Annotated in this window: 51 protein-coding genes and 3 pseudogenes; 30 read left to right on the forward strand and 24 right to left on the reverse strand. The window is 57.8% G+C overall.

Annotated features, from left to right (window positions below; all coding sequences use genetic code 11):
• The 4 genes from ABXR19_RS17560 to ABXR19_RS17575 form a co-directional block, all read left to right on the forward strand.
• The coding region (locus tag ABXR19_RS17560; RefSeq protein WP_494338512.1) for a dehydrogenase family protein at window positions 1-752 on the forward strand (752 nt) is incomplete at its 5' end.
• Between the two features lie 47 nt (window positions 753-799).
• Window positions 800-1,213: a nucleoside diphosphate kinase regulator gene (gene rnk / locus ABXR19_RS17565; protein ID WP_354602456.1), complete on the forward strand. Its 414-nt coding sequence runs from the start codon at window positions 800-802 to the stop codon at window positions 1,211-1,213.
• A 53-nt stretch (window positions 1,214-1,266) separates the two neighbouring features.
• Complete coding sequence (locus ABXR19_RS17570; protein ID WP_354602457.1) at window positions 1,267-2,064, forward strand: aspartate dehydrogenase domain-containing protein; 798 nt, start codon at window positions 1,267-1,269, stop codon at window positions 2,062-2,064.
• Window positions 2,065-2,364: 300 nt separating this feature from the next.
• Window positions 2,365-3,069 (forward strand): HNH endonuclease, encoded by a 705-nt coding sequence (locus ABXR19_RS17575; RefSeq protein WP_354602458.1) that lies wholly within the window; start codon window positions 2,365-2,367, stop codon window positions 3,067-3,069.
• A gap of 286 nt (window positions 3,070-3,355) precedes the next feature.
• Here ABXR19_RS17575 and ABXR19_RS17580 read toward each other — a convergent pair whose 3' ends face one another.
• From ABXR19_RS17580 to ABXR19_RS17595, 4 genes are read right to left on the reverse strand one after another with little or no spacing between them, the layout of a single operon-like run.
• Window positions 3,356-4,129, reverse strand: a complete 774-nt coding sequence (locus ABXR19_RS17580) for a ferredoxin--NADP reductase (protein WP_354602459.1) — start codon at window positions 4,127-4,129, stop codon at window positions 3,356-3,358.
• Between the two features lie 3 nt (window positions 4,130-4,132).
• Window positions 4,133-5,230, reverse strand: coding sequence for a DUF8744 domain-containing protein (locus tag ABXR19_RS17585; protein WP_494338513.1), 1,098 nt, complete (start codon window positions 5,228-5,230; stop codon window positions 4,133-4,135).
• Complete coding sequence (locus ABXR19_RS17590) at window positions 5,230-5,514, reverse strand: DUF2249 domain-containing protein (protein WP_354602461.1); 285 nt, start codon at window positions 5,512-5,514, stop codon at window positions 5,230-5,232. The genes ABXR19_RS17585 and ABXR19_RS17590 overlap by 1 nt, the downstream gene beginning before the upstream one ends.
• Window positions 5,515-5,536: 22 nt before the next feature.
• Window positions 5,537-5,845 carry a metal-sulfur cluster assembly factor gene (locus ABXR19_RS17595; protein WP_354602462.1) on the reverse strand — a complete coding sequence of 103 codons (309 nt, stop codon included), beginning with the start codon at window positions 5,843-5,845 and terminating at the stop codon, window positions 5,537-5,539.
• A 75-nt stretch (window positions 5,846-5,920) separates the two neighbouring features.
• Between ABXR19_RS17595 and ABXR19_RS17600 the strand changes: the two genes are divergently transcribed.
• Window positions 5,921-6,358 (forward strand): RrF2 family transcriptional regulator, encoded by a 438-nt coding sequence (locus ABXR19_RS17600; RefSeq protein ID WP_354602463.1) that lies wholly within the window; start codon window positions 5,921-5,923, stop codon window positions 6,356-6,358.
• Window positions 6,359-6,427: 69 nt separating this feature from the next.
• Here ABXR19_RS17600 and ABXR19_RS17605 read toward each other — a convergent pair.
• Window positions 6,428-6,610 (reverse strand): annotated as a pseudogene (locus tag ABXR19_RS17605) (IS5/IS1182 family transposase); the annotation flags it as partial.
• A 132-nt stretch (window positions 6,611-6,742) separates the two neighbouring features.
• The gene (locus tag ABXR19_RS17610; RefSeq protein ID WP_354602464.1) at window positions 6,743-7,774 is read right to left on the reverse strand and encodes a hypothetical protein; all 1,032 of its coding nucleotides are present in this window, start codon (window positions 7,772-7,774) and stop codon (window positions 6,743-6,745) included.
• A 317-nt stretch (window positions 7,775-8,091) separates the two neighbouring features.
• On the opposite strand from ABXR19_RS17610, the gene ABXR19_RS17615 reads away from it, so the two are divergent.
• Window positions 8,092-8,730, forward strand: a complete 639-nt coding sequence (locus tag ABXR19_RS17615; protein WP_354602465.1) for a hypothetical protein — start codon at window positions 8,092-8,094, stop codon at window positions 8,728-8,730.
• An 83-nt stretch (window positions 8,731-8,813) separates the two neighbouring features.
• Here the strand turns inward: ABXR19_RS17615 and ABXR19_RS17620 are convergent, their stop codons facing one another.
• Genes ABXR19_RS17620 through ABXR19_RS17630 form a run of 3 tightly spaced genes read right to left on the reverse strand, consistent with a single transcriptional unit; the run spans window position 8,814 to window position 10,396 of the window.
• The gene (locus ABXR19_RS17620; protein WP_354602466.1) at window positions 8,814-8,930 is read right to left on the reverse strand and encodes a hypothetical protein; all 117 of its coding nucleotides are present in this window, start codon (window positions 8,928-8,930) and stop codon (window positions 8,814-8,816) included.
• Window positions 8,890-9,525: a helix-turn-helix transcriptional regulator gene (locus ABXR19_RS17625; RefSeq protein ID WP_354602467.1), complete on the reverse strand. Its 636-nt coding sequence runs from the start codon at window positions 9,523-9,525 to the stop codon at window positions 8,890-8,892. The genes ABXR19_RS17620 and ABXR19_RS17625 overlap by 41 nt, the downstream gene beginning before the upstream one ends.
• Window positions 9,526-9,574: 49 nt before the next feature.
• Complete coding sequence (locus ABXR19_RS17630; protein ID WP_354602468.1) at window positions 9,575-10,396, reverse strand: SIR2 family NAD-dependent protein deacylase; 822 nt, start codon at window positions 10,394-10,396, stop codon at window positions 9,575-9,577.
• Window positions 10,397-10,547: 151 nt separating this feature from the next.
• Here ABXR19_RS17630 and ABXR19_RS17635 point away from each other — a divergent pair, with 151 nt between their 5' ends.
• The 4 genes from ABXR19_RS17635 (at window position 10,548) to ABXR19_RS17650 (ending at window position 14,096) form a co-directional block, all read left to right on the forward strand.
• Window positions 10,548-12,026 (forward strand): hypothetical protein, encoded by a 1,479-nt coding sequence (locus tag ABXR19_RS17635; RefSeq protein ID WP_354602469.1) that lies wholly within the window; start codon window positions 10,548-10,550, stop codon window positions 12,024-12,026.
• Window positions 12,027-12,084: 58 nt separating this feature from the next.
• Complete coding sequence (locus tag ABXR19_RS17640; protein WP_354602470.1) at window positions 12,085-12,798, forward strand: hypothetical protein; 714 nt, start codon at window positions 12,085-12,087, stop codon at window positions 12,796-12,798.
• Between the two features lie 34 nt (window positions 12,799-12,832).
• Window positions 12,833-13,609, forward strand: coding sequence for a hypothetical protein (locus ABXR19_RS17645; RefSeq protein ID WP_354602471.1), 777 nt, complete (start codon window positions 12,833-12,835; stop codon window positions 13,607-13,609).
• Window positions 13,610-13,688: 79 nt separating this feature from the next.
• Window positions 13,689-14,096, forward strand: a complete 408-nt coding sequence (locus tag ABXR19_RS17650; RefSeq protein WP_354602472.1) for a hypothetical protein — start codon at window positions 13,689-13,691, stop codon at window positions 14,094-14,096.
• 99 nt (window positions 14,097-14,195) lie between these two features.
• Here ABXR19_RS17650 and ABXR19_RS17655 read toward each other — a convergent pair whose 3' ends face one another.
• Complete coding sequence (locus ABXR19_RS17655; protein WP_354602473.1) at window positions 14,196-14,396, reverse strand: hypothetical protein; 201 nt, start codon at window positions 14,394-14,396, stop codon at window positions 14,196-14,198.
• Window positions 14,397-14,601: 205 nt separating this feature from the next.
• Between ABXR19_RS17655 and ABXR19_RS17660 the strand changes: the two genes are divergently transcribed.
• The 6 genes and pseudogenes from ABXR19_RS17660 to ABXR19_RS17685 all read left to right on the forward strand — a co-directional run bounded on the left by ABXR19_RS17660 (window position 14,602) and on the right by ABXR19_RS17685 (window position 24,134).
• Window positions 14,602-15,723, forward strand: coding sequence for a TniQ family protein (locus ABXR19_RS17660; protein WP_354602474.1), 1,122 nt, complete (start codon window positions 14,602-14,604; stop codon window positions 15,721-15,723).
• Between the two features lie 315 nt (window positions 15,724-16,038).
• A pseudogene (locus tag ABXR19_RS17665) lies at window positions 16,039-16,462 on the forward strand (transposase); the annotation flags it as partial.
• Window positions 16,463-16,473: 11 nt separating this feature from the next.
• Window positions 16,474-16,641 (forward strand): hypothetical protein, encoded by a 168-nt coding sequence (locus ABXR19_RS17670; protein ID WP_354602475.1) that lies wholly within the window; start codon window positions 16,474-16,476, stop codon window positions 16,639-16,641.
• 177 nt (window positions 16,642-16,818) lie between these two features.
• A complete protein-coding gene (locus tag ABXR19_RS17675; protein WP_354602476.1) occupies window positions 16,819-17,025 on the forward strand; it encodes a hypothetical protein in 207 nt (68 codons plus the stop codon).
• 84 nt (window positions 17,026-17,109) lie between these two features.
• Window positions 17,110-19,587 (forward strand): bacterial Ig-like domain-containing protein, encoded by a 2,478-nt coding sequence (locus tag ABXR19_RS17680; protein WP_354602477.1) that lies wholly within the window; start codon window positions 17,110-17,112, stop codon window positions 19,585-19,587.
• A 728-nt stretch (window positions 19,588-20,315) separates the two neighbouring features.
• Window positions 20,316-24,134 (forward strand): PAS domain S-box protein, encoded by a 3,819-nt coding sequence (locus ABXR19_RS17685; protein WP_354602478.1) that lies wholly within the window; start codon window positions 20,316-20,318, stop codon window positions 24,132-24,134.
• Between the two features lie 133 nt (window positions 24,135-24,267).
• Here the strand turns inward: ABXR19_RS17685 and ABXR19_RS17690 are convergent, their stop codons facing one another.
• Window positions 24,268-27,123 carry a valine--tRNA ligase gene (locus ABXR19_RS17690; protein ID WP_354602479.1) on the reverse strand — a complete coding sequence of 952 codons (2,856 nt, stop codon included), beginning with the start codon at window positions 27,121-27,123 and terminating at the stop codon, window positions 24,268-24,270.
• Between the two features lie 426 nt (window positions 27,124-27,549).
• Here ABXR19_RS17690 and ABXR19_RS17695 point away from each other — a divergent pair, with 426 nt between their 5' ends.
• Window positions 27,550-28,692, forward strand: coding sequence for an Lcl C-terminal domain-containing protein (locus ABXR19_RS17695; protein WP_354602480.1), 1,143 nt, complete (start codon window positions 27,550-27,552; stop codon window positions 28,690-28,692).
• Window positions 28,693-28,773: 81 nt separating this feature from the next.
• Here ABXR19_RS17695 and ABXR19_RS17700 read toward each other — a convergent pair whose 3' ends face one another.
• The 7 genes and pseudogenes from ABXR19_RS17700 to ABXR19_RS17730 all read right to left on the reverse strand — a co-directional run bounded on the left by ABXR19_RS17700 (window position 28,774) and on the right by ABXR19_RS17730 (window position 33,155).
• Complete coding sequence (locus ABXR19_RS17700; RefSeq protein WP_354602481.1) at window positions 28,774-29,160, reverse strand: type II toxin-antitoxin system VapC family toxin; 387 nt, start codon at window positions 29,158-29,160, stop codon at window positions 28,774-28,776.
• Window positions 29,157-29,402, reverse strand: coding sequence for a type II toxin-antitoxin system Phd/YefM family antitoxin (locus ABXR19_RS17705; protein WP_354602482.1), 246 nt, complete (start codon window positions 29,400-29,402; stop codon window positions 29,157-29,159). The genes ABXR19_RS17700 and ABXR19_RS17705 overlap by 4 nt, the downstream gene beginning before the upstream one ends.
• Before the next feature lie 31 nt (window positions 29,403-29,433).
• Window positions 29,434-29,940 (reverse strand): annotated as a pseudogene (locus ABXR19_RS17710) (GDSL-type esterase/lipase family protein); the annotation flags it as partial.
• 15 nt (window positions 29,941-29,955) lie between these two features.
• On the reverse strand, window positions 29,956-30,204 hold the full coding sequence (locus ABXR19_RS17715) for an SGNH/GDSL hydrolase family protein (protein WP_354602483.1): 249 nt from the start codon (window positions 30,202-30,204) through the stop codon (window positions 29,956-29,958).
• Between the two features lie 139 nt (window positions 30,205-30,343).
• Window positions 30,344-31,249 carry a hypothetical protein gene (locus ABXR19_RS17720; RefSeq protein ID WP_354602484.1) on the reverse strand — a complete coding sequence of 302 codons (906 nt, stop codon included), beginning with the start codon at window positions 31,247-31,249 and terminating at the stop codon, window positions 30,344-30,346.
• Entirely contained in the window at window positions 31,246-31,671 is a 426-nt protein-coding gene (locus ABXR19_RS17725) for a DNA polymerase III subunit chi (RefSeq protein ID WP_354602485.1), read from the reverse strand. The genes ABXR19_RS17720 and ABXR19_RS17725 overlap by 4 nt, the downstream gene beginning before the upstream one ends.
• Complete coding sequence (locus ABXR19_RS17730; protein WP_354602486.1) at window positions 31,671-33,155, reverse strand: leucyl aminopeptidase; 1,485 nt, start codon at window positions 33,153-33,155, stop codon at window positions 31,671-31,673. Before ABXR19_RS17730 ends, ABXR19_RS17725 begins: the two co-directional genes overlap by 1 nt.
• 101 nt (window positions 33,156-33,256) lie before the next feature.
• On the opposite strand from ABXR19_RS17730, the gene lptF reads away from it, so the two are divergent.
• Window positions 33,257-34,330: an LPS export ABC transporter permease LptF gene (gene lptF / locus ABXR19_RS17735; RefSeq protein ID WP_354602487.1), complete on the forward strand. Its 1,074-nt coding sequence runs from the start codon at window positions 33,257-33,259 to the stop codon at window positions 34,328-34,330.
• Window positions 34,327-35,400 carry an LPS export ABC transporter permease LptG gene (gene lptG / locus ABXR19_RS17740; RefSeq protein ID WP_354602488.1) on the forward strand — a complete coding sequence of 358 codons (1,074 nt, stop codon included), beginning with the start codon at window positions 34,327-34,329 and terminating at the stop codon, window positions 35,398-35,400. Before lptF ends, lptG begins: the two co-directional genes overlap by 4 nt.
• Before the next feature lie 3 nt (window positions 35,401-35,403).
• Here the strand turns inward: lptG and ABXR19_RS17745 are convergent, their stop codons facing one another.
• From ABXR19_RS17745 to ABXR19_RS17760, 4 genes are read right to left on the reverse strand one after another with little or no spacing between them, the layout of a single operon-like run.
• On the reverse strand, window positions 35,404-35,886 hold the full coding sequence (locus tag ABXR19_RS17745; RefSeq protein WP_354602489.1) for an RDD family protein: 483 nt from the start codon (window positions 35,884-35,886) through the stop codon (window positions 35,404-35,406).
• A gap of 16 nt (window positions 35,887-35,902) precedes the next feature.
• Window positions 35,903-36,466, reverse strand: a complete 564-nt coding sequence (locus tag ABXR19_RS17750; protein ID WP_354602490.1) for a DUF3106 domain-containing protein — start codon at window positions 36,464-36,466, stop codon at window positions 35,903-35,905.
• Window positions 36,436-36,822 carry a DUF3619 family protein gene (locus tag ABXR19_RS17755; RefSeq protein ID WP_354602491.1) on the reverse strand — a complete coding sequence of 129 codons (387 nt, stop codon included), beginning with the start codon at window positions 36,820-36,822 and terminating at the stop codon, window positions 36,436-36,438. Before ABXR19_RS17755 ends, ABXR19_RS17750 begins: the two co-directional genes overlap by 31 nt.
• The gene (locus tag ABXR19_RS17760; protein ID WP_354602503.1) at window positions 36,819-37,433 is read right to left on the reverse strand and encodes an RNA polymerase sigma factor; all 615 of its coding nucleotides are present in this window, start codon (window positions 37,431-37,433) and stop codon (window positions 36,819-36,821) included. The genes ABXR19_RS17755 and ABXR19_RS17760 overlap by 4 nt, the downstream gene beginning before the upstream one ends.
• Window positions 37,434-37,487: 54 nt before the next feature.
• Between ABXR19_RS17760 and ABXR19_RS17765 the strand changes: the two genes are divergently transcribed.
• The 5 genes from ABXR19_RS17765 (at window position 37,488) to ABXR19_RS17785 (ending at window position 43,275) form a co-directional block, all read left to right on the forward strand.
• Window positions 37,488-39,197 (forward strand): acetolactate synthase 3 catalytic subunit, encoded by a 1,710-nt coding sequence (locus tag ABXR19_RS17765; protein ID WP_354602492.1) that lies wholly within the window; start codon window positions 37,488-37,490, stop codon window positions 39,195-39,197.
• 21 nt (window positions 39,198-39,218) lie between these two features.
• The gene (gene ilvN, locus ABXR19_RS17770; RefSeq protein WP_354602493.1) at window positions 39,219-39,710 is read left to right on the forward strand and encodes an acetolactate synthase small subunit; all 492 of its coding nucleotides are present in this window, start codon (window positions 39,219-39,221) and stop codon (window positions 39,708-39,710) included.
• 73 nt (window positions 39,711-39,783) lie between these two features.
• Window positions 39,784-40,800, forward strand: coding sequence for a ketol-acid reductoisomerase (gene ilvC / locus ABXR19_RS17775; protein ID WP_354602494.1), 1,017 nt, complete (start codon window positions 39,784-39,786; stop codon window positions 40,798-40,800).
• Between the two features lie 116 nt (window positions 40,801-40,916).
• Complete coding sequence (gene pssA, locus ABXR19_RS17780; RefSeq protein WP_354602495.1) at window positions 40,917-41,702, forward strand: CDP-diacylglycerol--serine O-phosphatidyltransferase; 786 nt, start codon at window positions 40,917-40,919, stop codon at window positions 41,700-41,702.
• Window positions 41,703-41,730: 28 nt separating this feature from the next.
• The gene (locus tag ABXR19_RS17785) at window positions 41,731-43,275 is read left to right on the forward strand and encodes a 2-isopropylmalate synthase (protein ID WP_354602496.1); all 1,545 of its coding nucleotides are present in this window, start codon (window positions 41,731-41,733) and stop codon (window positions 43,273-43,275) included.
• A 106-nt stretch (window positions 43,276-43,381) separates the two neighbouring features.
• On the opposite strand, the gene ABXR19_RS17790 is transcribed toward ABXR19_RS17785, so the two are convergent.
• Window positions 43,382-43,732 carry a DUF2069 domain-containing protein gene (locus ABXR19_RS17790; RefSeq protein ID WP_354602497.1) on the reverse strand — a complete coding sequence of 117 codons (351 nt, stop codon included), beginning with the start codon at window positions 43,730-43,732 and terminating at the stop codon, window positions 43,382-43,384.
• 112 nt (window positions 43,733-43,844) lie between these two features.
• Between ABXR19_RS17790 and ABXR19_RS17795 the strand changes: the two genes are divergently transcribed.
• Window positions 43,845-45,065, forward strand: coding sequence for a YihY family inner membrane protein (locus ABXR19_RS17795; RefSeq protein ID WP_354602498.1), 1,221 nt, complete (start codon window positions 43,845-43,847; stop codon window positions 45,063-45,065).
• On the opposite strand, the gene ABXR19_RS17800 is transcribed toward ABXR19_RS17795, so the two are convergent.
• Entirely contained in the window at window positions 45,053-46,546 is a 1,494-nt protein-coding gene (locus ABXR19_RS17800) for a cyclic-di-GMP receptor FimW-related protein (protein ID WP_494338514.1), read from the reverse strand. The genes ABXR19_RS17795 and ABXR19_RS17800 overlap by 13 nt on opposite strands.
• Window positions 46,547-46,740: 194 nt before the next feature.
• On the opposite strand from ABXR19_RS17800, the gene rpsP reads away from it, so the two are divergent.
• From rpsP to erpA, 5 genes are all read left to right on the forward strand, one after another.
• Window positions 46,741-46,992, forward strand: a complete 252-nt coding sequence (gene rpsP, locus ABXR19_RS17805; RefSeq protein ID WP_354602500.1) for a 30S ribosomal protein S16 — start codon at window positions 46,741-46,743, stop codon at window positions 46,990-46,992.
• A 17-nt stretch (window positions 46,993-47,009) separates the two neighbouring features.
• A complete protein-coding gene (rimM, locus tag ABXR19_RS17810; RefSeq protein ID WP_354602504.1) occupies window positions 47,010-47,519 on the forward strand; it encodes a ribosome maturation factor RimM in 510 nt (169 codons plus the stop codon).
• Complete coding sequence (gene trmD, locus ABXR19_RS17815) at window positions 47,516-48,307, forward strand: tRNA (guanosine(37)-N1)-methyltransferase TrmD (protein ID WP_354602501.1); 792 nt, start codon at window positions 47,516-47,518, stop codon at window positions 48,305-48,307. Before rimM ends, trmD begins: the two co-directional genes overlap by 4 nt.
• A 77-nt stretch (window positions 48,308-48,384) precedes the next feature.
• Entirely contained in the window at window positions 48,385-48,750 is a 366-nt protein-coding gene (rplS, locus tag ABXR19_RS17820) for a 50S ribosomal protein L19 (protein WP_354602502.1), read from the forward strand.
• Window positions 48,751-48,906: 156 nt separating this feature from the next.
• Entirely contained in the window at window positions 48,907-49,257 is a 351-nt protein-coding gene (gene erpA, locus ABXR19_RS17825; protein ID WP_354602505.1) for an iron-sulfur cluster insertion protein ErpA, read from the forward strand.
• Window positions 49,258-49,422: the final 165 nt, after the last annotated feature.

The following is a 49,422-nucleotide window of genomic DNA, read 5'->3' on the forward strand; positions in this document are numbered from 1 at the left end:
TGAGCTTTGGCGGTTCGTTGATCCGCCCGGAGGCTACTGGCTATGGCACGGTGTATTTCGTTGAGCAGATGCTCAAGTTGCAGGGGCGAAGTCTCGATGGTATGCGGGTCAGCGTATCCGGGGCCGGGAATGTGGCGCAATACGCCATTGAAAAGGCCATGCAGCTTGGCGCCAAAGTCGTCACGGCCTCTGACTCCGGTGGCACTGTGGTCGATGAAGATGGCTTTACTCCTGAGAAACTGGCTGTCCTGATGGATGTGAAAAACAATCTGCACGGACGCGTAAGTGACTATGCGCAGCGGGTAGGCGCCACTTTCCTTGCCGGCGTGCGGCCTTGGTGCGTGCCAGCGGATGTTGCGCTTCCTTGCGCTACCCAGAATGAACTGGACAAGGCGGATGCCGAAACCTTGCTTGAAAATGGTGTGATCTGTGTTGCAGAGGGCGCCAACATGCCCTCGACCGCAGAGGCAGTAAAGGTTTTTGAAAGCAATGGAGTGCTTTATGCACCGGGTAAGGCCAGCAATGCTGGCGGTGTCGCCACCTCCGGTCTGGAGATGAGCCAGAATGCCATGCGCCTGGGGTGGCCACGCGCGGAAGTGGATGCCCGTTTGAGAGAAATTATGATCAGCATTCATGAAACCTGCGTGGACTACGGACGTACAAAATCTGGCGGCATCAGCTACGTCAATGGCGCGAATATCGCGGGGTTTGTGAAAGTGGCCGACGCCATGCTCGCGCAAGGCGTGATCTGAGTCTGCGCTTTTCGGGTTGTTGTTAATAATTAGTGGAAGAAAACGTCATGGCAGAATTGCCCCCCATCACCGTATCGAGTCTGGATCTGGAGCGACTGTATTCCTTGCTCGGCAAACTGCCGGCCGAAAATTTTGCCAGTGCAGTCGCTCTGGAAAATGAGCTGATGCGTGCCAACATTCTGGAAGCTGACCAGATTCCACCAGACGTCGTCACGATGCGTTCGGTCGTGCGCTTTGTGATTAATCCGAGCGGGAAAGAGTTTGAACTGGTGCTTTGTTACCCGGATGAAATGGATGACAACCCGAACAAGGTTTCCATTCTCGCCCCGGTGGGTGCCGCCATTTTGGGCTTGTCTGTTGGGCAGGAAATCGAGTGGCCAGCGCCCGCTGGTGGCAATGTCTCGGTCCGGATTGTTGCCGTGACCTGGCAGCCGGAGCGAGTGGGGATGCTGTCTTTGTGAAAACGGGCTCCTCTCAGGGCGGGCACGCAACCGAACCATTAGTCGGAGATGAAATGAGCCTTCAACGTAGAAAACTGAAGCTGGCCATCGTTGGCTGCGGATTTCTTGGCCGGATTGTGGCCGAAGCCTGGAAAAACGGGCTCTTGCCGGAGTACGAGCTGGTTGCTTGCCTGTCACGCAACCCGGAATCCGCCCGTGCGCTGGCGGATAAGTACAAATGCAAAGCCTGCGCCGATCTCGGCGAGCTGCTGGAGCTGGCGCCCGACTATGTTGTTGAGGCGGCTTCGCCCGGCGCTGTCAAGGAAATCGCGGAAGCGGTTTTATCGGCAGGGGCAAATCTCGTCTTGCTGTCCATCGGCGCGCTCGCCGACGCCAGCTTTCTGGCGCGCATCGAAGCCTGTGCGCGTGCCAACGGCCGGCGTGTCCATCTGGCTTCGGGCGCCATCGGCGGTTTCGACGTACTGCGCACGGCGGCGCTGATGAGCGCCATTGAAGCCAGTATCACCACAGAAAAAGGCCCTAACTCACTGCGCAATACCGCTGTCTTCAGCGAAGACTTGCTTGATGCCAGCGACAAGCGCGAAGTTTTTTCCGGCAACGCTCGCGATGCCATCGCGCTTTTCCCGACCAAAGTGAATGTAGCCGTAGCGACCGCGCTCGCCACCGCCGGTGCCGAAGCCACCCGCGTGAGCATCAATAGCGTGCCCGGCTTCAAGGGGGACGACCACCGGATAGAAGTTCATGGCGAGGAAGTTCATGTCGTGGTCGATATTTATTCGCGTACCAGTGCCATCGCCGGTTGGAGCGTGGTCGCGCTGCTGCAAAACCTGGCTTCCCCGATCGCATTCTGAGCGGTTTCACTCAATTTTATGCTGGGGATTTCGGATAAGCCGAATCAGCACCTCGCTATCATAGATCGTCGTTCGCACAGCAAACGGAGCTTTGCACAGAATGTTGCGAACGCGCGCCAATTGGCTGGATACGGAAGTTCACACGTCATTCCAGTGCTCTTAAAGCCCATCGCCTCTGTGCTTATTTCACTTCAGGATGATTCTCGATGCCTGTGACAGTAATTTAGTCAACAACGGACGTTCGAGCGGATCAGAAGATTCGAAAAACACTAACGACTAAAACTCGCAAAGAAGTACACCATGACTCCACTCGAGAGAGTACGGATTGAAAAGGCTGCCACAGACTACGGCTTCGACCTTACGCCACACGATGACGGCGGGTGGATTGTATTGCGCTCCAGCGCGTTTCCGGAACTCGTTCGTGTCACGACTGAAACCAACAAGGGATTCGTCATCGAGGCAAAGCCGCCATTGATATTTAACGGCTCTGTTGAGGCGACGGATATTCATGCACTGCATGCCTGTCTTGCCAAGGCTGCAGCAACGGCCAGAAACATACCCAACCGGATAGCACAGCAGTTTATTCAGCAAACGCACACTCTGCAGCAAACTACCGAAATCGAACGGGGCGTGGTTCAGCGGATCGGCCAGGGCCTGTTCAGGACGTCCTTACTGGATTACTGGGGAGGCGTATGTTGCGTCACAGGACTCGCTCTGCCAGAGCTTCTTCGCGCCTCTCGCATCCGGCCTTGGGCTAGGTGCGACACAAACGAAGAGCGGCTTGATGTGTTCAATGGATTATTGCTATCACCGAATGTTGATGCGCTTTTTGATGGGGGGTGGATCACTTTCTCCGATGCTGGAAGGGTGGTGATTTCGGAGGCGCTGCCAAACGAGGAGTGGAAACGCTTGGGTTTGGATGCAAGCGTATGCGTTCATGGCATTTGCCCCGAACATCGCTCATACCTGACGTTCCATCGCGGCGAAGTTTTTCGCGTGCTGTGACAATCCAATTATCGCTAAGTCATAAAAATAGGAAGGCGTTAATCGCGGCGCAATATGGGCAATATCCCTCGGCTTGTGAGAGTGCAACGCTCTGTTGCAGGCGCAGGATTCTGATCGAGTCTGATACGTGACGCTGGTGCGCAGGGCCGCCCCGAGAGGAAACCTAGCCCTTGTAGCTAGCTTTCGTTATCGCACACTTCGTCAAGCAACGCATCGATTGTGGGGCGCACCAGAAAAAGCACCGTGTGGTGCTCGCGCGGCAGCGGTACGAGGAGCAGGCTGCGCTTCACCAGTAATTCTCGAACAGCATGCTGCCGGCCAATCCACGCCGGCAGGGCGTGAAACCACGCGCATTGAGCAGGCGCCGCATGTCGGCCGTGAAATCCGGATTTCCGCACACCATGACGCGGCTGGTCACGGCATCAAACTGCAGGCCAAGATGCGCCGGCAAGCGACCATCCGCGATCAGTTGCGGAATTCGCTCGCTCAGCACTGTGGCACCTGTTTCACGCGTGACCACAGGCAGATAGCACAGGCGCCCGCCCGAGGCCGCCGCCAGCATATTCAATTCGTCTGCATAGGCTAGCTCGGCCGCTGCACGCACGCTGTGTACCAGCACCAGGCGCCGGTAGCGCGCCAAGGCCTGCGGCGTCCGCAGCAAGGACACATAAGGCCCCAGGCCCGCGCCGGTGGACAGCATCCATAAATCCTCGCCCGGTGCCAGTTGCGGCTCGAAAAAGAAGCCCAGTGCGGCCGACTCCAGCAGGACTGGATCACCGACACGGAGCTTTACCAGCAAGCAGGTAAAGGCGCCGTCGGGAATGAGGGTAATCAGAAATTCGAGTTGCGGCTCTGACGGCGCCGAGACGATCGAATAGGGCCGCCACAGAGGCGCTACATCCGCCACTGGTAAGCCAAGGCGGGCGTAATGTCCCGGCTGGAAATGGAAATCGGCCGGTTTATCGACGCGCAAGGACCACAGGTTGTCTGTCCAGCCATGAATGAAGCGGACATGCTGTTCGGTCGAACGTCGAAGTGCGGAATCAGACTTGGCATCCATGGTTCACCTCCGTTTTACGTTTGCCGCCCGTGCTGCCGCCAGCAGGCTTTCCAGCACCATCAGCATGAACAACGACAAGGCTGCGGCATTGCCCAACGCGGCCCACTGGCGCCATACGAAATCGCCACCACAGGCTGTCAGCACGCGCAGCAGCAGCGTGGCATGCAAGATCAGCAAGGGCAGGTAAAACCCTCGATGCCACCGCATTTTATGACGAGTAAGAGCCGGCACGATGACGGGCGCGTGGCCGAACACCATCGCGAAGACGAAACCGAGCAAGAGCGCATGCAGCGCCGCATCACGCAGCAGGCTACCCGTCACTAGCGCACCAGCCAAACCCAGCAACGCAGAAAACCCCAGCCAGAAATAGCCGGACAACAGACACAGCGCCATGTAGCGGGTCAGCCCTGCCGAATGAATGGTGCGACGTGCGATGTCATAGCGCAGCAACCAGGCTGCCAGTAACAACAGGGAGAGCGCATACACCCGCAGCGCGTCATCCAGGAATACGGCCGCAAAAGCACTACCCAGTAACAAGACGACAATGCCAAAGAACAGCCGGCGTGCCCGCGCTGGCGTCGGCACGAAGCGTGACAACTCAAGCCGCTCGCCGGCAATGGTCAGGATCAGGAAAGTTGTCCACAGCGGAACGGCAGCGACTAGTGTCCCGCCAAGTGCCCACACAATATTACCGAGCAACCATGCCAGCGCCCCGGCCGCCAGGGTGGCGTGGTGCGCCACGCGCTGGCGTCGCCACACCCACGCACAGGCCAGACTCATCCATAGCGCAGCCAGCGCCATCAGCCACACACCCGCTATTCCAGCAGGTAGCCAGATGAGCAGCAACACCGCCAGACCCGAACACAGCGGTGCCAGGTATGGCCAGCGCGCCGCAAGTGCGACGGCGCGTTCCAGCCCGATCAGCGTGCCGAAAAAGCCACCAATCATGAGTGCGCCATGTATTCCCACCAGCCGCAGAAAAAAATCTGGCACTAGTACACCAAGACGTGCCAGTCCCGACATCACCCCGCACAGCAAGGCGGCAAGCGCTGGCACTACCAGTAGCCAGCGCCAACGTGCGAGGCTAAGCACCCGTAGCATCAGGCACCACCACACCCACCGCCACAGCAATTGTCGGCGCCGACAAGCGTCCCGGTCTTGCCTATACGCACCTGCCATTGCGCCGGACCGTGCTCGATGTAATCCCAGCTGAAGGTGCCCTGCGATTCCGCCTGAAACTGGTAGTAAAGCGGCTTGGGGTCGTGATCATTGGTCAACAACATGGCCTGGCCGGGGGGCAGGTGCTCGAAGATGCCAAAAATGAGCGGGTGGCGGAATTTCGGTTCGATGTTTCGAACGTCAAGAGTGACAGCGGTTTGAGTCATGACTTTCTCCTGTTTGAATAAATTACTGATCCCAGCCAAAACGTAAACGCGCCTTCTCGCCCATGCGTGCCGGTGTCCAGGCGGGCTCCCACACCAGCTGCGCCTCCACTATCCAACTGGCGGGAATACGGGCCTTCAGGGCGAGCACAGCCTCATCCAGAATCCCTTCGCCCATCGGACAGGCGGGGGATGTCATGGTGAGATCGAGTTGCACCGAGGTATCGAGGATCGCCAGCCGATACACCAAGCCGAGATCGACAATATTCAAACCCACTTCCGGATCGATGACCTGACGTAGGGCGTCGCGCAGGGAGTCTGTCGTAATTGACATTGTTTAAGCTTTATTTAGGATGTATCTTTAATGTAATCCTTGGTTTTGCCAAAAGCAACACACAAAATAGATCTTATGAAACTTACTGGTTTTACCGACTACACCTTGCGCGTCCTGATGTACCTGGCTTTGAACCAGGACGAACTCGCGACCATTCAGGGCATTGCGAACGCCTATGGCATCTCCGAAAGTCACCTGATGAAAGTCGTACACCATTTGGCCAAAAGCGGTGTGGTGGAATCCATTCGCGGCAAGGGGGGCGGTATCCGACTGGCGCTTGCGCCCGAACAGATCCGCCTCGGCCGGGTCGTGCGCGAGGCAGAAGGCTCCAGTCCTATTGTTGAGTGCCTGGGCGAGCATGGCACCTGTTGCATTACCCCTAGCTGCAAGCTGGCCGGTGTACTGTCCAAAGCCTTCGGGGCGCTTTACGCAACGCTCGATGAATACACGCTGAGAGATTTGGTGGCAAGCCCGCAACCGTTAAGGGGCATTCTGCGAATTGTCGCGGCATAGTGTCCGCATATGAGCGGCTTTGTTGCATAAATCAGCCTGAGGGCGCAATGCCCCTGACCCCAAACGGACTTATGCCAAGCGCACGGTTTGAGGTGTGCCAAGCGGGGTGAAACGATTGAGCAGCGCGGCACGAATTTGCAGCTCAGCAGCCTGACGATTAAAGTCACGTGCCATCACCCGTTCGCCGAGAAACTTGAAACATCGCATTTTTGTTTCAATCAACCTGCGCCGATGGTATCCGGCAGATTTCCGAGTCGATCTGTCGACCATAGTCATACAGTCAGCCGTTCTGTCATCCCCCCGGTTGGTGCCCGAAAATCGCCGCAATTCAACCCCAACCAAGCCATCATCGGCTTTGGCAAGCAACGTATAGGTCTGAGGGAGTTAAAGCTCAAGTCGTCTCAGCCAGCGTCCTGTCATTAAAGTTCTATCAAAGCTAAACACATGCTCACGTGGGCTCTCTTGGCATCGGCCAACGATGCGGCGAGGAAAATCAGGCTCACCCCTATCGAGTAGTACCTGCGCACCGCAGATCGGGCACTGAGCGGCGTACTTGATCATGCGGGCGATCTTTGGGGCGTCCGAAACTCCGCCGTTCGGGCGAAAAAGTTCAAGACACACCCCTGACTCTTTTGATGTGATCATGGTTTCTGACGCCACAATCATTCGGTCATCAACAAGATGGGTGAACCTCCTGATGAGACGGCTGGCGTACCAGACGAGCAATCCGAGGTAGATCAGTAGCACAACGTCACGAGTTGTCACTGGCGTTGCACTGAGGCCGAGGAGATATAGCAGAAAAACGCCCCCGAGGCCGATTGTGGTCGCCCAAACAATTGGCCCCAGAATCAGGATCCACTTGCGCCAGCCGCCGGCAATGCGGTTCTGATCAAAGAGCAGTTTTGCCCACCACGAAAGCTCTAACTTTTCCGCCGGGATATAGGCGATGTCGTGTTTCGGGACGAAATGCTTAATCGAATCGGTTGTTACTGGCGCCGAGAGTGGAAGGGCGACCAGCGAAATCAGAGCTTGATTGCCTGCGCCGCCATCGCTTTCCAGCTTCTGAATCCATGGGTAGAAAGAGAGCCCTTGGTCTGCAGCAAATTTCTGAATACCTTCTTCACACCTCAGCTTGAAATCGCCACAAATCTCCTTCCAGTAGCGGCTGAACCATGCAGAGGCGTCGCCCTGCGTCTCACCTGTGACAGATGTCCTGATCGCGAAGTAGTTGAAGTGCGGGGTTTTGCCCTCTTCAAGATTGGACAGTGTTTCCTCTGCGAGAAATCTCAGTATTGAAAAAAGCTGCTTCGATTTTCCATGGACATTCAGATAGTTCAACAAGCAGCTTGCGACAGCACGCCGCTGATCGTCGTGGTTAGCACACTCGTTGTTGTCGGGGGCTTGATCAGTAGCCATTATTTTCCTGTCAAAGACTAACGCAAGGGGTTGCTAGTGATATAGAAATGGGTGGTTGCCTACCCTGACTTCGTGTTCAACCGCGAGGTCAAGATTATGCGCTACAAATTTTTTATCAACAGTATCCCAATCCACGTGCGGAGCTTGCCATCCGGGGATCTGGCTGTTTGGCATCCATTTAACGCGGAGATTCAGGCTGTCGTCGAGCCCATTTGCCGAGGGTGTGGATACTGGAATCCTGCGTTCAAAAACTGGGTGGTGCGCGCTGCATGCAAACATCGCGTGCTCGCTGCGCTGTCTCATGTGGGGAGACTCATATGAGTACGGTGATCGCGCAGATCAAATGGGCGCTGGACCTTCAAACGATGAAGTTGGTCAAGGCCGATCGTGCTCAGCACCGCCCCGGAAAAGGGCGTTATCGATGCCTCGACGAGCGATGTGCTAGCGACCTAACAGTTGCGAGGAGCAAGCAAGGCCGGCAGCACTTCAAGCATTTTCGGAATAGTCATGCAGAAGGCTGCGTGTTCCATGACATGTCGAAAGGGGTGCATCAAGCGGCACAAAGAGTACTTGCTACTCAGTTCTCAGAAGCCCTGCGGCGTAGAACGCCGATGCCGCTGATGCGCTTCAGAACAATGGAGGGTGATGTGACGGTCCTTCCGTTTATCGCGGCACAGGAAGTTGTGATGGAGTGGGTTTGTCCTGAAACAGGGCGGCGGATCGACGTTGCGCTGCTGGATGCTTTCGGAAAACCCGTATTGTTGATCGAAGTCTGGCACACCCACGCTGTCGATATTGAAAAGCGTAGAGATCTATCTCCGTACTGGTGGATCGAAGTTGAGGCGAGCGAGGTGCCCAATAGTTCTGAGGTGCTCACAGTAAGGAGCCACGACAACTTGCCTGAACAACTCTCCCAACAGTGGGAGCAATTTGAGTTGTTTGAGCGTGGTGATTAGTGTCTATATACGTTAGAGCGCATCAGATCGTCATCGTATCTTCAGAGCTATGAATTCAGATCAACCAGCCTCATCACGGAACATCAAGCACGCCCCCTTTTTTCATCTGAATAAGCATCCGCCGCAGCGCGCAGGCCGACAGCAATTCGTTTTCTCAAGTCAGCAGGCCCGATGATGCGCATCGCAGCCCCATGAGACATCACCCATAACTGAAGCTGGCGAGTATCCCGTACCTGCGCTTTGATACTCACCCGTCAGACTTTCGTCGTGCAGCAGGCATTCATGCACGACAGCCAGCACCTCTTCATCAACCTTCGGTGGTGCTAGTGGCATGCTTGGCTGCACATTGCGCACTTTCTCGACCCATGCGGCTTGCCTGTTTTTGGGTGCCAGCTCAGCCAAAGTCTTGCGCGCCAGCTTGAAACGCGGCTGCAATGTTTTGAGTACGCTGGCGGGCAGCAGCGGCTTCAGCGTGTCTTCAATCACCTGCAACGAAAGCGCCTCGGTCACACTCAGGCCAACTCCTTCTAACGCACGCCCATCCTTCCAGCGCCAGCCATACGGGCGCGATTTGTCGTTGCACTCAATATTGGGGGCAAACACCTCAGCAAGCAGCTTGAGGTCGCGCTCTACCGTGCGCTTTTCCACCTCATGGCTTTCGCTCAGCAGTTTTTCGAGCAAGTCGCGCGAGCTCGCGTACGCTCCATTGCGTGGCAGGTGGAGCAGTAGTTCCAGCATGCGGCGCAGTGTGCTGCTGGTATCGCTTTTCGACATCTCGTCCTCACCGTTTTCCATGTCTGTCCATTAACGACAGTTACCGCTGCTCGCTGGAATGGCCTCTGGTTCAGCCTCGCCAAGCTTGCTCAATCAACTCCAGCCCAGCCAACGCCCCGAGCGGAATACTGACGGCACGGACATCCTTCACCTCCGCTTCACGCGGATTAATTCGGATCAGTGGTGCGCCAAACAACTCACCCTCAACCCTGACTGACGGAATCGCGGTTCCCGCGCCCAACTCAATCACGACCGGGCGTTCAAGTTGCTGTCGCCAAGCATTCAGGCGCAGCCCCTGAAACTGGGTGCGCTGACTAACCCAGTTCCAGTCGTTGAACATCAGGATATTGGGCCGCGCGGTCACGCCGCAGTAAGGACAGACGGGCATTGCATTGCTCAGGGCACAGTGCGCCTCATCCACCACCGGCTTGAACCGATCTGCCGACCAGACATCCTGCTCACATCCGCTCATGCATTGCAGGAAGTGGATCGAGCCATGACATTCCACAATCTGTTGCTGCGAAAAACCAGCTTTCTGGAACTGCCCATCCACGTTGCTCGTGAATACGAAATGCCCATGCGGCATGCCGGCGCTCAGCGCCTGAAGAATCGCAAACCCGCGATGCGGCACGGTTTCACGATAGAGCTTCAGCCTGTGCCCGTAAAAGCCCCAGGCCCGCAGCGGTTTACTCCTGAACGCATCCGGATTGGCGATCTGCCGGAAATCTACGCCCGCCTGCTTCAGCGCCGGATACGCCTGCCAGAACCCCTCGCTTCCACGAAAGTCCGGCAGGCCCGAATCCACGCCCATTCCCGCGCCTGCGGTAATGACCAGTCCATCCGCTTCGCGTAGCCAGCTCACAGCCTGTTTGATTGCCATATCGATCGTCATTGCCCAGCTCCCGCAGTTGATGCCGGTAGTTTGCGCGACCCAAGCGACCACTTATGTCGCAAACAGTCACGGGCGAACAGCTTCTGATTGCGACATAAGTCGTCGCATGTAAAGCCAGAATGGATTTAACACATCAAGCGCCAATACACACATGCAAACCGCCAGCCAACAAGAAATCCACGCCCTGGAAGCCTGTCTGCGAAATGGCAGCCTGTCGGTGTTAGGCGCAGCGGCCAAACGCGCTATCTGGGCTTGGTGCGGGCGCAACAAGGGTTGTGTTTACCGCGAACGGATTCAAGCGCTCGTGAGTGTGCCGCTGCTCGCAGCCGGAATTCCCGGCGTGCTTGATCCTGAACTTCGGCCCGATTCGTTCAATCTCTGGCAATGCGCAGTTGATACAGCACAGCCGCTGCTCGCCATTATGGCCAACAGCCTCGGAACGAGTGAAACGCGTGTTGCACGCTTGCGCGAGCTGCCGATCAGCTTGCTTAACCACCCCGCCACGCCCGATTTACAACGAATGGCGCAAGCCGAGCCGTGGCTCCCAGCTTACACACACCTGCAAACACGGCGGCACTGGCTGGCGTGGGAAAGTCTGCTTTTCAGTGTCTTTCGAATAGCCGCGCCCTCATCCCTTGCTGATTGGCGCGCCATACGCAGAACGCTCAACCCCTTCGCGAATCAAGCGGATCGCATGCAGGTATTTCTTGACAGCCCCCTACTTGCGCGAAACAGCATTGAGTCGAGAATTCAGACCTGGCGCGTGGCGCAACTCGATGAACTGAAAGTGCTGTTATCCACAGAAACTACAGCACTCAGGCGCTCATACATCGCCCGTCGATTGCGTGGATTACTGATTCGACGCATCGGCCCAGACAAATGCCTGAAGCACTTCATCGACAGGTCTATAGAACAAACCAACAGGCCCGACTGGCCGGCATTCTCCAAGGAGACCTTGTCCTGCGGGGCGCGCATTGTCGTACAGCTCAAAAATTTTCAAGCACTCATGGAAGATGGCGCGGTACAGCGCACCTGCCTGCTTGACCGTGCAGAGCATTACGCCGCCTTTTGTAACCAAGGCCAAGGGCTCTTCTTCTCGCTGCGTGATGCCGACACCCAGCGGCGCTGCTCAACCCTGCAAATCGAGGTAGATAGGGAAAACCAGAGCCTGCTTGTCCTTCAGCATTCCGGGCCAGAAAACCGCGAACCCACTTTGGCTTGCCAACAAGCGGCTGCAATCCTTATCCAGACCTTGCAGGCCAACCTGCCTGTCATCTTGCAGCAGTGTGCAAAGCAAAGTGCCGACGACGCGGAAGAGCTTGGCACTTGCTTCAATGCCATCCCCGATCTGGCGCGACAGCTGCCTTGGCTGATGCGCCAAGCCAACGATGAAAGCGCGGCCCTGCTGCTGGCGGATTTGAATCTGGCTGAGGCATGGAGCCGCGTGGATGTGCCTGCTGATCTTGATGGCAACGACTTGGCCGACTGGATCAACGCGAATGGCGGCAATTGGCCTGCGTGGGATGAGGCTGTGGCGCTCGAGGCGCAGCTCTACCCAGACGAGCCTTTCATGGTATGCACAAGCAGATATGCACAGTGCAACTTCAATCCAGACGACCCTTTGATTTGACCCGTATTGTTATGAGCGCAGGCCAGGTTGTGCATTTTCACCCCTCCCGGAGACCCCAATGAATCGACGCCAATTTATCCACGCCAGCGCTGCGCTTGCCTTAGCCGCACACTTGCCGATGGCGAAGGCCAAACCAGCCGGCCGCAAGTTGTTGATCGGTGTCGGCGGCGCGGGCTGCAATATCCTCGCCGCTGCAACGCGAATGGTGCACGAGCAAGGGCTTCGCGGAATCCACACCTGCGCCATTGACTGGGCGAAGCTTCGCGATAACGCAGCGGATATCGTTGTGCGTCTGGACGAGGTGTATTGCAGTTCAGGGCACAAGCCGGCCAACGCGCTGGAATGCTTTGAAACGGAGGCATTCGCCAAGCGGATCAAGGTAGGAAACTACGGCACGGCCGCCATTTTTGCCGGACTGAATGGCGGCACCGGCGGCGGGCTCACGCCGCTTCTGGCAAAGCAGCTAGCTGCGATGAATGTCGACGTCAGCGTCTCTGCGTGTCTGCCGTTTGCCTTTGAAGGTTCGGAAAACCCGATTCATCCGACGGCGCTGCGCTCCCTGCGTGGCATTCTCCCCGCTTCACGAATCCATGTCGTTTCGCTGGATGAGTTTGCACGGCGAAATGAGTCACTGGCGATGGATGAGTTCTTTGCAAGTACAAACAAGTTTTTGGTGTGTAGTGCATTTAAATATCCTAGAAAAACACCCACACATGCACGAAAGACGGATTCAGTTTCGGATAGATCAGCCGTAAGATTAGTTTTTCTTTAAAAACTCTTTGGATTGTCAACAAAGGAGACTTTTCATGATTGAATCAGCAGTAGGTCACACAACATCTCGATGGAAATCATTTGGCGCAATCTTATTTGAGTCACTAGCTAATGAAATTGAGATCGCTCTGAAGAACGAAAACAAAATTGAACAATTGTGGAGTCATGAAACGACTTTGGTTGGGTTGGTGGCGACGGGTTTGTCACGCAACCCAAGATTCTCAACTTCGACAGTGAAGTTGGAGTCGACAATTAAAAAGCCTGGAGGAACAAAAACAACAGAGATGGGTCGAGCAGATTTAATTTTAGAAAGAATGCCATCAGAGGAGTTTGATGATTGTTTTGGTTTATGGATTGAAGCCAAAAGAAGTAGGTCTATTTTAAAGAAAAAATCTCAATTATCCGCAACGTGGTTCGGAAGCGACGGGAATTTGAACTCAATAAGGGATAGCTTAATTAGCCAGGCTCGTCGAGATTATCTAAGATCAAGCGATAATATGCATCGCGTGCGTTGCAATACAGTAGAAGGCTATCATTACGGAGCGCTACTTTTTGCGCTACTGGATGACGATAGTGCAAGCGAGCTAGACGTCATTGAGGTGTTAAAAACAGGTTTCAGTCTTCCGCGGCTAAATGTAGCGACTAGCCGAACCATGGAAGAGGGATCAATAAAAGGAATGAGGATAAGACGGCGCCCCACAGTAGTAGCCGCATTTCGTCTCGGAAAAGAAAAAACGGGGCCGATGCTCGTAGCTAGTTTTACGATTTTTTCTGAACTTTCAACATCGCCACCAGATAATGAAGAATCTTGAATTGCCCTCGATGTGCTGCTGCCCTGCATAGAAATTCAAGCTTATTTTTAAAATTTAATCCGATGTCAAGCTGACATTCATGCATAAAGTCCTTGAAGACCTCCTGTACGCCCGTTACCCGGACATCTTCCGGGAGCGGGCGCTTCCGCCCGAAGCGTCCGCCATGGGCAGGGGCTGTACGTGTGGCGACGGCTGGTTCGCGATTATCGATGCGGTGTGTGAACAGATAGCGGATTCGGTCACTCAGGGCGAGATGCCGACCGTGACATTTCGGCAGATCAAAGAAAAAGTTGGATCTTTGCGTATCCATTTCCGTGGTGGCGATGCGCATACCCGAACGCTGGTCAGGCTGGCCGAAGCCTTCTCCATCCGGATCTGTAAAGAATGTGGTGCACCAACCGACATCCATGACGTGAGCTACAGCCGGCCAAGCCAATTGTGCAAGGCCTGCAACGCGGCGCTCACGTCCCCTAACAAGCAAACTTGAACGTCTTGCGTCTTCATTTGACCTTGATCTTGCGTTGCCCATGGAGACTAGTTTTCGGATGACGCCGAAATTTTTAGATTTTCGCGGCATTTGGCTGGATCAAAAATCTCCATGCACAACCCGAAGCGACGCGTCTTGGCTCAGGCCGAGTGCGCTGCGCAGGTGCTGGATCGCAGCGAGATCCTCTGAGTAGGCGCTGCTTTTCCAAGACCGCTCACTAAATACGAAGTCAACGATCAGCAGATTGCTTTCATAGTCCTTGCCCGCCGCATAAAACTTCCCATATACGTTAGAGCGCATCAGATCGTCAGCGTATCGTCAGAGCTAACCTCGTTTTCAAGGTGCAGAATGTCTGTAGGCGCCAGACAGAGCTAAAAATTCTGAGCCATACTTTGCACCATGCCGAACGTTGAGCCAACTCTTGCGGGAATTCTGATGTCGATGTCCGGCGTTGGTGAGTGCGCTTACCGGAACACAACGCCCATTGATCTGTTATTGAAGCTTTATGCTGCTTCCTACCCCAAATCCAGATGAGTTGTTCGTGAGTGTTTTGACCCGCTTGGGTCGGCTCAATGGGTTTGGCGATTTCAGGGAGATCGCTGCGCAAAGCTTTGAGGCAGGAATCTCTTCGTCGTTCATTGATGCGACGCTGAACTTGCCCAAATTCTGCAAACACCTTGGCGACGCCTATGGCGCCCCGGAAGTTTTGTTGAACGACCTGACCTGCCTCGGTGCGCGGAGATTTTTGGGCGAGATTGACGAGGAGGCATGGCGTGCGTTGATTTGTGGCGATGCCTCGACCTCCGTTGGGGCGCTGACGTTTCTCGGCGCGACGGAGCTACGCTTTTGTCACGCGTGTCGAAAATATGATATCGGCCAATATGGAGTCGCTTATTGGCATCGACGGCACCAAATTCCAGTACTTCATCACTGCGCAACGCACGGGTGCCGACTCAAGAAAGTTGCGATCAAGCGCGCATCGATTCATGAATCATTCCCGCTGCCTGGCGACATCCTTCCTGGGCAGGAAATAGATCTTCCATCTTTATGGACTGATCGCTTTGAACATGAGTTGGAAGTGTTTGCACAGTTCCTTCTAACGCCGATGCGACCGCACCACGCTCAGGTAGAACAGGTGCTGCGAGATGAGTTGCGGGAGCGGCGACTTATGAATAGAACAGGCGTGCTGCGAACAAACGAACTGCTCGAACACTTGATTTCGAGGACTCGTTCAGAGAACTCTGAGGAGGCTAGAAGCGTCGCCGCTCAGATCTTGCGTGGGTTGCGTGAGCCAGCCCGTGGATTAGCATTCGGGAGGGCCGCTTTGCTCAATAGCTTGCTTGGGGATTGGCGTACAGTGCTGGAGCGATGCAACTGGCTGCAGGCGATCGGCCCCTCAGTCGCACACGTCTTCCCTGACGGAGCCAAACAGGATGTTCCAGATGTCACAGTGACCCATCGAAAGAAATGCCTTGCCTACATATCGAGTGATTCAGCCCACTCGCGTCTTGGCTTCACCAAAAATGAGTACCGGAGCTTTCGCTGGTTACTTCACCATGACAAAGCCTGGCTTGATGATTTGCTACCTACGGTGGGACGAGGCTGCGAGCAAATCGAAATGTTCTAGCTGATGCTGCGCACAAATTTGTTGCCCAATATGAGTTTGCAGATCCTGCTGACCGCATCCGGTGCCCGCACTGCTTGTACAGAATTGAGCGCGGTCTCTCTGCAGACTGCTCGAACTGCCCGCAAAGTGGCTTGCAGATTGGTTTTCGACTTTAGGCATGAAGGGCGGTAAAAACAGGCCTCGGAAACTCGCGTGGTTGCTTGAGGCTATTCGATTTCGGCATGGAGAGGGAGTGTCCGCTCATGGCCCAGGCTGTTTAAAAACGCGTCGCCAACAATTTTATGACAAAGGCGTTGTTTCGACGGAGCTATTCCAATGAAACGTTTCATTGAAGGTGAAGATCGCACACAAATTACTCTGTTCCCAGAGTGCATCGAAGATTATGTTTTGGATACAAATCCAGTTCGCGTCGTGGATGTCTTTGTCGGCGAACTGGATCTGGACATGCTCAGCTTCGAAGGCGTAGCCCCCGCGGCGACAGGGCGGCCCGCCTTCCATCCAGCAGTGCATCTGAAGCTTTGCATCTACGGTTCAACCGCATTCAGTCGAGTCGGCGCCTTGAGAAAGAGAGCCAACGCAACGCTGAGTTGATGTGGCTGACGGGCCGGCTGATGCCAGCTTCAAGACCATCGCCAACTTCCGCAAGGACAACGGCAAAGCCATCCGCAGCGTCTGCCGTCAATTCGTTGCGCTGTGCCAGCAGCCGGGATTGTTCGCGGATGCATTGGTCGCCATTGATCCTGGGCGGGCATGAACAGTGACGCACTGATTGCCAGCGATCCGATTAACCTGCCTAGGATACAAAGGGTCGCACAAAAGGCAGCTGGTCAGGTGTTTGTTCTCAAGCCTGACTCGACCGCGCAACAACAGATGCGCGAGAAGGCTGCCTGCATGGTTGTGTTTGGCGGAATGAGCTGAATACCCCCTCCCTCCAGAAACCGGTGCCCGTACTCGGGCACCGGATGTCCATCGTCACCGAAGCCTTAAGCAATTTGGCACCGGCAACTATTTTGAATTTGTTCTCACTGAAGGGCACTTCCTTATCAGAAGGTCATCAACTTGATCTTCTTCGCCCTTCATCTCAGGAGAACCGCAATGACCATCGCGCTCAACGCAAACAACCAGAACGGCAACGACATCGTCATCGATGGTGTCGCAACAAGCTCCACCGGAGCCTTCACTCAAGGTGTCAAAGCCATTTTTGCAGGTCTGACTACTGAGCTTCCTCAGCGTGTCGGCGAATGCGACTTCGGGTTGCACGACAGTCGTTTCTACGGGATCACAAACTCAAAGGCAGCATGAGCCGTCGCGGAAACTGTCACGACAACACATCCATGCCATTGGCATACATTGCCGACTTGTCTTATATCGACAAAGGAAACAATCATGAAAACCAAGTTTTTTTTCAAAGCGACCGTGGCATTTCTCGTTCTGGTTGTCTTCTTTTTCATCACGGGCTGCGGTGGTGGTGGTGGTGGAGGTGGTGGTAGCTCTTCCACCAGCACAAGCACAAGTTCGTCCTCGTCTTCGAGCTCAGGTAGCACTTCAGCTCAAGCGATGGGCCTTAAGATGCTCACCGCCGAGCAGTATCAGGCGATTCCTCAGCGTAGTACCTATGGTGCAGGCGATCTGCCCGCCGCGGTAGACCTCACGGCGAAGTTCCCTTCACCTGGCTCTCAAGGCGCACAATCGAGCTGTGTCGCATGGGCTGTAGGATACGCTGTGAAGTCCTACCAGGAAGCGTTGGATCATAAGTGGGATGTCCGCACGCACACGTTCAGTCCGGCCTACATCTACAACCAGATCAATCGTGGTTTCGATCAAGGTTCCACGTTTAGCGATGCCCTTAATCTCTTGGTAAGCCAAGGCGACGCGCTTAACGAGGATATGCCCTATCGAGCAAACGATTGGACGACACAACCCTCACAGGCCGCGATTACTAGCGCGAGTCATCACCTTGCGAAATCCTGGGCGCGTATTCTGCCCGGTGACGTGAAAGCCGCTTTGGCCAGTGGCACGCCCGTGCTGATTGGTGTTCGGGTCTATCCTGATCTGCGCCAACTCAACACAAAAAATCGCATCTATGACAACTACTCGGGGACTGATGAGGGGGGGCATGCGCTTGTGATCATTGGCTATGATGACGCGCAAAATGCTTATAAGTTCTTGAATAGCTGGGGGGATACTTGGGGCATTTCTGGCTACGGCTACATTTCCTACGATCTGGTAAATGATCACGTCGCTGAACTCTACGTCGTGGAAGATGTTGCAGAAACAAAGACCTTGTCATCGATCGCGGTGAGCACTTTGCCGAACAAAACTCAGTACTTTTCTGGCGAAACCTTTACCAGTACGGGCATGGTCGTGACAGCAACCTACAGCGACGGTTCTTCAAGCAATTTCAGCGGCTGGACGACAAGTACACCAACGATGACGCGTACTGGGACGCAGGCAGTAACGGTGACAGCAAGCGAAGCAGGCGTGACCAGGAGCACGTCGTTCAACATTACGATCACCGCCCAAACGGCGACGTTGTCCTCAATCGCTATCACAACGTCCGCCCTGACCACTGCGTTCAATGTCGGCGATGTTTTTTCGACCGCTGGAGTCGTTGTCACCGCAACGTACAGTAATGCCACCACCCATGTGATAACTGGTTGGACCGCTTCAGCCCCAAGTATGCAAATTTCGGGCGTCAAAACTGTCACGATTACGTATACCGAAAACGCGGTAACGAAGACAGCCAGCTATCCAATTACAGTGACGGCACGGACCGCGACGCTCTCTTCCATAGCGGTTTCCGCCCTGCCGATGAAAACCAGCTACGTGGTTGGGGAAGCCTTCAGCTCCTCCGGTTTGGCAATTACCGCGACATTTTCTGACGCCTCGTCACACATTGTCACCGGGTGGACGTTGTCGTCCCCGAGTACGAGCAGTGCCGGAAGCCCGACCGTCATCGTGACGTACACGGAAGCGGGCGTCACGAAGGTGACGACATTCGCTATCACGGTGGTACAGGCGTCCTCGTTGTCGTACATCTCTATCACGAGTTTGCCTACGAAGATCGCCTACGCGGTGGGTGATACGTTCTCTGCGACAGGCTTGTCGGTCGCAGCATCCTACACTGACGGCACCTCGAACGCGGTCACCGGGTGGTCCGTTTCTGCTCCGTCGATGACGAGTGCGGGGACGAAGAGCGTTACCGTTACCTATGCGGAAGGCTCGGTGACTCGCACGGCCACATTTAGCATCATTGTGGCCGTGGCAGCCCCGGTACTGACGAGCATTGTCGTCAGCGCCGATAAAGCTGAGGATGCAGTCGGTTCCGAGAGCGGCTTGACTTTCACGATCCGGACGTACGATCAGTCGAACAACCTGCTCGACCTGACGGATACCACGATGACGTTCTCCCCCTCTGGTAGCGTCACGGTAAAGCGCACCGGATCAGGTACATACAGCTACACGCTGAAGGGAACGCAACCGGCTATTGTGAGCAACGCTACCTTCGCAAAAGGCGGTATCTCCTCGAACAGCCTAGCCTACAAGCTCTTCAAGTGGGGCATCCAAGAGGCGCTTCCCTACACGAACGGCAGCAGTGGCAATGTGATGCGCGTGACCGCTGTTTATCTTAACTATCTGTGGGTTCCTTCGATTCTCGTTGATAAGACCGGCGGCCAGGCATTTTTGAACGGTGGGCAGATCACCCTGCGGCAAGGCTCCCCCAGTGGGACGATTGTCTCGTACCGCGATGCGGTCAACACCACAACCAGCATCGAACTTAGCTTCTCGGTGGCTGGGACGTACTACGTCACCTCCGGCAGCATGTACGTAGGCGCCTTCAATATTATTAAACTATATCGATAGCTTATCCGCACCTTACGCTGCGCCGGACTAGCAATAGTCCGGCGCGGTTTTCATTCTCCCCCTGCTCGCGAATCAAGCAGCAGATTTTTTAAACAAGGCCGGATCGCCTCGGTTTCAGGTATCGCTCTCGGTAAGTTTCGAAATGCGCCGCGACACAATAGGGGGAATGTGGAAATGCGCATCTTGCTATAGTGGGAGGGTGAGAAAACCTGTGGAGAATGGCTTCCTGACTAGTTTTCGACTTTAGAAAATGGCAACGTTGAAAACCTCTTCGCAAACCAGCATGGTTGTGTGGATCGAGTTTTCGACTTTAATTGCACGGAACAGTATTGGACATGGTGAGTGTTCCTTTATAGGGGCGTTTCGACGGATTTACATCTGAAGCCATGCCACCGAATTGGTCACTGCGTCTTGCGGTTCACCATAATTATTCGAATGTGGCTGATCTGTGCGTTAACGCTCAAAGAGCGGAAGGTGCGTCGCGGCGGAGCCGCCTGTTGGCGCGGAAAATCTGACCGCAGCTTTGATGGTTTGAGATTAATCCTGCCGAAGAGCCGCGCCCATACTTGTTCTGCAGGCATGTGCCGTGCACAGGCAGTCTGGGGGCGGCTTTCCAGTAAGGCTGTCTTCCGGGCAAAGTGCGCGGCGCCGATCAAGCATTGGCGTGCATTGCCGATACTTGTCGGGTTACCGTGATTTAGCGGTGCCTTTGTCCCGCCGGGAGTTCCATGCTCCGTTCGCTTTATCTGCGCCTGTTGCCGCCGCTGGCCGTGCTGATTCTTGGCGGGCTGGTCAGTGCGTGGATCTTTCAGCGTTTCGAGCGGGTAGAAAGCGCCCGGCGCCTGAGTGATTTCACGATTCTTGCTGATCGGCATGCGGCCGCCCTGCGCAGCGAGATGGCTGTGGTGGTGGCTCGGATCCAGAACATCCAGCAGGTTCACGCCACCACGGGTCAGCTGGATGCGCAAGGGTTTTCGCGGATTGTTCGCGTATTTGGCAAAGAGCGGCATATCCAGGCTTATGAATGGGCTCCCCGGGTCAGTGCGCGCGAGCGCGATGTGTTCGAGCTTTCGGCACGCGCCGAGGGGGTCAAGGGCTACATGATTCGCGACATCCTGCCGGGCGGGATGGATACGGCGGCGCGGCGCGAAGAGCATTTTCCGGTACGTTTTCTGGAGCCCCTGGAAGGCAATGCTGGCGTGCTGGGCGTGGATCTGTCTTCCGAACTGCAGCGCCGCATAGCTCTTGAGGCGGCACGAGACAGTGGTATGCCCACGATAACGGCGCCTGTCAGACTGATGCAGGGCAGCACGCGGGAGAAAGGGGTGCTGATCTTTGTGCCGGCTTATGCGCCCGACACTTCGATCGCCGATATCGCGGGGCGGCGCAAGAATCTGACGGGATTTGCCGTCGGGGCTTTGCGTATCACCGAGGTGTTTGACCAGGCGCTGAAAAATATTCCTCCAAGCGGCCTGGATGTCCGTATGAGTGACAGCGCGCTGGCGGGCGAGGAGGGCCTGCTCTATCTGCACTGGTCGCGCACCCGGCAATCGGGTGCCGCTCCGGACCCGGGCTGGTTTGAAAGTAGCCCCTTGCGCGTGACCCGGCCGCTGGATCTGGGGGGGCGGGAATACGAGCTGGAAATTGTGGCCAGCCCGGCCAACCTGCTTGCTTCCGAGTCGGATTGGCCGCTGCTGGTGTTGCTGAGCGGTTTTCTGCTCACGGCCATCAGCGCGGTGTTGATCTACAGTCTGGCGCAGCGCAAGCGGATGGTTGATCAGCTGGTGGAGGCGCGCACGACTGCCTTGCAGGATGCCTTGTGGCGGCTAAGCCATAGCGAGGAGCATCACCGCATGCTGTTCGAGAGGCTGAAGATTCCAATGCTGGCGATTGATCCGGTTTCCGGTTTGATCATCGAAGCGAATGCCGAGGCCTGTCATTTTTATGGCTTCTGTCATGTGGAGTTCAAGCGCCTCAAGATCACGGATATCAGTCAGGCCGGTGCTGAAGTGGTGCAGGCCGCGATGAGGGATGCCGTTTCCGGCAAGCGGAATACCTTTGAATTTTCGCAGCGGATGGCCAGCGGCGAGATTCGCCAGGTGGAGGGGCACGCCAGCCCGATCAGCGTCGACGGGCAGATCCTGCTGTATGTCGCGGTGCTCGACATTACCCGGCGTAAACGCTCAGAAGCCCAGCTGCGGCTGCAGAGTCAGGCCGTGGATGCTGCCGCCAATGCCATTGTGATTACCGACCGACAAGGCCGGATCGAACGCGTCAACGCGGCCTTTACGCGCGTTACCGGCTACAGCGCCGAAGAGGCCATCGGGCGTAATCCGCGCGATCTGGTGAAATCTGCCGAGCATCCGCCGGAATTTTTCGCCGAGATGTGGCAAACCATCCTGAGCGGCAAGATCTGGCGCGGCGAGCTGCGCAATCGGCGCAAGGACGGCACGCTCTACGATGAAGATCAGACCATCGCGCCGGTGATCGACGAAACGGGGCAGATCAGTCATTTCGTCGCCATCAAGCAGGACATCACCGAGCGCAACCGTAGCCGTGCGGAGCTGGCCAACGAGCGCCGCCGCCTGGCCGACATCATTCGCGGCACCAACGTGGGCACCTGGGAGTGGGATCTGAGTACCGGGCAGACCACCTTCAACGAGCGCTGGGCCGAGATCATCGGCTATACGCTGGAGGAGCTCAGCCCCACCAGCATCGATACCTGGGTTGATTTCGCGCATCCGGCGGATCTGGCGGCTTCTGGCATCGAGCTGCAGCGGCATTTTGATGGGCTGGTGGAGAATTACGAAGTTGAAGTCCGCATGCGTCACAAGGACGGGCACTGGGTGTGGGTACTGGATCGCGGCAAGGTCTTGCGCCGCGATGCCGAGGGCAAGCCCTTGTTCATGTCCGGTACGCATCAGGAAATTACCGAACGCAAAGCGGCCGAAACGGCGCTGATCGAAGCCAAGCAACACGCCGAGGCTGCGAATCTGGCGAAGAGTCGTTTCCTCGCGACCATGAGCCACGAAATCCGCACCCCGCTCAACGGCATTCTGGGCATGGCGCAGATGCTGCTGCAGCCGGATCTGGCCGATGCCGGGCGGCGGAATTTCGCGCGCACCATTCTGAATTCGGGTCAGACTTTGCTGGCGCTGTTGAATGACATTCTGGATCTGTCAAAGGTCGAGGCGGGCAAGCTGGAGCTGACCGATGCCATCTTCTCGCCGCAGCAGATTCTGGAAGAAATCTCCGCGCTGTTTGCCGAAGCTGCGCATCTGAAAGGCCTGAGGCTTGAGGCCCATTGGTGTGGTCAGCCCGGCCTGCGATATCGTGGCGATCCGATCCGCCTGCGCCAGATGATTTCGAATCTGGTCAGCAACGCACTCAAATTCACCAGTCACGGCCAGGTCAGCATCTGGGCCGATGAATTTGACCGTGTGGACGAGGTAGCGCAACTGCACTTTGCCGTCACCGATACCGGTATTGGTATTCCTGCTGACAAGCAGGCGTTGCTCTTCAAGCCCTTCTCCCAGATTGACGATTCAGACACCCGAAAATTCGGCGGCACCGGTCTGGGCCTGTCCATCGTCCGTAGCCTGGCCGAGCTGATGCAGGGCGAGGTCGGGATTGAAAGTCGTGAAGAGCAGGGCTCAACTTTCTGGTTCAGGATTCAGACGGGCGTGGTCTGCACGCAGGAAGAAAGCCGGCGCAGCGAGCGTGCACCGGAACTCGCCGCCAGCTCGCCGCCGAGCCTGCAGGGACGACGGGTGCTGATCGTCGAGGACAATCCGACCAACCTGCTCGTTGTGCAGGCCATGCTCGCCAGCCAATCCCTGCAACTTTCCCATGTCGGCAACGGGCAAGAGGCCGTGGATCTGGTCTGCGCGCGCGAAGCCTTTGATCTGATCCTGATGGATTGCCAGATGCCCGTCATGGACGGCTTCGAAGCGAGCCGCCTGATTCGTCAGTGGGAACTACTTGAGCACCGCACGCCGGTGCCCATCGTGGCGCTGACCGCAGGCGCGTTTGCCGAAGATCGCCACCTTTGCGATGCGGCCGGTATGTCTGATTTTCTCGCCAAACCGATCGATCTGGGCAAGCTGCTGGGCATGCTGCACAAATGGCTGGCGCCCAGCATGAACGATGTTCCGGTGGTGTTGGCGAGCCCCGCATTGACGCCTTCTGCCGATGCTGAAAGCCTGCCGGTCTTCGATGCGTCAGAGCTGATGCGTCGTCTGGGGAGCGACTTAGAGATTGCACAGATTGCCACGGGCGCCTTCCTCGAAGACTATGCCGGCCTCGTCCAGCAATTGCGCGCCGCGCTTGCGGCCCGCAATACCAAGGATGCCCGGCGTCACGCCCATTCACTCAAAGGCGCGGCGGGGAATACCTCGGGCATTGCGGTGGCAGATTGTGCCGGGCGGATCGAAGCGCTGTGCGCCGAGGAGCAACTGGCCGAGGGCGAAGCCCTGCTGCCGCAACTGGACGCCGACATCGCCCGCTTCGTCGAGGCCTTGCGCGAGTTTCTGAAGAGGATTGGCTGACCTTGCTGAAGACCCGCTCCCGGATTGGGTCTGCGGGCATGAATGCTGCACAGCAAGGCGGGGGGCGGCTCTTCAGGAGGGCAAACAATAACGGGGCCCCGCGGCCCCGTTATTCATATCAACACAATCAAACTCAGCCGAGTCGGCTGAGCTGATCGCGCAGCTTCTCCAGCGTGCTGCCAAAGTCTGCCAAGCGCTTGCGTTCGGCATCCACCACGGCAGCCGGGGCGCGGGCGACGAAGCCTTCGTTACCCAGCTTGACTTCGATCTTGCCCGCTTCGATTTCGATACGACCGATTTCCTTGCCAATGCGCTCGCGCTCGGCGACCGGATCGATCTCGATTTTGAGCATGCAGCGGAATTCGCCGACCACTTGCACCGGGGCCGGCGATTGTGGCAGCTCGGCACCGACGGCGGTCACTTCCGACAGCTTGGCCATCGCGGCCAGATACGGGCCGAACAGGGCAACCGTGGCTTCGTCACCGGCCATCAACAGCGGCACCTTGTTGGACGGCTGCAGATTCATCTCGGCGCGCAGGCTGCGGCAGGCGTTGATGATGTCCTTGAGTTGCGCGACCTTGGCTTCCGAGGCTTCGTCGATGCGCTCCGGCGCGCAGCTCGGGTAGGCGGCGGTGCCGATGAACTCGCTGGCCTTGCGACCGGCCACGACCGACACGGTCTGCCACAGCTCTTCGGTGATGAACGGAATCAGCGGGTGCGCCAGGCGCAGGATGGTTTCGAGCACGCGCACCAAGGTGCGGCGGGTGCCGCGTTGCTGGGCTTCTGAGCCGTTCTGCAGCTGAACTTTCGCCAGTTCCAGATACCAGTCGCAGTACTCGTCCCAGACCAGTTCATAGATCGTGCGCGCGGCCAGATCCAGACGGTACTCAGTGAAGTTCTGCGCGATGTCGGCTTCGGCGCGTTGCAGGCGGCTGGTCATCCAGCGGTCGGCAAACGAGAAGCTCAGGTATTCGCCATCGCACTCGCTGACCTTGTGATTGTCCAGCCCGCAATCCTTGCCTTCGCAGTTCATCAGCACGAAGCGCGTGGCGTTCCACAGCTTGTTGCAGAAGTTGCGATAGCCCTCGCAGCGCTGCATGTCGAACTTGATGTCACGCCCCGGCGAAGCCAGCGAGGAGAAGGTGAAGCGCAGCGCGTCGGTGCCGAAAGCGGGAATGCCTTCCGGATATTCTTTGCGCGTCTTCTTCTCGATCTTGGCCGCATCGCGCGGGTTCATCAGGCCGGTGGTGCGCTTGGCAATCAGCGCGTCCAGACCGATGCCGTCGATCAGATCGATCGGGTCCAGCACATTGCCCTTGGACTTGCTCATTTTCTGGCCTTCCGCATCGCGGATCAGGCCGTGCACGTAGACGTGCTTGAACGGAATCTTGTTGGTCAGGTGCTTGGTCATCATGATCATCCGGGCGACCCAGAAGAAGATGATGTCAAAACCCGTAACCAGCACCGAAGACGGCAGATACAGGTCCAGCGCCGGGTTGGATTGGCCCGGATATTCCGGCGTCCAGTCCAGGGTGCTGAAGGGCCACAGGGCCGACGAGTACCAGGTGTCGAGTACGTCGTTGTCACGCGTCAGCGTGCCGGTGTAGCCATCCTTGGCGGCCAGCGCGACAGCTTCGGCTTCGTCATGGGCGACCCACACGCGGCCGTCGGCCGCATGCCAGGCGGGAATCTGGTGACCCCACCAGAGCTGCCGCGAGATGCACCAGTCCTGCAGATTGCGCATCCAGCTGTAATAAGTGTTCACCCAGTTCTCGGGCACGAACTTCACTTCGCCAGATTCGACCACTTCGATGGCCTTCTGACCAATCGACTTGCCATCCGCGCCGGGCTTGTTGACGGCGACGAACCACTGATCGGTGAGCATCGGCTCGACGATCTCGTTGGTGCGCTCGCAGCGCGGCACCTGCAGCTTGTGTGGCTTGATCTCGCCGAGCAGGCCGAGGGTTTCGAAGTCGGCGACGATCTGCTTGCGCGCCTCGAAGCGATCCAGACCGTGGTAGCGGGCCGGCGCGTTTTCGTTGATCTTGGCGTCCAGCGACAGCACCGAAATCATCGGCAGGTGATGACGTTGACCGACCGCGTAGTCGTTGAAGTCATGCGCCGGGGTGACCTTCACGCAGCCCGTGCCGAATTCCTTGTCGACGTAGTCATCGGCGATGATCGGGATCTCGCGCCAGTGCGAGGCGTCCAGCGTGTCACCCTGCATGGACGAGAGCGGCAGGCGGATCATCTGGCCGATCAGGTGCGCGTAACGCTCGTCTTCCGGATGCACCATGACGGCGGAATCGCCGAGCATGGTCTCCGGGCGGGTCGTCGCCACCGTCAAATGGCCCGAGCCATCGGCCAGCGGATAGCGCAGATGCCACATGAAGCCGTCTTCTTCCTTCGACTCCACTTCCAGATCGGAGACGGCCGTGCCCAGCTTCGGGTCCCAGTTCACCAGGCGCTTGCCACGGTAAATCAGGCCTTCCTTGTAGAGGCGCACGAAGGATTCGGTAACGGATTTGGACAGGCCCGCATCCATGGTGAAGCGCTCGCGGCTCCAGTCCGGCGAGGTGCCGAGGCGACGCATCTGCTGCGTGATCGCGCCGCCGGAGTATTCCTTCCACTCCCAGACCTTCTCGAGGAACTTCTCGCGGCCCAGGTCGAGGCGCTTGATGCCTTCACCTTCCAGCTTGCGCTCCACCACGATTTGCGTGGCGATACCGGCGTGGTCGGTGCCCGGCTGCCACAGCGTGTTGGCGCCACTCATGCGGTGGTAGCGGGTCAGTGCATCCATGATGGTCTGGTTGAAACCATGACCCATGTGCAGCGAGCCGGTCACGTTTGGCGGCGGCAGCAGGATGCAGAAAGACTGATCGGCGGGCTTGCTGGTGTCGAGGCCGGCCGCGAAATAACCGGATTTTTCCCATTGCGGGTACCAGCGCGATTCGATATCGGCCGGCTCAAAGCTCTTGGCGAGTTCCATAGGAAACCTGGATGAATTCTGGGGAAGGGCGGGATTATACCGGCTGGCGGGCGTGGGCCGGGAAGCTTGTGCCGCCCGAACGCGGCGGCGCAGCCCCTCCCTTGTCAAGGGGAGGCTGGGAGGGGTTGCCGTTGATCCAAAGCCTCAGCCCCTTTGCCGCGAAGGCGCGAAGAAACGCAAAGGGCCGCAAAGGCGGTGGGTGTGTGCTTGAAGAACCGTGTGGGGCTTGCTTCTCCAGATGGGCTTGCTGCACAGTCAATGCTGGTGAGGCTCTTCAGGCTGTGCAACAGCTTCCGCCCGAGTGGGTGAGGGTGGGGCTGGCTGTCCCACATCAAGATTGCCCGGAGTGCTGCTTGTGCAAAAGAACGACCTGGCATACTTTGCGGCCTTGCTTCTCAACGAGTGGGAATAATAAAAATGCACGGGATGAGTCAGGGATGGAAAGCTGCGGGAGCGCTCGTGCTTGGTGCGGTGTTGTTTGCTTGCGGTGGTGGTGGTGGTGGCGTTTCTGCCGGCGCAGGGAGCGCTGATGCTTCAGGCGTTCGTTTGCTGAACGATACTGGCGTCACGGCCACCGCTTACGATGCTACTGGCGCTTATGTAACGAGTTGCAACGCAGCGGTCAGCGGCAACGATTGCAATACCGGGCGCGATGCCACATCTAGCGATAACTCAGACGGCAAGGCTGGTTTCAGTTTCGAGAAGCTAGATGCCGCAGGCAAGGCCTTGTCGGCAAGCGCCAGCAACTGGAATTGTGTGCGTGACAAGCTGACCGGGCTGGTCTGGGAAATCAAGACTAGCGACGGAGGTTTGCGTGATCTAAACAAGCTCTACACCAACCATGGTGATAACCGTAGTGGCGATGCCAGTGAGTTCGTGGCAGCGGTCAATGTGGCTGGTTTGTGTGGTGCGAAAGACTGGCGTTTGCCTGTGGCGGGTGAATTGCTCGGGCTGGTGGATTACGGCGTCAGCTACCCGGGACCGACGATCGACGTTAGCTGGTTTCCGAATAGCATAAATTCATGGTACTGGAGTGCAACGCAGAACGCTGCCCTTACCACTGGTTCGGAGGGCGTGGATTTTTTTGCGGGCATATCCGGGTTCTATGGACGCGAGTACACACATGCCGTGCGGTTGGTGCGCGGCAGTCTGTTGTCAGAGGCCGGGCGTTATCAGTTTTCGGCGGATGCTCAGGAGGTGAGGGATTCCCGAACTGGTCTGACCTGGCGTCGCTGCAGTGAGGGGCAGAGCTGGGTGGGAAGTTCATGCGCTGGCAGTGCAGCGACTTACACTCATGCTGTGGCTTTGTTGCGAGCGAGCAGCCTGGCTCAGGCGAGCGGTAAGGCCTGGCGGATGCCGAACATCAAGGAACTCGAAAGCATTGTTGATTACAGTCGTTTCAATCCAGCCATTGACCCAGCTGTTTTTCCCTCGGCGACTGCATCCCTGTACTGGACAAGCTCTCCGATGGCGAGCTCATCTTTGTATGCTTGGACACTGAATTTCATGGTTGGGGGGGTGGAAAGTGGGGATCGCGATACTGCGTATCCGCTGCGTCTGGTGAGATGAACCAAGCGGAACTGGTATTGATCTGATCGGGTAAGCCGCCGCGTGGGCTCAGGGACACTGATTGCCCCGCTTTGCGTCTACTCACACTTGTTGCACCGGTCCCGGGTATTGCGCGAGCAGGGCATCGGCCGTCAGCAGGAGGATGCCTTCGACTGTGGCTTGGGCGATGAGCATCCGGTCGAACGGGTCTTTGTGGATGGGCGGCAGGCTGTCGATGGCCACCGCGTGTTCGCTGCCGATGGGCAATTCGTTGTAGCCGTTGTCCAGCAGCCCGCGCCGCAGCAGGCGCGCATCGACTTTGAAGTCCGCGCGGCCGAGGCTGTGTTTGATGGCGATTTCCCACAGGCTGGCGGCGCTGAAGAAAAGTTCGTTGCCGGGCGCTTCGATCAAGCTGCGGGCTTCGGCAGATAGCTGCTCCGGCGTACCTGCGGCCCACAGCAAGAGGTGCGTGTCGAGCAGAAGTTTCATGCTTCGCCGCCGAAAAGCTGCTCAATCTCGACGCTGCCCATGCTGTCGAAATCATCGGGCACGGCGATCTGCCCGGCCATGAAGCCGAGGCGTCTGGTTTGCCCGGCTTCGGGCGCGCTCAGGGCGCTGACTTTGACCAGCGGCTTGCCGGCCTTGGCGATGACAAAAGATTCACCCTTGGCTGCTTGTTCGATCAGCCGGGATAAATGAGTCTTGGCTTCGTGAATATTGACGGTGTGCATGGCGGGCTCGACTGGACTAAGTCCGGTTAGTCTAGTTGCTTGCTTGCGGCTGCGCCAGCATTTCGTCCAGCAGCGGTTGCATGGCTTCGGCCCAGATCTGATAGCCGGCGAGTGAGGGGTGGAGCTGGTCCGGCATGAGTTCGGGCGGAATCTGACCATTGCGCACGAAGCGCGGGCTGAGGTCGAGGTAGCGGATGCGCTGGCCGTCGTCGAGACGGGCGAGTTCGGTGTTGGCTGCGCGGATTGTCTGCATGCGCTGCACGGCGTCGTCGATGCGCCCGCTTGCATCCTTGCGCGGACCGCGCGGGAAGACGCCAAGCAGCAATACTTTGCTCTGCGACTGTTTGCGGGCGATGAGTTCGAGGATCTGGCGGGTGCTGGCGGCGATCTGCGCGCCGGTCTGTGAGGCGCTGTTGTTGGTACCGATCAACAGGACGATGACTTTGGGCTGGATGTTGTCGAGTTCGCCGTTGTCGAGGCGCCACAGCACATGCTCGACGCGGTCGCCGCCGATGCCGAAGTTGGCGGGGCGGTAGCGACCGTATTGTTGCTGCTATAGGGAGGGCGCTTTGCTATGCCAGCCTTCGGTGATGGAGTCGCCGATGAAAAGCAGATCAATCGGGCCTTCGCGGTCACGGCGCAGGAAGCTTTCATGTTTGCTGAGGAACTGGCCGCCATCTTTCTTGGGCGAGCCGAGGCTGGGTGTCGTGCGGTCGGGGGCCGCGGGCGGGGTGGCTGCGCAGCCGAGCAGGAGGACGCTGGTGCTGAGAGCGAGCAGCGTTTGGATGAGTCGACAGCGCATCGTTTGTCCTTTTGCGAGGTGATGGCTGGAGAGCCTTGTGCGGATTGGTTTTGCGGAATGCCTGTCTGTATCGGCTTGCTGTGCGGACCTTTGCAGGGAGGTGTGCTGAAGAAGTCCGCTGGGAGCGGCTCTTCAGGGCTTAACTCTGGTTTTGATCGTCGTCACCGCGCAGCGCGCTGTCGAGCACTTTGGAGATTTGCTCGGAGAGTTCGGGCAGCAGGGTGACACGCAGGTGGGCGGCGGTCTGCATGCGCAGGCGTTCGGAGAGGCCCAGCAGCTCGCCGGCAATGATGGGCGGCAGTTCCTTGGCCAGCCATTGATTGATGCCTTGGGCGATCTGCGCGTCGAGCTCGATCAGGCGCTCGCCCATGGCCATGGCGGCATTCTGCACGGCTTCGCGACGGGCTTCCTGCATGGCCGGCCACTGGTTGATTTCGGCTTCTTCGCGGCCCTGGGCCTGGGCGGCTTGCACGGCGCGCAGTTGCTGGGCACGGGCTTCGTGAAGGGCGTCGGCGCGGGCTTTGGCACAGGCGTCGCGGATGGCGATTTCCTGTTCTTCGGTGGACCGTCCGCGCGGTTGCGCGCCAAGTTCGGCGATGGCCTCGGCGCGCGCGCGGGCGGCGGCTTCACGGATGGCACGTTCGTGTTCGGCACGCATCTCGGCGCGGGTGCGTGCGACGGCTTCGTCGACGGCGTTCTCGATGACCTGACGCGGCGGCAGCGGGCTGAGTTGCTGGAACTGGCCGCTGGGGGTGAGGTCGTCGTCGATGTCCAGATCCAGCGACAGGGCGAAGGTGTCTTTTACACGCTCGGGAACGTGCGAACGCATCGGGGCAAGCGAACTGGTGTCCAGCGCTTCAAGTGGTTCGAGCGTGTCAAATGCGTCGGTGAGTTCGGGCAGGTCTTCGTCCAGCGCGTCGGTGAGCAGGGGCAGTTCATCGGCGTCGCTGCCTACACCATCCGGACGGTTGCGACGAATCAGGGCGTCAGCTTTGGTGAGCAGGGCCTTGTCAATGATCGGATCGTCGCTTGTGCTAGGGCTCATGAGTCTTTTTTCGCCAGATCGTAGGGCTGCACGGTGTGGCCGTTTTCCTTGTAAAAGCGCCAGCGGCTGCGGGCGGCGCTGCGCCCCGCTTCGTCACTGGCGACGATTTCCACCAGCAGCTTGAAGCGATCGTAGCCAGCCGGCAGGTCGTCGGCCAAGTTAATCAGCACGTCATCATAAGGCAGATTGCTCAGGGTCTGCACCATCACGACCGGGGTACGCGCCGCCAGCGGCGAGCTGGCCGCGACATGCGGCACGAAGGAGGCCGGCTGTGCACTCCACAATAGACTGTCGTACTGCTGCGAGAGTTCCTGATCGGGCGCATAGACGATGATCTTTCGCCCCTGCGCCACGGCCTTGGCGGTGATGGCGCAGGCCGCCCGCAGGCGGTCGCTGGCGTTGTGATAGAACTTGACGTCCATCAGGCTTTGGCGCGCGCGAGCAGGAACTCGGTGAGCAGTTGCACAGGCCGGCCGGTCGCGCCTTTTTCGGCGCCGCTCTTCCATGCGGTGCCTGCGATATCCAGATGCGCCCACTTGTAGGCTTTGGCAAAGCGCGATAGGAAACAGGCTGCGGTGATGCTGCCGGCCGGGCGCCCGCCGATGTTGGCCATGTCCGCGAAATTGCTCTTGAGCTGATCCTGATATTCGTCGAACAGCGGCAGTTGCCAGGCACGATCACCGGTGCGCTGGCCGGCACCGAGCAGCTCGGCGGCGAGGGCGTCATCGTTGGCGAGTAGACCGCTGGTGTGGTGACCCAATGCGATGATGCAGGCGCCGGTGAGGGTGGCGATGTCGACCACGCAGGCGGGCTTGAAGCGCTCGGCGTAGGTGAGTGCGTCGCACAGGATCAGACGGCCTTCGGCGTCGGTGTTGAGAATTTCGATGGTCTGGCCGGACAGTGAAGTGACCACGTCACCCGGCTTGACGGCGAGGCCGGAGGGCATGTTTTCAGTCGCAGGAATCAGGCCGACCAGATTGATCGGTAGGCCCATTTTGGCGACCGCACGGAAAGTGCCGAGCACCGAAGCCGCGCCGCACATGTCGAACTTCATTTCGTCCATGCCTTCGCCGGGCTTCAGCGAAATGCCGCCGGAATCAAAGGTGACGCCCTTGCCGACCAGCACGATGGGCGCGGCCTTGGGTTTGCCACCCTTGTATTCGAGAACGATGAAGCGTGGCTCTTCGCGCGAACCTTGAGCGACCGACAGGAAGCTGCCCATACCGAGTTCTTCGATACCGTCGCGGTCGAAAACCTGAATCTTCAGTTTGTATTCGCGGGCGAGACTCTTGGCGGTATCGGCGAGGGTCGATGGCGTGCAGTAGTTGGCGGGCAGGTTGCCCAGATCGCGGGCCAGGGATTGGCCGGCGGCAATTGCGGCGCCTTGTTCGAGTGCTGTGCGGGCGGCGGCATCGCTCTTACCCTGGAGCAGAAATTCGAGCTTGGCTGGACCGGCCGGTTTGTCGTCCGGCTTGGCGCGAACGGCTTCGAAGCGGTAGCAGGCATCAGCCAGCAGGATGGCAGCGGTGCGCAGGCTGGCGGGCAATTCGAGGCCGCCGGCCACCAGATCGGTAGCGGCGAAAGCGGCAGATTTGGCTTTGCTTGGGGCGAGCCATTTGCCGACAGCTGTCAGGGCGCTGCGCAGTGCCTTGTCGGCGAATTCGGCACGCTTGCCGAGGCTGACAACCAGTACGCGTTCGGCGGCGACGCCGGGCAGGGTGGGCAGGGCGAACAGGCTGCCGGCCTTGTCGTCCAGCTCGCGCTTGATCAGTTTGCCCAGCAGGCCATTGCTGGCCGTATCGATGGCCGCGAGCTGCGGGCCGGCTTCGCCATCCGCAAAGCGGGCGAGGATCAGGCAATCGGTCTTGAGTTTCTCGGGGGCTGCAGCTTTTATGCTAAATTCCATGACCTTTTCCTGACGATACGGTCGGCGCAATGCGCCGGGGTTGCAATCGGGTGATTATCCCCGCTGCGGCGCAATGCCGTCAAAGTGAGTCGACAACCAAGATGATCTTCCGCCGCGCAGCTGTGCGCGAATTCACCAGTACGGCGATTGCGATTTTCGTTGCACTGTTCTTCATCATGATCACCGTGATTCTGGTGCGCTTGCTGTCGCAGGCCGCTGGCGGGCGCTTGCCGGCGGATGCCGTGTTGGCCCTGATCGGGTTTTCGTCGCTGAATCACCTGCCCGTGCTGCTGTCGCTGTCGGTTTTCGTTGCCGTGCTGCTGTCGATGTCGCGCAGCTATCGCGACTCCGAAATGGTGGTGTGGTTTTCCAGCGGGCTTCCGCTGACCGCCTGGATTCGGCCGGTGCTGCAATTTTCTTTGCCTATCGCTTTGGTGGTGGCGGTGCTTTCGCTGTTTTTGTCGCCTTGGGCGCAGGGCAAGGCGCTGGAATATCGCAAGCGTCTGGAGAGCCGGGACGAAGTCTCGCGCGTCTCGCCTGGGGCGTTTCGTGAATCCGCATCTTCACAGCGGGTGTTTTTCGTCGAATCGGTCGATCAGGCCGCTGGGCGCGTCAAAAATGTCTTCATCAATTCTGTGCAACCCGGCAAGCAGGGCCTGACGGTCGCGACCGACGGCGAGGTCGAAACGGCTGCAAATGGGGACCGTTTTGTGGTGTTGCTCAACGGGCGGCGCTATGACGGAGAACCCGGCGCAGCCAACTTTCGCGTGATGAACTTCGAGCGTTACGCGGTGCGGATCGAGCCCAAGGAGCTGGGCGTGATTGAGGTGACGCCACGCACCCTGACGACCGACAATTTGCTGCTGGCGCCGACCAACCCGAACAAGGGCGAGCTAGCCTGGCGTTTCGGGATTCCGCTGGCGACCTTGATCCTGTCTTTGCTGGCAATTCCCTTGTCGTTCGTGAATCCGCGTGTTGGTCGGGCCAATAATCTGGTGTTCGCGGTGCTGGCCTTTACGGTTTACCTGAATTTGCTGGGCGTGAGTCAGGCCTGGATCGCCAAAGGCCGGCTGGATGCCGTGACTGGCGTGTGGGCAGTGCATGGGTCCATGCTCTTGCTGCTCTTGCTGCTGTTTGGCTGGCGCATGCTGCCGAGCTTGCGGAGGTCGCGATGAAGACGGCTTCTCGCTATTTGCGCCGTGAGATTCTGAGCTCCACCTTGCTGGTGCTCGGCGCTTTTCTCTGTCTGTTCACCTTCTTCGATTTTCTTGCCGAGCTGGAAGAGCTGGGTAAGGGCGGCTATCAGATCAAGCACGCATTCATTTTTGTTGCGCTGTCGATCCCCAGTCGGGCCTACGAAATCATGCCGATTGCGGTGTTGATTGGCAGTTTGTTTGCACTGACCCAGTTTGCACGCAACTCCGAATTGACCGTACTGCGTGCGGCTGGGGTGTCTACGCTGCGACTGATGGGTGAGTTGCTGAAAATCGGGTTGATTTTTGTGGTGACGACCTTTGTGGTGGGCGAATATGTCGCGCCGCCACTGGAGCGCGTGGCACAAAAATGGCGCCTGCGCAGCATCAATGCCAGTGTGCCGCAGGAGTTGCGCACCGGGATGTGGATCCGGGATGGACGATTGTTCGTGAATGTTAGCCGGGTGTTGCCGGATACGAGTCTGGAGAAGGTGAAAATCTTTGAGTTCGATGAAGCCCATCGTCTGCTGTCGATGAATCTGGCCGAGAAGGGCGCGTATTCGCCTGCCCAAGGTTGGTTGTTGACGGATGTTGTGCAGACGCGCTTTGTTGGTGAGCGGATTGAAACCGCCCGTCTGCCGGCTCTACGCTGGGGCTCCGAGCTGACGCCGGAGATGATCAGTGTGGTGATGGTGACGCCGGAGCGTATGGCCATTGGCAATCTGTACCAATACACTCAGCATCTGAAAGCGAACGCACAGCGGACAGGTCGTTACGAGGTGGCGTTCTGGAAAAAGTTGATGTATCCGCTGGCGGCGCTAGTCATGATGGGGCTGGCTTTACCCTTCGCACTCGGCAATCAGCGTTCGGTCAATGTTGGCGCGCGGGTGTTGATGGGCGTGATGCTGGGGATTACCTTTTATTTACTGAATGCCTTGTTTTCGAATCTGGGCATTATCAATAATTGGCCTGCATTCTTGAGCGCGACTGCGCCTAGCCTGATGTTCTTCTTGCTGGCCGTCGGCATGATGTGGACGGTAGATCGGCGCTGAGTTTTAGGTGCCGACTTCCTGTCCGCGGGCCGGGTTGTGCACGATGCAGGTGCCAGCCAGACGATCGTGCGGAAACTGACGATCACGATCCACGAAAATAACCCACAGCAGGCCGAGACCGCTGAGCATGAAAAGCAGGGATGGCCACGTCAGCGCATAGCGCAACAGGCACTTGCCAAGACTCGGCGGCTTTCCGTTGTGCGCATCTACAAGCTGAAGCTGCCAGGTCTGCATGGCCAGCGTCTGGCCGTTGCGCCGCCACAGCCATACAAAATAAATCCCGAGCAGTAGAAACAAGTGCAACCATGCCAGTGCGCCGGGAATTTGCGTATGAAATAGCACGCCGACGGCAGTCAGGGGAGCAATAAAGCCGATGGCGAGCACTCCGAGCAGGAGCAGGCTCTCATAGAGCATGCTGGACAAACGGCGACGCAGGCTGGCAATGGCGACGACAGTGCGTGCGCAGGCCGGGGCGGGCATATTCATGATGTGCGGAGGACGCTTAGGGGGATTGGCTGCTGATGGGGGCTACAACGGCCAGCGGGCGAGATTTGCTGCTGGGTGGTGCTTGTACCAGCAGTTTCGGAACCGCGGTGGCGTAGGGCGCTGCCGGCTGCGAGGCGTTGGCCGGGACTGCGATCCGTGCGATGGGCGCGGCTTGCAGGCGTTCTTTTTCTTCGTTGGAAAGCGCCTCGTACTCTTGCCACTTACGACTGAGTTCGATTTTTTGCTCTTGTGGCGCGGTGCGTAATTTCTTGTACTGGTTGCGCGCCAGGTCGCGTTGCGCAGGGGTCAGCGCAACCCATTCGCGCATCCGGTCCTGCATGCGAGCCTGCTCGACCGGGCTTAGCGCGGCATAGCGGCGAGCTATTCCCAGCCATTTTTGTTTGCGCGTTTCCGGCAGGCTATTCCATTCTTTGGATAGCGGGGCGAGCGCCGTCCGCTGCTGTGCATTGAGCGTGCTCCAGGCCGGCGGGCTTGTTGCTGCGCCAAGGACTTGAGCTTGAGCTGGCGCCAGCAGCGCCAGCAGCAAGATCAGGGCTGCGAGGAGTTGTCGGCCAGCCATGAATGGAAACCCTTGTCCAGATAAGCGCCGATAGGGAGATCGTCGGACAGCAAGGCTGAGTCGATATCTTCAAGTTCGTCCTGACGTTGCGCAGACATGAGGTAATTGCCGCCGAGGACGGCCATCGTCAGTGCGAGCGCCATCAGGAAGGGGCGCAAATGGTCCTCGCACCAGTCCAGCGTGTGGCGACCCGCGCCGACCAGAGATGGCTGGGGTGCCAGAACTCCCGCCAATGCGGCTTGGCGGGCGCTATGCAGGCGTTCCGCAATTGGTTTGTCGATTTGTGTCAGCCCGGCATTCAGCTGGTGCCGGATGAATTGACCGAATTCGCGTTCGTCGAGGGGTTTGGTTTTCATAGTTCAATTCCTTTCGCGCGCAGGGCGGTCGCAAGGGTGTGCGTGGCGCGCGAGCAATGCGTTTTAACGCTGCCTTCGGAACAACCCATTGCGGCAGCTGTCTCGGCAATATCCATTTCCTCCCAGTAACGCATGAGGAAGGCTTCACGTTGACGCGCCGGGAGTTTTTCAACCTCCCGCTCAATGATGCCAAAAGTTTGTGACTGTTCCAGCTGGCCTTGCGGGCTGGCTGGAAGGAAGCCGGCGTTGTCTGCTTCAATGCTTTCCAGCGGGTCGCTGTCGAAATCCTCGTTGTTGCCGCCAAAGGCAGACAGCAGGCTGACCCAAAGGTTTCGCACCTTTGAGCGACGCATATGATCGCGAATTGCATTCTGCAGGATGCGCTGAAACAGCATCGGGAACTCTTCCGGCGGCTTGTGAGCGTACTTCTCGGCCAGACGCAACATGGCGTCCTGCACCACGTCGAGTGCGGACTCTTCGTTGCGCAGCGCAAATTGTGCTTGCCGATAGGCTCGCCGCTCAACAGAGGCGAGAAAGTCGGAGAGTTCGAGACGAGATGCCAGAGTCTGACCTGTTCTGTGTGAGGCTTGGGTGCCCTTGCCTTGACCAATCGCGGTCGCGCCGGTAAGGTTACGGGTTCTTTTGTTGGCTTGCTAGGTGCTGTAATGGTCTTGACCGGTGCGGAAATTGTAGTGAGGTGTCTGCAGGAAGAAAAGGTCGAGTATATCTTCGGCTATCCGGGCGGCGCTGTCCTCTTTCTTTACGACGAATTGTTCAAGCAGGACAAGGTTCGTCACGTGCTGGTGCGCCATGAGCAGGCGGCTGTCCATGCTGCGGACGGTTATGCCCGGTCTACCGAGAAGGTGGGCGTAGCGCTGGTAACCTCCGGTCCGGGGGCAACCAATGCCGTTACCGGGATCGCCACTGCCTATATGGACTCGATTCCGCTGGTCATTATCAGCGGACAGGTGCCGACGGCAGCTATCGGCCTGGATGCCTTCCAGGAAGTGGACACGGTGGGTATCACTCGACCCTGCGTGAAACATAATTTCCTGGTTCGGGACGTTCGCGACATTGCGGCGACGATCAAGAAGGCTTTCCTGATCGCCAGTACCGGCCGCCCTGGCCCGGTGCTGGTAGATATTCCCAAGGATGTGACGGCGCAGCGCTGTGAGTATGCGTATCCGGAATCCGTCAATCTGCGTTCTTACCACCCGACCGCAAAAGCCCCTTCCGAGCAAATCCTGAAGGCCGTGCAAATGCTGCGCGAGGCGAAGCGCCCGGTGATTTATGCCGGCGGCGGCGTGGTGCTGTCGAACGCGGCAGAAAAACTGACCAAGTTGACGCGTTTGCTGGGCTTTCCCTGTACCAATACGCTGATGGGGTTGGGCGGTTATCCTGCCAGTGACAAGCAGTTCATCGGCATGTTGGGGATGCATGGCACCTATGAGGCCAATATGGCCATGCATTACTGCGACGTGCTGCTGGCGGTGGGCGCGCGCTTTGATGACCGGGTGATTGGCAATACGGCGCATTTCATGCAGGAGCCGCGCAAGATCATTCACGTCGACATTGATCCGTCTTCGATTTCCAAGCGCGTCAAGGTTGATTTGCCCATCGTCGGCGATGTGGGCGATGTGCTGGATCAGATGATTGCGTGTCTTGAGGCGGATGTTGCCCATGCCGAGGCCGACAATCTGGCCGCTTGGTGGCACCAGATTGATGAGTGGCGTCGACGCGACAGCATGGGCTACAAGAATTCCGACGAAATCATCAAGCCGCAGTTTGTGGTGCAGAAACTCTGGGAAGTGACGGGCGGCGACGCTTTTGTGACGACCGACGTGGGCCAGCATCAGATGTGGGCTGCGCAGTATTACCCCTTTGATCAGCCGCGTCGCTGGGTGACTTCGGGTGGTCTGGGAACGATGGGGTTTGGTTTGCCTGCTGCCATGGGCGTGCAGTTGGCACATCCGGGCGCTCCGGTGGCCTGTATCTCGGGTGAAGGTTCGATCCAGATGTGTATTCAGGAGCTTTCGACCTGCAAGCAGTATCGCTTGCCGATCAAGGTGATTTGCCTGAACAACCGCTATCTGGGCATGGTGCGGCAGTGGCAGGAAATTTTCCACGGCAACCGTTACTCCGAGTCTTACATGGATTCCTTACCGGATTTTGCCAAGCTCGCCGAGGCTTATGGCCACGTTGGCCTGCAGATTACCCGGCCGGGCGACGTTGAAGGCGCGTTGCGCGAAGCCTTTGCGCGCAAGGACGATCTGGTGTTCATGGACTTCCAAGTGGATCAGACCGAGAACGTTTATCCAATGATTCAAGGCGGCAAGGGTCTCAACGAGATGATCCTGTCGTCTGAAGATCTGTGATTACTGACTGAGCAGACAGCCATGCGACACGTACTTTCTCTCTTGCTGGAAAATGAAGCCGGCGCCTTGTCTCGCGTATCGGGCCTGTTTTCATCCCGCGGCTACAATATTGAATCCTTGACCGTAGCGCCGACCGAAGATGCTTCGATGTCGCGCATGACCATCGTGACCTCCGGCTCGGATGAGGTGATCGAGCAGATCACCAAGCAGCTCAACAAGCTGGTGGATGTGGTCAAGGTGTTTGATGTGTCGGAGGCTCCGCACATCGAGCGCGAACTGATGCTCGTCAAGGTGCAGGCTGTCGGTGCTGCACGCGAAGAAATGAAGCGCATGGCGGATATCTTTCGCGGACGCATCATTGATGTAACTGATTCCAGCTATGTAATCGAGCTGACCGGCACCCAGGAAAAGCTGGACTCTTTCCTTGGCGCCATTGAAGGCAAGCTGATTCTTGAAACTGTGCGATCCGGCGTTTGTGGCGTAGGCCGTGGCGACCGCGTACTGAAAATCTGATGAGGGGCGTGGGGGCGACGCAGCAGTTCGGCCTCCTCACCCTTCTTTTACCCCTCACTTGAAAGGAAACGCAATGAAGGTTTATTACGATAAAGACGCAGATCTTTCTCTCGTCAAAGGCAAGCAAGTCACCATCGTCGGTTATGGCTCGCAAGGCCATGCTCACGCACAAAACCTGCGCGACTCTGGCGTTAACGTCACGGTCGGTCTGCGCAAGGGCGGCGCTTCATGGGCCAAAGCCGAAGGTGCTGGCCTGAAGGTTGCCGAGATTGCCGATGCAGTGAAAAACGCTGACATCGTCATGATCCTGTTGCCGGACGAGAATATCCCCTCTGTGTACAAGAACGACATCGAGTCGAACATGAAGGCGGGCGCTGCACTGGCGTTTGCTCACGGCTTCAACGTCCATTACAACCAGGTCGTGCCGCGTGCCGATGTGGACGTGATCATGATTGCGCCGAAGGGCCCGGGCCACACCGTGCGCTCCGAGTATCTCAAAGGCGGTGGCGTGCCGTCCCTGATCGCGATCTATCAGGACAAGTCCGGCAAGGCCAAGGACATCGCCCTCTCTTACGCCGCAGCCAATGGCGGCACCAAGGGTGGCGTGATCGAGACTGACTTCCGCGAAGAAACTGAAACCGACTTGTTCGGTGAGCAGGCTGTGTTGTGCGGCGGTGCCGTGGAACTGGTGAAGATGGGCTTCGAAACCCTGACCGAAGCCGGTTACGCGCCGGAAATGGCTTACTTCGAGTGCCTGCACGAACTGAAGCTGATTGTGGATCTGATGTACGAAGGCGGTATCGCCAACATGAACTATTCGATCTCCAACAACGCCGAGTACGGCGAGTACGTGACCGGCCCGGAAGTGATCAACGAGCAGTCCCGTGAAGCGATGCGCAATGCGCTCAAGCGCATCCAGACCGGCGAATACGCCAAGATGTTCATCCTCGAAGGCCGCACCAACTATCCGTCGATGACGGCGCGTCGTCGTCTGAATGCAGTGCATCCGATTGAAACCGTTGGCGGCGAACTGCGTGCGATGATGCCGTGGATTGCCAAGAACAAGCTGGTGGATCAGTCCAAGAACTGATCTGGCTGGTTTTGAGGGGGAAGAAACCGAGCACTTGATGCGCCCGGTTTCTTCCCCCTCGTTGTATTCTGCAAGCTGATTTTCAACGCCCGGCTTGGCCGGACAAGGGGCATGACATGAGTGAGCAAGTTCCGCAGGCTGATGAGTCCGAAGAAAAACGCCGTAGCCGCGCGATCTATATTCTGCCAAATCTGTTCACCACGGCCGCGCTGTTTGGTGGTTTCTACGCCATCGTGCAGGCCATGAACGGGCGCTTCGAACATGCCGCCGTGGCTATTTTCATATCCATGGTGCTGGACGGGCTGGACGGTCGGGTGGCGCGTCTGACCAACACGCAGAGCGAATTCGGCGCCGAATATGACTCCTTGTCGGACATGGTGGCGTTTGGTGTCGCGCCGGCCTTGGTGACTTACGAATGGGCGCTCAAGGATCTCGGCAAGCTGGGCTGGATTGCTGCGTTCGTTTATTGCGTCAGTGCCGCTCTTCGCCTGGCCCGCTTCAATACCAATATTGCGGTCGTCGACAAGCGCTTCTTTCAAGGCTTGCCCAGCCCTGCAGCAGCTGCGCTGCTTACGGGCTTTGTGTGGGTGATGATTGACAATGACTTCACGGGCTCCGGCAGTTTTCTTGGCATTCCCATGCCTTATCTGGCCTGTGGTTTCGCCCTGTTTTCGGGAGTCAGCATGGTAACCAATGTACTGTTCTGGAGCGGTAAGGACATCAACCTGCGCCGCGCCGTGCCGTTTGCCGTGCCGCTGGTGATTGTGGGTGGCCTGGCTGCCGTGAGCAGTTACCCACCCGGCGTGTTGTTCGGTTTGTTCGTGTGCTATGGACTGTCGGGCTATGTGATGACGGCGGTACGCCGCCTGCGTAAATTGCGCGCGACGCCCGTGTCCAGATAAAACCGCCACCCCTTTCGGAGAGTTTTTCATGAGTGATCGCCTGGTCATATTCGACACCACCTTGCGCGATGGCGAACAAAGCCCGGGCGCATCAATGAGCCGTGATGAGAAGGTGCGTATCGCGCGTCAGCTGGAAAAGATGCGGGTTGATGTGATCGAGGCGGGTTTTGCCGCGGCCTCGAATGGCGACTTCGACTCGGTGCGCGCCGTGGCCGAGGCGATCAAGGATTCGACCGTGTGTTCGCTGGCGCGGGCCAGCGAGAACGACATCCGGCGTGCGGGCGAGGCGATCAAGCCCGCGAATTCGGGGCGTATCCACACCTTCATCGCGACCAGCCCGATCCACATGGAAAAGAAGCTGCGCATGACGCCCGATCAGGTCATCGAGCAGGCGGTGAAGGCTATCGGCTGGGCGCGCGGCTATACCGACAATGTCGAGTTTTCGGCTGAAGACGCGGGCCGCTCCGAGATCGACTTTCTGTGCCGCATCTTCGAGCAAGTGATCAAGGCCGGCGCGAAGACGATTAACGTGCCGGATACCGTCGGCTACAACATGCCTGAGCAGTTCGCCAGCCTGATTCGCACGCTGATCGAGCGCGTGCCGAATTCCGATCAGGTGGTTTGGTCGGTGCATTGCCATAACGATCTGGGTCTGGCCGTCGCCAATTCGCTGGCGGCCGTGATTGCGGGCGCGCGCCAGGTTGAATGTACGATCAATGGTTTGGGCGAGCGCGCCGGAAATGCCTCGATGGAAGAGGTGGTGATGGCGGTGCGCACGCGCGCCGACATCTTCCCGGTGACGACCCGTATCGATGCCACGCAGATCGTGCCGGCCTCCAAGCTGGTGTCGCAGATTACCGGCTATCCAGTGCAGCCGAACAAGGCCATCGTAGGCGCCAATGCCTTCGCGCATGAGTCCGGCATCCATCAGGATGGCGTACTCAAGCATCGTGAAACCTACGAAATCATGCGTGCCGAGGATGTGGGCTGGACCAATAACCGCCTCACCTTGGGCAAGCTTTCGGGTCGTAATGCCTTGCGTGCGCGCCTGCAGGATCTGGGTATCGTGTTTGAATCCGAAGAGCAGCTCAATGCCGCCTTTGCGCGCTTCAAGGAGTTGGCCGACAAGAAGCAGGAGATCTTCGATGAGGACTTGCAGGCGCTGATGTCGGATGAAGTCGTAACCCCCGCGCACGAGCACTACAAGCTGGTGGCCTTACGTGTGTGCTCCGAAACGGGCGAAGTGCCCTCGGCCAGTCTGACCTTGGCGGTTGGTGGGCAAGAGCAACAGGCCGTGGCGAATGGCTCCGGCCCTGTGGATGGCGCTTTCAAAGCCATCGAGCAGATCGCGCAGAGCGGCGCTGAACTCTTGTTGTATTCCGTTAATGCGATTACCGGCGGCACCGATGCGCAGGGCGAGGTCACCGTACGCTTGTCCAAAGGCGATCGGGTGGTGAATGGGCAGGGCGCAGATACCGACATCATCGTCGCTTCGGCCAAGGCTTATCTGAATGCCTTGAACCGTCTGGAGTCTGGCGGTCAGCGTCTCGATCCGCAGGGGCAGACGGTCTGAGAGCCTTGCCTGTAAAGGGTTTGTCGGCTGCATGCTCGAAGAGGCTTTCTGGATAAGCCTCTTCGGGCGATATGCTTGAAGGTCCTTGCTGGGTGCGGATCTTGGCTCAGGCCTGGCGCGAGGGCGCAGAGTAGTAGGCAAAGGCGCAGCACAGCGCAAACAGCAGTAGCGCGAGCAGGGATTCGCTGCCGCCCAACCAGGCGGCCAGACCTTTGTCACCCCACGCACGCAGTACGCCGGCGGTGAAGTAGAACCAGATCAGCAGGCTCATCCACTGGTAGGTGTAACGCCGGGCGTAAAGAAAACCGCGCAGCGCCGCCAGCAGAGGAAGTACTTTGAGGACCAGCCAGGAGCCGCCGGGCCGGACTGGCGCAAGCCACAGTTCGGTGGCCAGACAGAGTGCGATCAATCCAAGCAGGCAGGCGAGTGAGGCTAAACGCAGATTGCGCAGTGACATGGGAATCCGTTGGGCAGGAGAAGGTCGTTGGTCGGCGGCGGCGCATGACTCTGCATGCCAGCCTTTAGAATGTCTCGCATTATACGAACCATCGTCCTAGACCGGGTATGTGATGAAAGCTCGAATTATTCCCGCCCCAGCGTACGAACTTGCTCAGCTTGTCCGCCAAAAATTCCTTGAGGTTCGCGTCCTGCAGACGGCCGGGTCGCTGACTTATACAACCTTGTTGTCGCTCGTGCCGATGATTACCGTCGTGCTCATGGTGATGCGTCAGTTTTCGCCCTTCATGAAGCTGGGAGAGGGGATGCGCGGATTTTTGCTGCAGAACCTGTTGCCTGATCGGGCCGGTAAAGTAGTGGCGACCTATGCACTGCAGTTCAGTGAAAAAGCTTCCAGCCTGACGATTGTGGGGACGGTCTTTCTGGTGGTGACGGCGGTTATGCTGTTCGCCACGATTGATCGTACGTTCGCCAGTATCTGGACGGTGCGCCGCCCGCGCGCCTGGTATGTGCGGATCCCTGTTTATTGGCTGGCGCTCACGCTGGGACCGCTCCTGTTTGCGGGAAGTGTAGCTGCCGGCAGTCAGCTGCTGGCAATCTCTTCCGGAGTCGTGTCGGAAGTCGCCTGGGGGCGAGCCTTGCTTGACCGGGTGATGACAGCAACGCTGTTGGCGGCGCTGTTCACCTTCATGTTTCATGTCATTCCGAATCGCCGATTGAATCTCTGGCATGGCGTGGTGGGCGGCCTGGTGGCGGGGGTCGGGGTGGTGCTGGTGCAGCGCCTGTTTGGTTTCTATCTCACCAAACTGCCGAACTTCACGCTTATCTACGGCACCTTCTCAGTCGTTCCGATCTTTCTGATCTGGGTGTATCTGTCCTGGTTTGTGATCTTGCTGGGCGCGACCGTGGCGGCCGTGTTGCCAGACTTCAAACGCCGGCACCGCGTGTTGCCGCGCACCCCTTCCGGGCGGATTCTTGTTGCCATACGCCTGGCGCTGGCTTTGATTACAGCACAGCGCCTGGGTTTGCCGGCTGAGCTGGAATCTCTGGCAAATGCCTGTCGTGAAACCCAGGTACGTACCGAATTGATGCTGGAGGAGATGCGTCAGGCTGGCTGGGTGGTGCGAACGGAGGATGGGGCGTGGATGTTATGCGTCGCAGCCGACGCTCTTCGGCTCGGCGATCTGATGGCACGCGTTGTTGTTGGCGTGGCGGAGGAGCAGAGTCACGAACCGGGCATTACGCTCGACGACCAGCAGCTGCTGAATGCGACGATTGGTCAGATGCGCGCGGCGATGGCGCAGCCAGTGTCTGCGCTGGCTCAGATCGGGTAGGGGTCGATCTCGAACTGGAACAGCTCTACATTCGAAGTCTGCAGATCCAGCGTGAGCAGACGGCACTGGGCGATGTAGAGCCGATCGATGTCAGACACCAGTGAGAAGCGCCGCGAGGTATAGGTGCCGGCTGGCGCCATCACTGCCTGATGTTGCCGCAAAGCCGGGAGGACCGGCAGCACCAGTGCGCAGGCCATGCCGTTGGCTGTCTCGCCGCCACGGAAGCCGACTTGAACTGGAATTGCTCCACGCGACACCATCTGCAGGCCGATCTCGATATGTTCGGCCGCATCGCTGCGCAGCCAGCGGACTACGCACAGATTCCAGGGGTCGAGCGCATCCCGTCGCAAAGCGACGGCCATACCGGCGGAAAGACCGCTGGCACGACCTTGGAGCTGCATGATTGCGTAGCCGCCGGGACTTTCGTTCGAAACAGTCCAGTGTGAAACCAGCGACTGTGGCTGTTTGTCGTTGCTGTGCAATACCGCCCAGATGTTAGGCAGGCCGACACAGGCTTCGACCTTGTAATCTTGTTTGCGACGGGGCTGTTCGCGTTTGGGCGGCGTGGCCCAGCGTTGGCGCAAGCGTTCGAGTAAGGATGCGGGTTGCACATCAGGAAAATTCGGATCAACCCCAAGCTCATTCCCGCCGCGCCCGCCTTCGTGGCGTGCCAGTTGTTCGCCCGCCCGGCGGGCCAGTCCCGTTGTCGAGAAAAACAGGAGTGATTTTCCCTCCGGCGGATCGCGCCGCACACAGGCTTGTGGCTCGGCGCCCCCGTGTGGGTCCAGCCAGTACCAGGCGCCGTCAAAACCTGGCGGGCGTTGTTCTTGTACATGCACTTGGCCGCTGATACGCGCCAGGTACTCGGCAGCCCAATCCAGCTCGCCGGGTGAAAGGCTTTGTGGCTCCAGCGAAATCATGGCCAGCAGACGTTTGTAGGCAAACAGCGCCGTCTCAACGGGGCTGCCTGCCGGCTCCAGCGTTCCGAGTTCGATGCGCGATAGCGCGTAGAGGCGATATGCAATGCGCCAGATTTCCGACTCAACGTCCATGCCGGCCTGGGTCATGGTCAGGAAGTATTCGCCGAGCAGCCTTAGTGCGCGCGCAGAGGCCGTTTCGTTCAGGCGTTTTTGTGGTGTGCCAGCGCGAGCATCGGTGTCGGTGAGTACGCGCTCAAAACCGAGGGCTACGCGCTTGAGGGCTTCAGCAACATTGCGCGCCCGATTCATTTGCGGGGCGGGCAATGGGAGTGCATGGCCACGCAAGTCACGTCGATGTTCGACGCACAGGCGTAGAGCACGGCTGTAGAAAAGCTCAATGCAGCTGTGAAACTGCGAGCTTTGAATCGTCGGACTATGAAGCGCATCCAGCTGTTGATTCAACCTGAGCGCTTCGTCAATCAGGTCCGTGTTTGGTGGAGATGCAAGCCATTCCAGGATCGAGTGCGTCGCGTCTGCGGTGGATGCTGTGTCTGTGGACATGAGCTGGGACGTGCCGGATTGATCTGGATTTCTATTCTAGCAAGGAACCGTGGTCTGGGCGCTCAAGCCATAGGGCGAAATTGCTCGATCTGTAGAGGAACTTGCAGACAAGGTATTGAGTTGGCCGTATATGTAGGCTATGATCCTCGGCTCTCGGCAAATTGATGCCGGACTGACTTTTCAGGACACTGAACATGGTTGTTATTCGTCTAGCCCGTGGCGGCGCAAAAAATCGCCCTTTCTACAACATCGTTGCGACCGATTCCCGTAATCGCCGTGATGGTCGTTTCATCGAGCGCGTGGGTTATTACAACCCGGTCGCCGCCGAGAGCGAAAAAGGTCTTTCGGTTAATGTCGAACGCCTGACCTATTGGCAGCAGAATGGCGCGCAGATGTCGCCGACCGTTGCTCGCTTGGTCAAGCAGCACGCCAAGACCGCTGTTTGATTGCTGGTTCTGGCGGCATGATCGTAATGGGGCGCATTGTCGCCCCTTTCGGCATTCATGGCTGGTTGAAAATTCAGCCTATCGGTGACGATCCATTGTCGTGGCGCACGATGCCGCAGTGGTGGATTGGCAAAAGCCCCGAATCTCAGCGTGCTGAGGATTGGCAGGCTTTGGCGCCGAGAGGATTGCGCCTGCATGGTAAGGGCGTGGTGGCTGCGCTTGAAAGCGTGGGCGATCGTACTGCTGCTGAAGCGGTAGCTGGCTGGTTTATTGCCGCGCCGCGTGAGGCTTTGCCGAAACCGGGCAAAGATGAATATTATTGGGCTGATTTGATTGGCTTGCGCATAGTGGGTAGCGGTGGCATGGCATTGGGCGTTGTGAGTAAGCTTCTTGAGACCGGAGCCCATGCGGTGCTGGAAATCGAGGACGGTGAAACTCAGCGCTTGATCCCCTTTGTGGCTGCTTTTATCCGGCAGGTGGATCTGGCTGCTGGTGAGATTCAAGTTGAGTGGGAAGCTGACTGGTGAGTGATCTGGAGGGGCTGCGGCGTTTCGATGTCGTCACGATCTTTCCGGAAATGTTCGCTGCGGTGCGTGATTTCGGCATTTCTCGCCGTGCTGTCGAGCGAGGCTTGTGGGCGTTGCAGTGCTGGAATCCGCGAGATTACACGCACGATATTCATAGAACGGTTGATGATCGGCCTTATGGCGGCGGCCCAGGGATGGTGATGATGGCCCCGCCTTTAGCGCGCGCAATCGAGGCTGCGAAAGCGGCCCAGCTCGCTGCGACAGGAAGGACGGGCCGGGTTGTTTATCTTTCGCCGCAAGGGCGTCCGCTCGATCACTCGGGCGTGATGCGTTTGGCGCAAGAGCCTGCGCTGGTGTTGTTGTGCGGAAGGTATGAGGGCGTCGATCAACGTTTGATTGATGCTGAAGTGGATGAAGAGGTCTCGATTGGAGATTTCGTTGTCTCCGGTGGTGAGTTGCCTGCGATGCTATTGATCGACGCCATCGTGCGCCATTTGCCAGGCGCACTGAACGATGCGGACTCGGCGGTTGAAGATTCTTTTGTTGCTGGCTTACTGGACTGTCCGCACTATACGCGACCAGAGATCTACGCCGATGAGCGAGTCCCGGCTGTTTTGATGTCGGGAAATCATGCCGAAATCCGGCGTTGGCGTCTGAAGCAGGCGCTGGGTTGGACTTGGCGGAAGCGACCGGATTTGCTGTTGAAGCGAGTCTTGGGACGTGATGAAAATTTACTGCTTGAGCTATTCAAGCAGGAAAACAGCCTTGCAGTGGATCGCGAGGTATAACAAAGGCATGTATCAGGTGGCGACCTGCTCTGCATGAACGGCCTGGGTAGCAGGCTTCATTTTGATTGGAGATACGCATGAATCTGATTCAACAGCTCGAGCAGGAAGAAATTGCCCGTCTTGCCAAGACCATTCCCGAATTTTCCCCTGGCGACACTGTGGTCGTTCAGGTGAAGGTGAAGGAGGGTACCCGCGAGCGTCTGCAGGCTTATGAGGGCGTGGTGATTGCCAAGCGCAACCGCGGCCTTAACTCTTCTTTCATCGTTCGCAAGATTTCGTCTGGTGAGGGCGTGGAGCGCACGTTCCAGACTTACTCTCCGCTGGTGGCTAGCATTGAACTGAAGCGCCGCGGTGATGTTCGTCGCGCCAAGCTGTATTACTTGCGCAGCCGTTCAGGCAAGTCGGCTCGCATCAAGGAAAAGCTGGTTTTCAAGAAGGCTTGACCTTTTTTGATGTGCCGTCTGTCAACGCCCCGCTCACGGGGCGTTTTTGTTTGTGTGCCGGAACTTATGGCCGATAGCAAAATCCAATCGCCACATGTGGGCTATGTGCTGCAGAATAGCCGAATGGAACTGCTGAGCCATCTTGTAGGAGAAAACATGAACGTCGCAACCGAAATGCCGGATCCGCTGGTTTTTACTGACAGTGCGGCCAATAAAGTCAAAGAGTTGATTGAAGAAGAGGGTAATGCTGACTTGAAGCTGCGCGTCTTCGTGTCTGGAGGCGGTTGTTCAGGCTTTCAGTATGGATTTACTTTTGATGAAGAGGTGAATGAAGACGACACCCAATTGCAGAAAAACGGAGTAACCCTGTTGATCGACTCCATGAGCTACCAGTATTTGGTGGGGGCTGAGATTGACTATGCAGATGGGTTGGAGGGGTCGCAGTTCGTGATTCGCAACCCCAACGCCACAACTACTTGCGGTTGCGGCTCTTCGTTTTCTGCTTAAGTTTTGTTGCCATTCAAAGGGCGCTTCGGCGCCTTTTTGGGTTCATGCAGGGTAGGACGTTATGCAAGGAGTTTTAACTTTTTATTGAGAAGACCTTGACGCGAGGCTTGGTCTTGGCCATAATTCCGCTTCTCTGCTGATGACGAGTTTGTTCGAAACCGGCAG

Source organism: Uliginosibacterium flavum (genome assembly GCF_040566545.1).
GTDB classification, from domain to species: domain Bacteria; phylum Pseudomonadota; class Gammaproteobacteria; order Burkholderiales; family Rhodocyclaceae; genus Uliginosibacterium; species Uliginosibacterium flavum.

What these genes read in the sequence shown, in the direction of transcription:
- ABXR19_RS17765 (WP_354602492.1), top strand. Translation starts at nt 37,488, where the DNA reads ATGGTCTTGACCGGTGCGGAAATTGTAGTGAGGTGTCTGCAGGAAGAA.
- ABXR19_RS17635 (WP_354602469.1), top strand. Translation starts at nt 10,548, where the DNA reads ATGCAAACCGCCAGCCAACAAGAAATCCACGCCCTGGAAGCCTGTCTG.
- ABXR19_RS17590 (WP_354602461.1), bottom strand. Translation starts at nt 5,514, where the DNA reads ATGACTCAAACCGCTGTCACTCTTGACGTTCGAAACATCGAACCGAAA.
- ABXR19_RS17640 (WP_354602470.1), top strand. Translation starts at nt 12,085, where the DNA reads ATGAATCGACGCCAATTTATCCACGCCAGCGCTGCGCTTGCCTTAGCC.
- ABXR19_RS17655 (WP_354602473.1), bottom strand. Translation starts at nt 14,396, where the DNA reads ATGCGCTCTAACGTATATGGGAAGTTTTATGCGGCGGGCAAGGACTAT.
- ABXR19_RS17585 (WP_494338513.1), bottom strand. Translation starts at nt 5,230, where the DNA reads ATGCTACGGGTGCTTAGCCTCGCACGTTGGCGCTGGCTACTGGTAGTG.
- ABXR19_RS17625 (WP_354602467.1), bottom strand. Translation starts at nt 9,525, where the DNA reads ATGGAAAACGGTGAGGACGAGATGTCGAAAAGCGATACCAGCAGCACA.
- lptF (WP_354602487.1), top strand. Translation starts at nt 33,257, where the DNA reads ATGATCTTCCGCCGCGCAGCTGTGCGCGAATTCACCAGTACGGCGATT.
- ABXR19_RS17700 (WP_354602481.1), bottom strand. Translation starts at nt 29,160, where the DNA reads ATGAAACTTCTGCTCGACACGCACCTCTTGCTGTGGGCCGCAGGTACG.
- erpA (WP_354602505.1), top strand. Translation starts at nt 48,907, where the DNA reads ATGAACGTCGCAACCGAAATGCCGGATCCGCTGGTTTTTACTGACAGT.
- lptG (WP_354602488.1), top strand. Translation starts at nt 34,327, where the DNA reads ATGAAGACGGCTTCTCGCTATTTGCGCCGTGAGATTCTGAGCTCCACC.
- ABXR19_RS17620 (WP_354602466.1), bottom strand. Translation starts at nt 8,930, where the DNA reads ATGTCTCATGGGGCTGCGATGCGCATCATCGGGCCTGCTGACTTGAGA.
- ABXR19_RS17725 (WP_354602485.1), bottom strand. Translation starts at nt 31,671, where the DNA reads ATGGACGTCAAGTTCTATCACAACGCCAGCGACCGCCTGCGGGCGGCC.
- ABXR19_RS17575 (WP_354602458.1), top strand. Translation starts at nt 2,365, where the DNA reads ATGACTCCACTCGAGAGAGTACGGATTGAAAAGGCTGCCACAGACTAC.
- ABXR19_RS17680 (WP_354602477.1), top strand. Translation starts at nt 17,110, where the DNA reads ATGAAAACCAAGTTTTTTTTCAAAGCGACCGTGGCATTTCTCGTTCTG.
- ABXR19_RS17630 (WP_354602468.1), bottom strand. Translation starts at nt 10,396, where the DNA reads ATGACGATCGATATGGCAATCAAACAGGCTGTGAGCTGGCTACGCGAA.
- ABXR19_RS17715 (WP_354602483.1), bottom strand. Translation starts at nt 30,204, where the DNA reads ATGCGCTGTCGACTCATCCAAACGCTGCTCGCTCTCAGCACCAGCGTC.
- ABXR19_RS17690 (WP_354602479.1), bottom strand. Translation starts at nt 27,123, where the DNA reads ATGGAACTCGCCAAGAGCTTTGAGCCGGCCGATATCGAATCGCGCTGG.
- ABXR19_RS17705 (WP_354602482.1), bottom strand. Translation starts at nt 29,402, where the DNA reads ATGCACACCGTCAATATTCACGAAGCCAAGACTCATTTATCCCGGCTG.
- ilvN (WP_354602493.1), top strand. Translation starts at nt 39,219, where the DNA reads ATGCGACACGTACTTTCTCTCTTGCTGGAAAATGAAGCCGGCGCCTTG.
- ABXR19_RS17580 (WP_354602459.1), bottom strand. Translation starts at nt 4,129, where the DNA reads ATGGATGCCAAGTCTGATTCCGCACTTCGACGTTCGACCGAACAGCAT.
- rimM (WP_354602504.1), top strand. Translation starts at nt 47,010, where the DNA reads ATGATCGTAATGGGGCGCATTGTCGCCCCTTTCGGCATTCATGGCTGG.
- ABXR19_RS17610 (WP_354602464.1), bottom strand. Translation starts at nt 7,774, where the DNA reads ATGGCTACTGATCAAGCCCCCGACAACAACGAGTGTGCTAACCACGAC.
- ABXR19_RS17800 (WP_494338514.1), bottom strand. Translation starts at nt 46,546, where the DNA reads ATGTCCACAGACACAGCATCCACCGCAGACGCGACGCACTCGATCCTG.
- rnk (WP_354602456.1), top strand. Translation starts at nt 800, where the DNA reads ATGGCAGAATTGCCCCCCATCACCGTATCGAGTCTGGATCTGGAGCGA.
- ABXR19_RS17650 (WP_354602472.1), top strand. Translation starts at nt 13,689, where the DNA reads ATGCATAAAGTCCTTGAAGACCTCCTGTACGCCCGTTACCCGGACATC.
- ABXR19_RS17750 (WP_354602490.1), bottom strand. Translation starts at nt 36,466, where the DNA reads ATGGCTGGCCGACAACTCCTCGCAGCCCTGATCTTGCTGCTGGCGCTG.
- ABXR19_RS17695 (WP_354602480.1), top strand. Translation starts at nt 27,550, where the DNA reads ATGAGTCAGGGATGGAAAGCTGCGGGAGCGCTCGTGCTTGGTGCGGTG.
- ABXR19_RS17570 (WP_354602457.1), top strand. Translation starts at nt 1,267, where the DNA reads ATGAGCCTTCAACGTAGAAAACTGAAGCTGGCCATCGTTGGCTGCGGA.
- rplS (WP_354602502.1), top strand. Translation starts at nt 48,385, where the DNA reads ATGAATCTGATTCAACAGCTCGAGCAGGAAGAAATTGCCCGTCTTGCC.
- pssA (WP_354602495.1), top strand. Translation starts at nt 40,917, where the DNA reads ATGAGTGAGCAAGTTCCGCAGGCTGATGAGTCCGAAGAAAAACGCCGT.
- ABXR19_RS17790 (WP_354602497.1), bottom strand. Translation starts at nt 43,732, where the DNA reads ATGTCACTGCGCAATCTGCGTTTAGCCTCACTCGCCTGCCTGCTTGGA.
- ABXR19_RS17675 (WP_354602476.1), top strand. Translation starts at nt 16,819, where the DNA reads ATGACCATCGCGCTCAACGCAAACAACCAGAACGGCAACGACATCGTC.
- ABXR19_RS17595 (WP_354602462.1), bottom strand. Translation starts at nt 5,845, where the DNA reads ATGTCAATTACGACAGACTCCCTGCGCGACGCCCTACGTCAGGTCATC.
- ABXR19_RS17685 (WP_354602478.1), top strand. Translation starts at nt 20,316, where the DNA reads ATGCTCCGTTCGCTTTATCTGCGCCTGTTGCCGCCGCTGGCCGTGCTG.
- ABXR19_RS17660 (WP_354602474.1), top strand. Translation starts at nt 14,602, where the DNA reads ATGCTGCTTCCTACCCCAAATCCAGATGAGTTGTTCGTGAGTGTTTTG.
- ABXR19_RS17755 (WP_354602491.1), bottom strand. Translation starts at nt 36,822, where the DNA reads ATGAAAACCAAACCCCTCGACGAACGCGAATTCGGTCAATTCATCCGG.
- rpsP (WP_354602500.1), top strand. Translation starts at nt 46,741, where the DNA reads ATGGTTGTTATTCGTCTAGCCCGTGGCGGCGCAAAAAATCGCCCTTTC.
- ABXR19_RS17720 (WP_354602484.1), bottom strand. Translation starts at nt 31,249, where the DNA reads ATGAGCCCTAGCACAAGCGACGATCCGATCATTGACAAGGCCCTGCTC.
- ABXR19_RS17785 (WP_354602496.1), top strand. Translation starts at nt 41,731, where the DNA reads ATGAGTGATCGCCTGGTCATATTCGACACCACCTTGCGCGATGGCGAA.
- ABXR19_RS17670 (WP_354602475.1), top strand. Translation starts at nt 16,474, where the DNA reads ATGAACAGTGACGCACTGATTGCCAGCGATCCGATTAACCTGCCTAGG.
- ABXR19_RS17600 (WP_354602463.1), top strand. Translation starts at nt 5,921, where the DNA reads ATGAAACTTACTGGTTTTACCGACTACACCTTGCGCGTCCTGATGTAC.
- ABXR19_RS17645 (WP_354602471.1), top strand. Translation starts at nt 12,833, where the DNA reads ATGATTGAATCAGCAGTAGGTCACACAACATCTCGATGGAAATCATTT.
- ABXR19_RS17795 (WP_354602498.1), top strand. Translation starts at nt 43,845, where the DNA reads ATGAAAGCTCGAATTATTCCCGCCCCAGCGTACGAACTTGCTCAGCTT.
- ilvC (WP_354602494.1), top strand. Translation starts at nt 39,784, where the DNA reads ATGAAGGTTTATTACGATAAAGACGCAGATCTTTCTCTCGTCAAAGGC.
- ABXR19_RS17730 (WP_354602486.1), bottom strand. Translation starts at nt 33,155, where the DNA reads ATGGAATTTAGCATAAAAGCTGCAGCCCCCGAGAAACTCAAGACCGAT.
- ABXR19_RS17745 (WP_354602489.1), bottom strand. Translation starts at nt 35,886, where the DNA reads ATGAATATGCCCGCCCCGGCCTGCGCACGCACTGTCGTCGCCATTGCC.
- ABXR19_RS17615 (WP_354602465.1), top strand. Translation starts at nt 8,092, where the DNA reads ATGAGTACGGTGATCGCGCAGATCAAATGGGCGCTGGACCTTCAAACG.